General features: G+C 71.5%; 40 protein-coding genes and 1 pseudogene (2 of these 41 only partly in view). 8 read left to right on the top strand and 33 right to left on the bottom strand.

What is annotated here, in order from left to right; all coding sequences use genetic code 11:
- Window positions 1–1,372: the beginning of a BTAD domain-containing putative transcriptional regulator gene (locus tag AB0K52_RS12860; protein WP_363530482.1), read on the bottom strand. The gene continues 1,448 nt to the left of window position 1, outside the view; the window shows 1,372 of its 2,820 coding nt (coding positions 1–1,372); it begins with the start codon at window positions 1,370–1,372; the stop codon falls past the left edge of the window.
- 199 nt (window positions 1,373–1,571) lie between these two features.
- Here AB0K52_RS12860 and AB0K52_RS12855 point away from each other — a divergent pair.
- The 3 genes and pseudogenes from AB0K52_RS12855 to AB0K52_RS12845 all read left to right on the top strand — a co-directional run bounded on the left by AB0K52_RS12855 (window position 1,572) and on the right by AB0K52_RS12845 (window position 6,232).
- Window positions 1,572–2,956: pseudogene (locus tag AB0K52_RS12855) on the top strand (3' terminal RNA ribose 2'-O-methyltransferase Hen1).
- 25 nt (window positions 2,957–2,981) lie between these two features.
- Window positions 2,982–5,486, top strand: a complete 2,505-nt coding sequence (locus AB0K52_RS12850; RefSeq protein ID WP_363530583.1) for a polynucleotide kinase-phosphatase — start codon at window positions 2,982–2,984, stop codon at window positions 5,484–5,486.
- A 152-nt stretch (window positions 5,487–5,638) separates the two neighbouring features.
- Window positions 5,639–6,232 (top strand): hypothetical protein, encoded by a 594-nt coding sequence (locus tag AB0K52_RS12845; protein WP_363530479.1) that lies wholly within the window; start codon window positions 5,639–5,641, stop codon window positions 6,230–6,232.
- A gap of 142 nt (window positions 6,233–6,374) precedes the next feature.
- On the opposite strand, the gene AB0K52_RS12840 is transcribed toward AB0K52_RS12845, so the two are convergent.
- The 7 genes from AB0K52_RS12840 to AB0K52_RS12810 form a co-directional block, all read right to left on the bottom strand.
- Window positions 6,375–7,013 carry a hypothetical protein gene (locus tag AB0K52_RS12840; RefSeq protein ID WP_363530476.1) on the bottom strand — a complete coding sequence of 213 codons (639 nt, stop codon included), beginning with the start codon at window positions 7,011–7,013 and terminating at the stop codon, window positions 6,375–6,377.
- A gap of 53 nt (window positions 7,014–7,066) precedes the next feature.
- Window positions 7,067–8,305 (bottom strand): MFS transporter, encoded by a 1,239-nt coding sequence (locus tag AB0K52_RS12835; protein ID WP_363530473.1) that lies wholly within the window; start codon window positions 8,303–8,305, stop codon window positions 7,067–7,069.
- On the bottom strand, window positions 8,302–9,315 hold the full coding sequence (locus AB0K52_RS12830; protein WP_363530470.1) for an ABC transporter substrate-binding protein: 1,014 nt from the start codon (window positions 9,313–9,315) through the stop codon (window positions 8,302–8,304). Before AB0K52_RS12830 ends, AB0K52_RS12835 begins: the two co-directional genes overlap by 4 nt.
- The gene (locus AB0K52_RS12825; protein ID WP_363530467.1) at window positions 9,312–10,103 is read right to left on the bottom strand and encodes an ABC transporter ATP-binding protein; all 792 of its coding nucleotides are present in this window, start codon (window positions 10,101–10,103) and stop codon (window positions 9,312–9,314) included. Before AB0K52_RS12825 ends, AB0K52_RS12830 begins: the two co-directional genes overlap by 4 nt.
- On the bottom strand, window positions 10,100–11,182 hold the full coding sequence (locus tag AB0K52_RS12820; protein ID WP_363530464.1) for an iron ABC transporter permease: 1,083 nt from the start codon (window positions 11,180–11,182) through the stop codon (window positions 10,100–10,102). The genes AB0K52_RS12825 and AB0K52_RS12820 overlap by 4 nt, the downstream gene beginning before the upstream one ends.
- A 201-nt stretch (window positions 11,183–11,383) precedes the next feature.
- Window positions 11,384–11,632 (bottom strand): hypothetical protein, encoded by a 249-nt coding sequence (locus AB0K52_RS12815; protein ID WP_363530461.1) that lies wholly within the window; start codon window positions 11,630–11,632, stop codon window positions 11,384–11,386.
- A gap of 79 nt (window positions 11,633–11,711) precedes the next feature.
- Window positions 11,712–12,128: an Hsp20/alpha crystallin family protein gene (locus AB0K52_RS12810; protein ID WP_208495867.1), complete on the bottom strand. Its 417-nt coding sequence runs from the start codon at window positions 12,126–12,128 to the stop codon at window positions 11,712–11,714.
- A gap of 134 nt (window positions 12,129–12,262) precedes the next feature.
- Here AB0K52_RS12810 and AB0K52_RS12805 point away from each other — a divergent pair, with 134 nt between their 5' ends.
- On the top strand, window positions 12,263–12,598 hold the full coding sequence (locus AB0K52_RS12805; RefSeq protein WP_363530458.1) for a MerR family transcriptional regulator: 336 nt from the start codon (window positions 12,263–12,265) through the stop codon (window positions 12,596–12,598).
- Window positions 12,599–12,716: 118 nt separating this feature from the next.
- On the opposite strand, the gene AB0K52_RS12800 is transcribed toward AB0K52_RS12805, so the two are convergent.
- From AB0K52_RS12800 to AB0K52_RS12730, 15 genes are all read right to left on the bottom strand, one after another.
- Complete coding sequence (locus AB0K52_RS12800) at window positions 12,717–14,189, bottom strand: family 43 glycosylhydrolase (RefSeq protein ID WP_363530455.1); 1,473 nt, start codon at window positions 14,187–14,189, stop codon at window positions 12,717–12,719.
- Window positions 14,190–14,198: 9 nt separating this feature from the next.
- On the bottom strand, window positions 14,199–15,566 hold the full coding sequence (locus AB0K52_RS12795; RefSeq protein ID WP_363530452.1) for a glycoside hydrolase family 43 protein: 1,368 nt from the start codon (window positions 15,564–15,566) through the stop codon (window positions 14,199–14,201).
- Window positions 15,567–15,617: 51 nt separating this feature from the next.
- Window positions 15,618–17,048, bottom strand: a complete 1,431-nt coding sequence (locus tag AB0K52_RS12790; protein WP_363530449.1) for a glycoside hydrolase family 43 protein — start codon at window positions 17,046–17,048, stop codon at window positions 15,618–15,620.
- Between the two features lie 150 nt (window positions 17,049–17,198).
- Window positions 17,199–18,320 (bottom strand): DUF916 domain-containing protein, encoded by a 1,122-nt coding sequence (locus AB0K52_RS12785; protein WP_363530446.1) that lies wholly within the window; start codon window positions 18,318–18,320, stop codon window positions 17,199–17,201.
- Window positions 18,317–18,922: a hypothetical protein gene (locus AB0K52_RS12780; RefSeq protein WP_363530443.1), complete on the bottom strand. Its 606-nt coding sequence runs from the start codon at window positions 18,920–18,922 to the stop codon at window positions 18,317–18,319. Before AB0K52_RS12780 ends, AB0K52_RS12785 begins: the two co-directional genes overlap by 4 nt.
- Before the next feature lie 158 nt (window positions 18,923–19,080).
- Window positions 19,081–23,424, bottom strand: a complete 4,344-nt coding sequence (locus tag AB0K52_RS12775) for a family 43 glycosylhydrolase (RefSeq protein WP_363530440.1) — start codon at window positions 23,422–23,424, stop codon at window positions 19,081–19,083.
- Between the two features lie 228 nt (window positions 23,425–23,652).
- Complete coding sequence (locus tag AB0K52_RS12770) at window positions 23,653–26,538, bottom strand: immunoglobulin-like domain-containing protein (RefSeq protein ID WP_363530437.1); 2,886 nt, start codon at window positions 26,536–26,538, stop codon at window positions 23,653–23,655.
- A gap of 114 nt (window positions 26,539–26,652) precedes the next feature.
- Entirely contained in the window at window positions 26,653–27,690 is a 1,038-nt protein-coding gene (locus AB0K52_RS12765; protein ID WP_363530434.1) for a sugar ABC transporter permease, read from the bottom strand.
- Entirely contained in the window at window positions 27,687–28,754 is a 1,068-nt protein-coding gene (locus AB0K52_RS12760; RefSeq protein ID WP_363530431.1) for an ABC transporter permease, read from the bottom strand. Before AB0K52_RS12760 ends, AB0K52_RS12765 begins: the two co-directional genes overlap by 4 nt.
- A complete protein-coding gene (locus tag AB0K52_RS12755; protein ID WP_363530428.1) occupies window positions 28,751–30,316 on the bottom strand; it encodes a sugar ABC transporter ATP-binding protein in 1,566 nt (521 codons plus the stop codon). Before AB0K52_RS12755 ends, AB0K52_RS12760 begins: the two co-directional genes overlap by 4 nt.
- A 293-nt stretch (window positions 30,317–30,609) precedes the next feature.
- Entirely contained in the window at window positions 30,610–31,596 is a 987-nt protein-coding gene (locus AB0K52_RS12750) for an ABC transporter substrate-binding protein (RefSeq protein ID WP_208495887.1), read from the bottom strand.
- A 166-nt stretch (window positions 31,597–31,762) separates the two neighbouring features.
- A complete protein-coding gene (locus AB0K52_RS12745; RefSeq protein ID WP_363530424.1) occupies window positions 31,763–33,301 on the bottom strand; it encodes a sugar ABC transporter ATP-binding protein in 1,539 nt (512 codons plus the stop codon).
- On the bottom strand, window positions 33,298–34,317 hold the full coding sequence (locus AB0K52_RS12740; RefSeq protein ID WP_363530422.1) for a LacI family DNA-binding transcriptional regulator: 1,020 nt from the start codon (window positions 34,315–34,317) through the stop codon (window positions 33,298–33,300). The genes AB0K52_RS12745 and AB0K52_RS12740 overlap by 4 nt, the downstream gene beginning before the upstream one ends.
- 282 nt (window positions 34,318–34,599) lie before the next feature.
- Window positions 34,600–35,820, bottom strand: coding sequence for a glycosyltransferase (locus AB0K52_RS12735; protein ID WP_363530419.1), 1,221 nt, complete (start codon window positions 35,818–35,820; stop codon window positions 34,600–34,602).
- 176 nt (window positions 35,821–35,996) lie between these two features.
- Window positions 35,997–36,614: a LuxR C-terminal-related transcriptional regulator gene (locus AB0K52_RS12730; protein WP_363530416.1), complete on the bottom strand. Its 618-nt coding sequence runs from the start codon at window positions 36,612–36,614 to the stop codon at window positions 35,997–35,999.
- A gap of 411 nt (window positions 36,615–37,025) precedes the next feature.
- Between AB0K52_RS12730 and AB0K52_RS12725 the strand changes: the two genes are divergently transcribed.
- Window positions 37,026–38,204, top strand: a complete 1,179-nt coding sequence (locus AB0K52_RS12725; protein WP_363530413.1) for a S8 family peptidase — start codon at window positions 37,026–37,028, stop codon at window positions 38,202–38,204.
- 85 nt (window positions 38,205–38,289) lie between these two features.
- On the opposite strand, the gene AB0K52_RS12720 is transcribed toward AB0K52_RS12725, so the two are convergent.
- From AB0K52_RS12720 to AB0K52_RS12700, 5 genes are all read right to left on the bottom strand, one after another.
- Window positions 38,290–38,910: a hypothetical protein gene (locus AB0K52_RS12720; protein ID WP_363530411.1), complete on the bottom strand. Its 621-nt coding sequence runs from the start codon at window positions 38,908–38,910 to the stop codon at window positions 38,290–38,292.
- Window positions 38,911–38,990: 80 nt separating this feature from the next.
- Window positions 38,991–48,344 carry a ricin-type beta-trefoil lectin domain protein gene (locus AB0K52_RS12715; protein WP_363530408.1) on the bottom strand — a complete coding sequence of 3,118 codons (9,354 nt, stop codon included), beginning with the start codon at window positions 48,342–48,344 and terminating at the stop codon, window positions 38,991–38,993.
- A gap of 224 nt (window positions 48,345–48,568) precedes the next feature.
- Complete coding sequence (locus tag AB0K52_RS12710) at window positions 48,569–49,873, bottom strand: DUF418 domain-containing protein (RefSeq protein WP_363530405.1); 1,305 nt, start codon at window positions 49,871–49,873, stop codon at window positions 48,569–48,571.
- 122 nt (window positions 49,874–49,995) lie between these two features.
- The gene (locus AB0K52_RS12705) at window positions 49,996–50,544 is read right to left on the bottom strand and encodes a GNAT family N-acetyltransferase (protein WP_363530402.1); all 549 of its coding nucleotides are present in this window, start codon (window positions 50,542–50,544) and stop codon (window positions 49,996–49,998) included.
- 86 nt (window positions 50,545–50,630) lie between these two features.
- Window positions 50,631–51,920 carry a heparan-alpha-glucosaminide N-acetyltransferase domain-containing protein gene (locus tag AB0K52_RS12700; protein ID WP_363530399.1) on the bottom strand — a complete coding sequence of 430 codons (1,290 nt, stop codon included), beginning with the start codon at window positions 51,918–51,920 and terminating at the stop codon, window positions 50,631–50,633.
- Window positions 51,921–52,147: 227 nt separating this feature from the next.
- Between AB0K52_RS12700 and AB0K52_RS12695 the strand changes: the two genes are divergently transcribed.
- Window positions 52,148–52,807 carry a response regulator transcription factor gene (locus AB0K52_RS12695; RefSeq protein ID WP_363530396.1) on the top strand — a complete coding sequence of 220 codons (660 nt, stop codon included), beginning with the start codon at window positions 52,148–52,150 and terminating at the stop codon, window positions 52,805–52,807.
- Window positions 52,804–53,943 (top strand): histidine kinase, encoded by a 1,140-nt coding sequence (locus tag AB0K52_RS12690; protein WP_363530394.1) that lies wholly within the window; start codon window positions 52,804–52,806, stop codon window positions 53,941–53,943. Before AB0K52_RS12695 ends, AB0K52_RS12690 begins: the two co-directional genes overlap by 4 nt.
- A 20-nt stretch (window positions 53,944–53,963) precedes the next feature.
- Here AB0K52_RS12690 and AB0K52_RS12685 read toward each other — a convergent pair whose 3' ends face one another.
- The 3 genes from AB0K52_RS12685 to AB0K52_RS12675 form a co-directional block, all read right to left on the bottom strand.
- The gene (locus AB0K52_RS12685) at window positions 53,964–54,401 is read right to left on the bottom strand and encodes a hypothetical protein (protein ID WP_363530391.1); all 438 of its coding nucleotides are present in this window, start codon (window positions 54,399–54,401) and stop codon (window positions 53,964–53,966) included.
- A gap of 155 nt (window positions 54,402–54,556) precedes the next feature.
- Window positions 54,557–55,147, bottom strand: a complete 591-nt coding sequence (locus tag AB0K52_RS12680; protein ID WP_363530388.1) for a maleylpyruvate isomerase family mycothiol-dependent enzyme — start codon at window positions 55,145–55,147, stop codon at window positions 54,557–54,559.
- Between the two features lie 3 nt (window positions 55,148–55,150).
- The gene (locus tag AB0K52_RS12675; protein ID WP_363530385.1) at window positions 55,151–55,711 is read right to left on the bottom strand and encodes a TetR/AcrR family transcriptional regulator; all 561 of its coding nucleotides are present in this window, start codon (window positions 55,709–55,711) and stop codon (window positions 55,151–55,153) included.
- 62 nt (window positions 55,712–55,773) lie between these two features.
- Between AB0K52_RS12675 and AB0K52_RS12670 the strand changes: the two genes are divergently transcribed.
- The gene (locus tag AB0K52_RS12670; RefSeq protein WP_363530382.1) at window positions 55,774–56,688 is read left to right on the top strand and encodes an alpha/beta hydrolase; all 915 of its coding nucleotides are present in this window, start codon (window positions 55,774–55,776) and stop codon (window positions 56,686–56,688) included.
- Window positions 56,689–56,755: 67 nt separating this feature from the next.
- On the opposite strand, the gene AB0K52_RS12665 is transcribed toward AB0K52_RS12670, so the two are convergent.
- Window positions 56,756–57,256: a hypothetical protein gene (locus AB0K52_RS12665; protein WP_363530379.1), complete on the bottom strand. Its 501-nt coding sequence runs from the start codon at window positions 57,254–57,256 to the stop codon at window positions 56,756–56,758.
- A gap of 213 nt (window positions 57,257–57,469) precedes the next feature.
- Window positions 57,470–57,671, bottom strand: partial view of a hypothetical protein gene (locus AB0K52_RS12660; RefSeq protein WP_363530376.1) — the end only. It continues 1,169 nt past the right edge of the window; 202 of the gene's 1,371 nt are visible here — the last part of the coding sequence; the start codon falls outside the window, past its right edge; the stop codon is at window positions 57,470–57,472.

The following is a 57,671-nucleotide window of genomic DNA, read 5'->3' as shown; positions in this document are numbered from 1 at the left end:
GGATGCGGCGCTGCAGGAATCGCCCGGAGTCTCCATTGTCGAGGCCCGCGAGGGCGATCGGCCGGGCGCCGTGGGCGACGAGCCCGGAGAGGCTGTTGCGGCTGGTGACGAGGGCCGTGCTTGCGGCGGTGCCGGGCAGGAGCAGGCGGACCTGGTCGACGTCGCGGGCGTTGTCGAGGAGCACCAGGATGCGCTTGTCCGACAGGAGACTGCGATAGAGGGCGGCTTGGCCTTCAAGGTCGCTCGGCATCTGCGCCGGGGCGGTGCGCAGCGCTTCGAGGAAGTGCCGCAGGGCTTCGCCCGGGGACATCGGCTGCCCGACGGGGTCGAAACCGCGCAGGTTGAGGTACAGCTGCCCGTCGGGGAACCGGTCGGCGACCCGGTGCGCCCAGTGGACGGCGAGGGCGGTCTTCCCGATCCCGGCGGTGCCGGTGACGGCCGCGACCGCCGCTCCGGCCGATTCGACCGGGGCGGCGAGCAGTTCATCCAATATGGACAACTGCGCTTCGCGGCCGGTGAAGTGACCGACCGAGGACGGCAGCTGCCGCGGTGCCGCCGGCCGTGAGGGAGCCGCCCTGCCTGCCGAGACGCTCGCCGGAGCGGCGGGTCGCAGTCGGGGGTCGTCCCGCAGGATGCGGCGGTGCAACTCGTCGATCGGCGGTGAGGGCCGGATGCCGAGCTCGGTGTCGAGCAGGCGGTACAGGCGCTGGTAGGCCTCGAGCGCTTCGGCCTGCCGTCCGGCGCCGTAGAGGCCGAGCATGAGCAGGCGCCACAGGCCTTCGCGCACCGGATGCTCGGCGGTGAGGGCTTCCAATTCGGCGAGGGTGGCGATGGGCGAGCCCGCCTCCAGCTCCGCCGCCAGGCACTGCTCGACGACCTCCAAGCGCAGCTCGTCCAGCAGCCGGGCCTTGTCGCGCACGGCTTCGGCGTCGGCGTCGGCGAACGAGACGGCGCCGCGCCAGAGTCCCAGGCTCTCCCGGAGCAGGGCCGCGCCTTCGCCGAATCGCCGGTGCCGCAGCATCTGTCGGCCCTGCACCGCGAGCGTCTCGAAGCGGTGCGCGTCCATCGCCTCGTCCTCGGACTCCAGCACGTAGCCCTTGCTCCGGCTCCGGATCACCGTCGTATCGCCGTCGCCGAGCAGGCGCTTGCGCAATTGGTATACATAGGTCCGCAGTGTCGCCTCGGCGGTCCGGGGCGGCTTCTCGCCCCACAGCTGATCGATCAGCCAGTCGTGCCCGACCGGACGGTTCAGATGCAGCAGCAGCAATGCCAGCAGCGTCCGGGGCTTGGCCGCATCCAGGGCCGCCGGCCGGCCCCCCACGACCAGCTCCACCGGCCCCAGCACCCGGAACTCCCGTGCATCGGCGGACATGTCGACTCCCAGCGGTGTGGCGGTGCGCGTTTCGCTCAAGTGCCATACGCCGCCGGGCCCCGTCCGGTTGCACGCGCGTGCGAGACGGCTCGGGCCGCGGTCCCTTGTGTCCCTTGGCGGCACGACGGCCGGTCTCGAAGCCGGGCCCTCGCCGCATATCGGCTGGCGGTCGGGCGTGAGCCGGTGGCATGATCGGCGGGTGCTCCTGACCATCACGACCACCATGGACCCCGCGACCGATCTGAGCTGGCTGCTGCGCAAGCACCCTGAGCGCGTGCAGTCGTTCGACCAGTCGTTCGGCACCGCGTGGGTGTTCTACCCCGAGGCGACGGCCGAGCGGTGCACGGTGGCGCTGCTGCTCGAAGTGGATCCCGCTCGGCTGGCGCGGCTGCGCTCCGGCGGGTCGGGGACGCCTCGCTGAGCCAGTATGTGAACGACCGGCCGTACGCGGCCTCGTCGCTGCTGGCCGTCGCCCTCGGGAAGGTCTTCTCCACCGCCCGCACCGGCGTCAGCGAGGACCGGCCCGAGCTGGCCGCGGCCGCGATGCCGCTGGAGGTCGCCCTGCCCGCGGTGCCGTGCAAGGGCGGGCCGGACCTGGTGCGGGAGCTGTTCGCGCCCTTGGGATGGGACGTGGAAGCGGAGCCGGTGCCGCTGCCGGGGTTCGACGCCGACTCGCGGCACGTCAAGGTCCGCCTGCGGGGCCGCGCCCGCCTGTCCGAGGCGCTGAGCCAGCTGTACGTGCTGCTGCCGGTGCTCGACGACGCGAAGCACTACTGGGTCGACATCGGCGAGGTCGACAAGCTCGTCCGCTCCGGCGGGGACTGGCTCGCCGGCCACCCGCGCCGCTCGCTCATCACCCGCCGCTACCTCGCCCACCGCAAGTCGTACGAGCGCGCCGCCGTCGCCAGGCTCGCCGAAGCCGAAGGCGCCCAGGAGGAACTGGAGGCCCCGGTCGAGGAGGAGGCCGCCGGGGCCGAGCGCGCCGAGCCGCTGCACCGCATCCGCATCGCCGCGGTCGCGACGGCCCTGCGCGCGGCCGGCGCGACCTCCGTCCTCGACCTCGGCTGCGGTTCGGGCAAGCTCCTGTCGGCCCTGCTCGAGGACCGCCGGTTCACGCGGATCACCGGCGTCGACGTCTCCTCGCGCGCCCTCGACCTCGCCGAGCGGCACCTGCGGCTCGACCGCATGGCCGACCGCCAGGCCCGCCGACTCCACCTGCTCCAGGGTTCGGTCGTATACCGCGACAAGCGGTTCAGGGGCCACGACGCGGCCGTGCTCATGGAGGTGATCGAGCACCTGGACGCGGGCCGCCTCCCCGCCATGGAGCGCGTGGTCTTCGCCGAGGCGCGGCCGCGCACCGTCGTCGTCACCACGCCCAATGTGGAGTACAACGCGACGTTCGGCATGGCGGAGCACCAGATGCGCCACGCCGACCACCGCTTCGAATGGGACCGCGCCGCCTTCGCCGCCTGGGCCGAGGCGGTCGCCGCCCGGTACGGCTACCGGGTGCGGATCGAGGGGGTCGGCGCCGTCGACCCCAAAGCCGGCGCCCCGACCCAGATGGGAGTGTTCGACCGTGACTGACGCAGTGGAGATCCGCGTGCCCGCGATGTCGCTGGTCGTGCTCATCGGCGTGTCCGGCTCCGGTAAGTCGACGTTCGCAGCGCGGCACTTCAAGCCCACGCAGGTGCTCTCGTCCGACTTCTGCCGCGGCCTGGTCTCCGACGACGAGTCCGACCAGACGGCGACCACCGAGGCGTTCGACCTGCTCCACCACATCGCCGGCGTGCGGCTGCGCCGCGGCCTGCTCACCGTGGTCGACGCGACGAACGTCCAACCGCACGCGCGCGCCGCGTTCGTCAAGCTCGCCAAAGAGCACCACGTCCTGGTCGACGCGATCGTCCTCGACGTCGAACCGTCGGTCGCCGTCGCCCGCAACGCTTCCCGGCCCGACCGCGACTTCGGCGAGGCCGTCGTCCGCCGCCACCACCGCGACCTCAAGCGGAGCCTCAAGGGGCTCGGCAAGGAGGGCTTCCGCCGGGTCCACCGGCTCCAGGGCCAGGAAGCGATCGACAACGCGCGCATCGTCTACGAGAAGTCCTGGAACGACCGGACCGAGCTGACCGGCCCCTTCGACATCATCGGCGACGTCCACGGCTGCCGGTCCGAACTCGAGACGCTGCTGGGCGGACTCGGCTGGGAGATCGCGCGCGACGACGAGGGCCGCGCCGTCGGCGCCGCCCACCCGGAGGGCCGCACCGCGGTCTTCGTCGGCGACCTCGTCGACCGCGGCCCCGACACGCCGGGCGTCCTGCGCCTGGTCATGGGCATGGTCGAGTCGGGCAACGCGCTCAGCGTGTGCGGCAACCACGAGCAGAAGCTCGTCAGGTCCCTCAACGGCCGCAAGGTGAAGGTCGCCCACGGCCTCGCCGAGTCCCTCGAGCAGCTGGCGAAGGAGGACGAGGCGTTCCGCGAGCGCGCGAAGTCCTTCATGGACGGCCTGGTCAGCCACTACCGGCTCGACGGCGGCGACCTGGTCGTGGCGCACGCCGGCCTCAAGGAGGAGTTCCACGGCCGCGCCTCGGGCAAGGTGCGGGCCTTCGCGCTCTACGGCGACACCACGGGCGAGACCGACGAGTACGGCCTGCCCGTGCGCCTGCCGTGGGCCGAGGACTACCGCGGCGCGGCCACGGTCGTCTACGGCCACACGCCGGTCCTCGAACCCGAGTGGATCAACAACACCATCTGCCTCGACACCGGCTGCTGCTTCGGCGGCAAGCTCACCGCCCTGCGCTACCCCGAGCGCGACATCGTCGCGGTCGACGCCGAACGCGAGTGGTACGCGCCGGTGCGTCCGCTCGCGCCCGTCACCGCCGAGCGCGACCCGGCGACCCTCGACTTCGACGACGTGGCGGGCGACCGGTACCTGGACACGCGCCTCCTCGGCACGGTGAAGGTCCAGGCCGAGAACGCGGCCGCCGCGCTGGAGGTCATGAGCCGCTTCGCGGAGGACCCGCGACGGATCCTGTACCTGCCGCCGACCATGGCGCCCGTCGACGCCTCCGATGCGGACGGCTACCTCGAGCACCCGGCGCAGGCCTTCGCGCAGTACCGGGGCAAGACCGACCGCGTCGTCTGCGAAGAGAAGCACATGGGCTCGCGCGCCGTCGCCCTCGTCTGCCGCGACCCTGAAGTGGCGCGCAAGCGGTTCGGCCTCGACACCGGCCCGGCCGGCGCGGTCCTCACCAGGACCGGCCGCGCCTTCTTCGAGGACGACGCCCTCACCGACGCCCTGCTCGCCCGCGTCGCGGCCGCCGCCGAGGGCGCCGGCCTGTGGGACCGCCTGGCGACCGACTGGATGCTGCTCGACTGCGAGCTCCTCCCCTGGTCGGCAAAGGCCCGGTCGATGATCGAGGACCAGTTCGCGTCCGTGGCGGCGGCCGGAACGTCGGCCCTCCCGGCCGCCCTCTCCGCGCTCGAAACGGCCGCCGCGGCGGGTCTGGACGTCGCCGACCTCAAGGCCCGCACCGCGTCCCGCCTCGCCAACATCGAGGCGTTCGCCGCGGTGTACCAGCGCTACTCCTGGCCCACTTCGGGACTCGACGGCATCAGGCTCGCCCCGTTCCAGATCCTCGCCACCGAGGGCGAGAACCGGGCCGACCACCGGCACGACCTGCACCTGGAGCTCATCGACGCCCTCGTGGCAGCCGACCCGACCGGGACGCTCATGGGAACGCAGCGGCGCTTCGTCACCCTCGGCACCGCCGACGAGGCCGAAGCGACCCGGTGGTGGACCGACCTGTGCGCCGCCGGCGGCGAGGGCATGGTCGTCAAGCCGGTCCTCGACACCCGGCCGAAACTCCAGCCCGGCCTGAAGGTCCGCGGCCGCGAGTACCTGCGGATCATCTACGGCGCCGACTACACCGACCCGGCCCAGCTGGAGCGGCTGCGCCAGCGCCGGCTGCACCACAAGCGGTCCCAGGCGCTGCGCGAATACGCGCTCGGCCTCGAAGCGCTCGACCTCGCGGCCAAGCGCGCTCCCCTGTGGCAGGTGCACCAGTACGCGTTCGCGATCCTCGCCCTCGAGTCCGAACCGGTCGACCCGCGCCTCTGACCGCGGCGGTCCAGGTCGCGATCGCAGGTTGTGGGAATCCGAGAAAAAACGGGGGCGATCGGCGGGGGGCGCAGGGAATCCTTGTAGGAACGCTACAACGGTGGCGCGATTCAGGTAGTGGGGCGCTTGCGCATGGTTGCGACACTGGCCCCATGAACACGACACAGCAGACCTCTGCTTCCAAGGGCGTCGCGCCCGCCATCGTCTGGGGGCTCGCCCCGTTCGGATGGCTCTTCCTGCTCATGGGCTGGCTCGACCTGGACGGCACCCTGTCCGCCCCGCTCCAGACCGCACTCGGCATCGTGATCCTGGCCTTGCCCGCGCCTTGGCTGCTCTGGGCCTCATGGCGGATGCCGCGGCCGCGGGTGAAGACGTACCTCGCCGAAGCAGGCGCGCTGGCCGCGATGCTGCTCTCGCTGTTCGTCACCGCCGTGTACTTCCTGCTCGGCTCCAGCCCGGACCACCCGGCGCCGGTGGGCTTCACCGTGGCGTACGCCGCCGCCGCGGCGGTGCTCGTCGCGGCCGCCCGGCCGCTGCCGAGCCGACGCTTCGCCTACGGCACGGCAGCATTGGCATGCGCGGCTTTCGCGGCGAGCGTTCAAGTGCCGCAATGGAGGTACGCGCACAACGAGTCGCTGCTCGCCGTCGCAGACGAGGTGATGCTGTACGTGCTCATGGGTTCGATCGTCCTGGGCGCGCTCCTCCAGACCGCCTGGTGGGCGCGCGGGAAGCTCCGCGTCGCCTGACATCAGATCGGCAAGGGCGGCCGCCCGGATGGCGATCGAGTCGCCGTCCGGGCGGCCGCCACTCGTTTGAACCGGGGCTCGGGCCGCGGGTGCGGGTCCGCTACCCGCTGAGCGGGACCGGCTGGAGAACGGGCAGCAGGACTCAGCCTCGGGGTGCGGCTGCGGCGAGGTGGATCGGCTTGGGTTGGCCGGGCCAGGTGCCGGTCAGGGCCGGTCCGGTGAAGTCGTCGCCCGCTTCGAGGTTGCGGACCACCGACAGGGTGACGGTGTCGGTGACGATCCGCGTGGGGTCGCCGTCTTCGACGCGTTCGATGTGGCGCACTTCCGGCGCGGTCGCGTCCGGGGTGAGGGTCGTGCTGGCGATGCCCATGTGCAGTTCACGCGGCTCGAGCCGGTCGTCTTCGACGAGGACGAGCTGCTCGGCCTGGCCGGCGTCCGCGATGATCGCTCCGGCGAGCGCAGCGGCGTAGACCGGGTCGCCCGTCGCGTCGTAGACCCAGCGCTCGCCGAGCACCGAGTGCTCGGTCGTGCCGACCAGCCACGCCTCGGCGCCCGCGAGAGGTTCGGCGCGGTAGGTGAGCGGCACGTGGTGGACGGGTCCATTGCCGGAGCGGACCAGCAGCGTCTCGACGCCGACCTCGCCGGCCGGGTCGTCGAAGCGGTAGGCGGCGACCTGTTCCAGGTCACCGGCCGGACCGGTGTGCCAAGGGCGTCCTGGGAGCCAAGCGGCCAGCAGCTCGAGTTTAGTGGGGCTCACGGTGGCTCGGTAGATGAGTGCCATGCCCTGAGCATAGGCGCGGGAACCGGGCGGGCCGCTTCGCACCTCCCGGTGAATCATCGGCCTTCGACCTGTTTCAATCGCCGTACGGGAGAGGCCGCGAGCAGCAGGGCTCCGACGCCCACGGGGATGGTGAGCAGGAGGAACGCGTGCTGCACCCCGATGGCGTCGGCCAGGGCGCCGGCGGCGAGGGCGCCGATGGGGGCGCCGCCCCAGGCGATCATGCGCCCGGTCGTGTTCACTCTGCCCTGCAAGGCGTCGGGGGTGAGGAGCTGGCGCACGGTGATGCCGTTGACGACCGCGGTCGTGTGGGCGAGATCCCAGACGATCCAGGCCGCGGCGGCCAGCGCGTAGCCGGCCCAGCCGGGGCCGGCCGCGGCGAGGGCGGCGATCATCGCGAGTTCGACGGTGTAGGCGGCGATGGAGACCGGGCCGTGGCCGAAGCGGGAGGTCAAGCGGCTCAAGAGGAGTGCGCCGAGGAGAGAGCCGACGGCGGTGGCGCTGTAGAGCAGGCCGAGCTTCCAGTCCCGCGCGTCAAGGAGTCCGTCGGCGTGGACGACGATGAGGCCGAGCGCGCCGCCGCCGGTGAAGGCGATCCCGAAGCCGGCGAATGTCAGTGCCCGAATGCGCCGTTCGGTCCAGATGAAGCGCAGGCCCTCGGCGATGTCGGCGCGGACGGCGGTGCGTTCGGCCCGCTGCTGCGGTGGGATGTCGATGCCCCGCAAAAGGAGTGCGGACGCGGCGAAGGTGAGGGCGTTGACGCCGATGACGGCCTCGGGACCGGCGGTCGCCGCGAGCAGGCCGCCGAGGGCGGGGGCGGCGATGCCCACCACGGTGGTCGTGGCGAAGATCAGCGAGTTGGCCCGCTGGAGCCGGTCTCTGCCGACGATCTGCGGCAGCGCGCCGAATGCGGCGGCGTCGAACCAGACGAACGCGGTGCCGGTGAGGACGACGACGGCGAGCATGTGCGCTGCCGAGACCGTGCCGAACGCGGCCGCCGTTGGGACCGTGGCGAGGAGGCCCGCGGCGACCGCGTCGGCGCCGACCATGAGGCGGCGCCGGTCGACCCGGTCCGCGTAGGCCCCGGCGACGAGTCCGAACAGGAGGTAGGGGGCGAGCGAGAGCCCGGAGGCGGCGGCCGTGGCGGTGGCCGAACCGGTCGCCTCCCAGACGAGGACCGGTACGGCCACCCCGGCGGCGGCCGTACCGGCGAGGCTGGTCGTGCGGGCGGCGTACCAGCGCCGGAATCCGTCGTGGCCGAGCAGTTCGCGGCCCGCGCGCTCGGCGGTCGTCATGCCTGGAAGGCCTCGGGGTAGAGGCCGGCGGCGATGGTGCGGACGGCGTCGATGTTGCCGAGGGACCCGGGGTAGACGTCGGAGCCGGAGATGACGACGATGCGGCCGTTCGCCACGGCACTCACCTCGGGCAGGGTCTGGGCGAGGTAGTCGCGGGTGGCCTGCTCGTGCTCGGCGTCGCGCGCGGCGAAGACGATGACGTCCGGGTCCTCGGCGGCCAGCGCCTCGGGGTTGATCTGGGCGGCGAAGAACGAGGCGAACTCGGGGTCGTCGGGGCCGAACACGTTCTCGCCGCCGGCGCGGTGGATCATGTCGTACTCGATGCCGGCGCCGATGGCGGTGAGCGCGCCGCCTTCGACGAAGACCTGTGCGACGGTGGGCTGTTCGAGGCCTTCGATCCGGGATTCGACGTCGTCGAGGGTCGCCTGGGCCTCGTCGGCGAGCGCGGCGGCCTCGTCTTCGGCGTCGAAGACCGCCCCGAGGTTCGCGAGGTCGGTGAAGAGGTCGTCTACGGTGCCCTGCATGCGGCGGTCGGGGCAGCCGCCTGTCGCGGTGTAGGCGGCGACGCCGGCTTCGGCGAGCTGGTCGAGGCTGGCGAAGCCCTGCTCGGCGGTGAACTCGTAGTCGGTCGGCGAGTACACGAAGTCGGGTTCGACTTCGAGGAGCGCTTCGCGGGAGGGCGGGGTGTCCTCGCTGAGGACGGGGATGTCGGCGGCGAGGCCGGCGACCGCTTCGCTGAGCGGCGCGGTCGAGGTCTGGGCCTGGCCGACGATGCGGTCGGCGAGGCCGAGGCGCAGGAGGAGCTCGGTCTGGGTGGGGCTGAGGCCGACGACGGCTTCGGGGACGCCGTCGACGGTGATCTCGCGACCGCAGTTCTCGATGGTGAGGGCGTTCTCGGTGCCGGCGCCGTCACCGGCGTCGGTGACGTCGGAGCCGCAGGCGCTCAAGGTAATCGCGGCGGTGAGCGCTGCCGCTGCGGCGGCGGCGCGAGGGATCGGTCGGGTGTTCATTGCTTCCTCTCGGTCGGGGAGTCTTTGAGGGGACTCAGGGCGAAGTGGGTGCTTCCGGTGGCGGGGTGCGGGATACGGTCGGTGCGGACCGCGAAGGCGTCGGCGATGAGGTCCGGGGTGAGCACGTCGTCGGGGTCGCCGACGGCGACGAGCCGGCCGTCCCGGAGGACGGCGACGGTGTCGCAGTACTCGGCGGCGAGGTTGAGGTCGTGGAGCGCGGCGACGGTGGTCAGTCCCAGGTCGGCGACGATCTGCATGAGCTCCAGTTGGAACGCGATGTCGAGGTGGTTGGTGGGTTCGTCGAGGACGAGCACCGGGCAGTCCTGTGTGATGGCGCGGGCCAGGAGGATCCGCTGCTTCTCGCCTCCGGAGAGCAGCGCGAAGGGGCGGTCGGCGAGGGCGTGCGCGCCGACGCGTTCGAGTGCGGCCTCGGCGGCGGCGAGGTCGGCGGGGCTGTCGGCGCCGAAGCCCCGCTGGTGGGGGACGCGGCCGAGCATGACGACCTGGAACGCGGTGAGGTCGTGTTCGGCGCCGCCCTCTTGGGCGACGACGGCGACCCGGCGCGCGGCGTCGCGGGCGCCGAGGCGCCACAGGTCGTCGCCGCCGACGCGGACGGTCCCCGCCGCGGGGCGGTGCACCCGGTAGACGCTGCGCAGCAGGGTGGACTTGCCGGACCCGTTGGGGCCCAGGAGGGCGAGGCGGCGGCCCGGTTCGATTTCGAGCGAGACGCGGTCGACGACGCGGCGGCCGCCGAGTTCGACCGTGAGGTCTTCGACGCTGAGCCTCATCGGTGCATCCCCGCGCCGGAGGCGCGTCCCCTTCTCATGAGCCACAGGAAGAACGGGGCTCCGACGGCGGCGGTGACGATGCCGATGGGGATCTCGGTGGGCGCGGCGGCCGTGCGGGCGGCGAGGTCGGCGGCCATGAGGAAGACGGCACCGCCGAGGACGGCGACGGGCAGCATGCGCCGGTGGTCGGCGCCGACGGCGATGCGGCTGACGTGCGGGGCGACGAGGCCGACGAACCCGATACCGCCGCTGACGGCGACCACTGCGCCGGTGAGGAGCGCGCAGGCGACGAGGAGCTGGCTGCGGAAGCGGTTCACGTCCACCCCTAGGGCGGTCGCGGTCTCGTCCCCCACTTGCAGGGCGTTCAGTGAGCGGCTGCGCAGCAGCGCGAACGCGAACACGATCGCAAGTGCCGCAGCGGGTACGGCCAGTTGCGGCCAGGTCGCGGCGGCGACGCTGCCGAGCAGGAAGAACAGGATGCTGAAGACGTTCTGCGCATCGGTGGTGATCGTCAGGTAGCTGGTGACGGCGCTGAGCAGCGAACCGAGCGCGACACCGGAGAGGACGAGCCGGGTCGGGGCGACGACGCCGCCTTGGCGCGCAAGGAGGTACACCGCGACGGCGGCGGCGAGCGCCCCCGCGAACGCGGCCCCGCTGAGCGTGAACCCGGCCGCGGCGGCACCGAGCGTGATCACGGCGACCGCCCCGACACCGGCTCCCGAGGAGACCCCGAGGAGATAGGGCTCGGCGAGCGGGTTGCGCACCAGCGCCTGCATGAGCGCTCCGGCCAGCGCGAGCCCGGCTCCCGCCACTCCCGCGAGGAGGGTGCGGGGCAACCGGAACCGCCAGACGGCCTGGTCCTGCAGCGAGGTCAGGCTGCCGTCCGACATCCAGGGCATGCCCGGGAGGAGGTGCCCGGCGATGATCTTGAACGACTCGGCGACGGTGACCTCGACCGTTCCGGTTGCGCCGGAGACGATCACGATGCCGGCAGCGGCGATGAGGAGCGCTGCCGTCGTGGCGGAGGCGGCCGGCGAGCGCGGCGCGCGCGCCCTGATCTTGCGTTGTCGAGTGGTCATGGTCCTGCTCGGGTGCGGGGGCGCGACTCCGGCGAAGCCGAAGCGGCGAAGGGCGCTCCGATGCTAACCGAAACGACAACCAATGTCATTTACCCAGGATGTGTACGCGAGCTGCGCCACACCCCGCATGGATCCGGCCGCTAGACGAGCGCCGCCCGGCAACGGCGGCGAACCCCGCTCCGATCGGCGCTCTCGCCGCGCTCAACCGACTGCGGTCGTAGTGCGGGGCCTGGGAAGGGCCGGTCTTGCGGCGCGGGTGGCGCAGCGAGGGCAGGTGTGATCGTCGGCGAGCCCGGGCTTCACGCGCCAGCCGTCGGCCTCGGCGGCATCGCACAGGACCGGCCAGCTGAAGTAGGAGTCGTCGCCGCAGCGGAAGACGCCGCCGCAGCCGTCGCAGCGCAGCTCGTACTCGACGGCACCGCCATGGAATTCGTAGATGTGTCCGCTCATGGTCAGCTCCGGAACGGCCGCCCGGCGCGGGCGCAGCGCCCGCGCCGGGCGGGGTCTCGATGCCCGCTCGGGCACTGGGTTACTGTTCGATCTCCTTTGCCCCGGCGCCGATGAGCACCTTGCGGGGCTTCGCCTGCTCGGCCATCGGGATCCGCAGCGTGAGCACGCCGTCCCGGTATGTCGCCTCAACCTGCTCGGTGTCGAGCGCGTCGCTGAGGAGGATCTGCCGCGCGAAGCTGCCCGTGCGGCGTTCGGCGTGGATGATCTCGCGGTCGCCCGCCTCGACGGCGCGCCGCTCGGCCCTGACGGTCAGGACGTTCCGCTCCACCTCCAAGTCGATGTCGCCCTCCCGCACGCCGGGGAGGTCGATCTGGATGTTGAAGGTGTGGCCTTCCTTCCAGGCGTCCATGGGCATGCTCAGCTGGGAATCGTTCAGCCCGAGCATCTGCTGTGCGATCCGGTCGATGTCCCGGAACGGGTCCGAGCGCACCAGCATCTGAGTCACCTCCAGAAGTTGGATCTATGGTCCGGTCAGACAATAAATATATATCGCAGGATTGAGATTTTGTCTAGCGGAAGACTGAGGTAAAATGATGGTGTTCTCAGTTGATCTCGGTGGAGGAGCGTGCGGTGGTCGATCCAGCAGGGCTCGGGCGGCCCCCGTCCGGGCAAGGCGTGTACGGCATCTCGGTCGCCGCGGAACTACTGGAGCTCGCTCCGCAGACCCTGCGCGTCTACGAGGCGAAGGGTCTGGTGGTACCGGCTCGCACCAAGGGCGGCACCCGGCGCTACAGCGACGCCGACCTCGACCGCATCCGGCACATCGCCGAGCTGCTCGCCGGCGGGCTGAACCTGGCCGGGATCAAGGTCGTCATGGAGATGGAAGTGGAGAACCGGCGCCTCCGCGACGAGCTGGAGGAGTCGAAGCGCCGCTTGGCGCACCACGAGGACGCCGGAGGCCGCTAGCTCGACTCCATGGAGGTGCCACGCGACAGGCCGAGGTCGCGACCCGGACAGCGGTGCCCCGGCAGTGGAGGAGGTCGGCCGGGGCACCAGTGGTCCGCCAGGGCGGACGAGGGGTCGATCAGAGGATTCGGAAGGTCGCGTCCGCCCGCGCGGTCGCGGTGGTGACCGTGTCGAGCCGCAGCGCGTAGTCGTAGTGGCGGAGGTAGCGGTCAGGGTGGTTGTAGGACTGGAACGAGGCGGCGGTCGCGTCGGCGAGCCCCGCCACCTGGCGGAAGCTGGCGTCGGCCGCGAACAGCGCGGTGCCGTTGTTCGGCGCGAGGGCGAGGTCGTAGTTCGAATGCCGCAGGTAGTGGCCGGGGTAGTTCACCGACTCGAACGAGACCGTCCCCGTGCCGGCCAGGCCGCGGACGATCCGGAACTGTCCATCCTGCGCCGGGGTGACCGACGGGTCGATGCGGACGTCGAAATTCGCGTGCCTGATGTAGCGGTCGGGGAAGTTGAAGGACTGGAGCCGGTTGAACGCCCCGACGGTCTCACCGGAGGGCACCGGCAGCACCGTGCCCACCGAGACGGGCGTGCCGAAGTTCGGCGTGCCGTCGGCGTTCCAGGTGAATTCCTGGATGCGGGTGGTGCGGGTGCCGCCGCAGCCCTGCGTGGGCGAGGTGTTGGCGTGGTAGACGATCCAGTTCTCGGTGCCGTCCGGCGAGGTGAAGAACCCGTTGTGCCCGGGCCCGTAGACGCCTGCCGCGTCGTCGCGTTCGAAGACCGGTTCGGGGTGCTTGGTCCACGCGGAAGCGCTCAGCGGATTCGTGCCGGTCAGCTCCAGGAGCCCGAGCTTGTAGTCGGGGCCCTGGCAGGCGCTGGCCGAGTAGGTGATGAACGTGTCGCCGCCGTGCTGCAGCGCCGCCGGCCCCTCGTTCATCGGCGTGCCCTGCACCTCCCAATCGTGCTGCGGCGTCGAGATCTGCGTGCGCGCCCCGGTGACCGTCCACGGGTTGCCCATCGCCACGATGTAGATGCTCGGGTCGTTCCCGGTCCACCGTCCCGGAACGCCCGACCAGGTGAAGTAGAGCTGTCCGCCGATGGTGACGACCGAGCCGTCGATGCCCCACCAGTCGTTGGCGCCGAACACCATGCCCTTGTAGGTGTAGGGGCCCATCGGGTCGGTGCCGGCGCTCTCGGCGACGTGGACGCGCTGGCCCTCGATGTCGCCGTTCCCGGCCGAGTAGTAGATGTACCAGCGCCATCCGTTGGGGCCGTTGAGGAAGTGGAACTCGGGCGCCCAGACGTTGCGGTCGCGGCCGGCGGGGAAGTCGCTGAAGACCGGGACCGCGGCGGCGTTCTTGAGTCCGGCGACGGTCGCGGCCCGGCGCATCGTGATCGGCCCCGCGTACGGGGTGGACATCAGGTAGTAGTTGCCCTGGTAGTAGGTCATCCAGGGGTCGGCGCCGGACGAGTTGAGCGGATTGGTGAAGGTGGCGGTCTGCGCCTGGGCGCCGGTGCTCGAGACGACGATGGTGCCGAGGGCGACCATGAGCGCCAGGAGGACGTTGGCGGCGAACTGGAGTCGGCGCGGCCTGGTGTCGGACATGGCGGACTCCTAGTAGGTGACTCGGAAGGTGGCGTCGGCGCGCGCGGTGGCGGTGCCGATCGGGTCGATCCGCAGCGCGTAGTCGTAATGCCGGAGGTGGCGGTCGGGGAAGTTGTGGGACCGGAACGAGGCCCACGAGCCGTCGGCGAGACCGGCGACCCGGTGGAAGGTCGCGTCCTGGGCGAAGCGCGAGGAGCCGTCGTTCGCGTCGAGGCGGACCGCGTAGTTCGCGTGCCGCAGGAACCGGCCCGGGTAGTTCACGGACTCGAACGAGACGCCGGCGGCGTCGGCGAGCCCGGGCACGAGCCGCCATTGCTGGTCGGCGGGCGGCTCCATCGGGAACGGGTCGATGCGGCCGAGACTGTTCGCGTGGCGGACATACCGGTCGGGGAAGTTGTAGGACTTGAGGCGGTTCCACTGCGGCAGGCCCCAGCGGGAGACGGCGCCGTCTCGTTCGGCGGCGGTGATCGGCTCGATCGCGGCGTGCTTCGCGCTCATCGGCGCGGTGTAGGCGCGCTGGTCGAGCACCGACCAGGCGTTCCCGGCGAGGTCGGTGGACTGCCACGCGTAGAAGACCGCGTTCGCGGGCGAGTACGAGTCGCCCCACAGCCAGAAGGTGCGGCCCGAAGTGGACGCTGCGAGGATCGGGGCCTCCATGCCCTGGCCTTGGCGCAGGCCGGAGGTGAAGGTGGTGAAGGAGTTCGGCGCGCCGGTGGAGGAGCGCGCGATGTAGAGGTTCTGGTCGTTCAGGTTCTTGTAGGCGAGGTAGTAGACGCCGTTGTGGACGAGGACGTCGCCGTCGAGGACGTTGAAGCCGGGGTCGAAGTACGGCTGCGGCGCGCTCATCGTCACGAAGTCGCTGGTGTAGTTGACTAGAAGCACATCGCGGGTGCCGTTGTTGGCGGAGTAGACGACCGCGTACTGGTTGCGGGAGGGGTCCCAGAACGCGGTGGGCGCCCACGAGTGCGTGGCCATCTCGTGGAGGCGGACGCGCCGGTAGCCGGTGAAGGCGGTGAGGTCCGCCGAGTCCCACACGTGGATGTACTGGTTGTTCTGGTTGAAGATGCGGCCCTTGAGGTCGGTGGCGAGGACGGCGAAGCCGCCGTTCTGCTTGCGCATGATGAACGGGTCGCGCAGGCCGCCGGTCCCGGCGGTGGGGACGGCGACGGGCCGGTTCTGGTTGAGCGGCGTCCAGTTGAGGCCGTCGTCGCTCACGGCCAGGTGGAGGGCGTAGCTGTCGTCGGTCTGGTTCGGGGACTCCTTGAAGTAGACCATCGCGTAGGCGGCGTTGGTCTGGGCGGAGGCCGGAGCGGCTGGGATCGCGGCGGCCGCGGCCGCGGCGAGCGCGGTGGTGAGCATGAGGCGGCGAGAGGTCATTCGATGACGCCTTTCGTTGTGAGGGAACGGTTGCGGCGGTTCGGAATCGGTTCAGGAGGTGACGTGGAAGGTGGCGTCGGCGCGCCCGGTGGCGGTGGTGATCGGGTCGAGGCGCAGCGCGTAGGCGTAGTGCCGGAGGTAGTGGTCGGGGTGGTTGACGGAGCGGAACGACGCCGCGGCGGCGTCGGCCAGCCCGGGGACGCGGGTGAAGGTCGCGTCGGCTGCGAACGCGGCCGAGCCGTCGCCGCGGGCCAGCGCGAAGTCGAAGTTCGTGTGGCGCAGGTAGTGGCCGGGGTAGTTGGCGGCCTCGAAGGAGACCGCGGCGGGGTCGGCGAGGCCGGGGACGAGCCGGAACTGCGCGTCGGCCGCCGGTGAGACGTCCGCGTCGAGCAGCACGTCGAAGTTCCGGTGCCGCACATAGCGGTCGGGGAAGTTGTACGACTGGAGCCGGCTGGGCGCCACGCTCCCCCACCGGGCGCGGACCCGGTCCGCCTCGGCGGCGGTCAGGTTGAGCACCGAGCCGTGCCGCTTGTGCGTCGTGCCGAGCTGGTAGTCCGAGCGGATCCGGAAGTTCTGGGTGCTGCCGAGGTCGGTCGAGGACACCGGCATGTAGCCGCGGCCGGTCCGGTACTGGTCAAGCCAGAGGACCCACTCGTCGCGGTCGTTGAACTTGGCCCACATGGGTCCTTCGACGTCCCTGCCGGTGAGGCCGAGGTGGGAGAGGTCGCCCAGGCGGGTCCACGTGCCGAGGATCGAGTTCGCGGCCTCGATGGTCAGCTGGCCGTCCCCGGAGGCCCGGTAGTAGCGCCAGCCGCCGACGCTGCCGGCCACCTCGATGATCTGGGTGTCGATGAGGCCGATGGTGCCGGGCCGGTCGATGTAGACCTGCGGGGCGGTGAGCGTGCGGAAGTCGGTGGTGCGCGAGTACCAGATGCGGTGCTGGCGTTCGCCGTCGATGGTGGAGTTGGTGGCCCAGTAGACGACGTAGTCGCCGGTGTCGCGGTTCCAGATCGCCTCGGGGGCCCAGGCGTTGCCGGCTCCGGCGATCGGCCCGGCCACGTCGAGCAGGCGGGGCGCCGACCAGTTCACGAGGTCGGCGGACTCCCACACGGTGAGGGCGGTGCTGCCGCGCTCCATGGAGTCGGCCCAGGAGGTGCCCGAACCGATGTGCAGGTCCGTGGCGATGATCCAGTACCGGTCGCCTTGCGGGGAGCGGATGAGGGCGGGGTCGCGGACGCCGCGGGTGCCCACCGTGGAGCGCAGGACGATCTGCCCGTTGTTGAGGTCGGTCCAGTGCAGGCCGTCGTCGCTGTAGGAGAGGTAGATCTGCTCGCCGCCGGGCTGCTGGCCGATGAAGTGGGCCATGAGGTAGGCGGTGTGCGCTTGCTGGGCGGCGGCCGGGGCCGCGGTCAGGAGCGGGGCGCTGAGCGCGGAGGCGGCGGCTCCGAGGAGGACGGTTCGGCGTGAGAGGCGAGGGGACATGGCATGCGGCCCTTTCTGCGTACGACGATGCGCGCGGAAGATTGATACCGGTAACAACATTGATGTTATCTGTAACACGGAATCAAAGTCAAGCATGTCGATACATAAATGCAAAGGGGCTGGGCAGACTGCGTTGCCGCCCAAGAGCTCCTACGGCCCGGCGGGTGGCGCTTCCGCCGCTTCGCGACGGCCGGCTTCGCGGGCCTCTTCGAGCAGGCCCCGCAGGCGCGCCTTCGAGCGGCGGCGGCCCCAGAGGCTCGAGCCGATCATGAGCGCGACGCCCGCCAGGACGATCAGGTGCGGCCAGGGCACGGCCCAGAACCCGGCGGCGGCTGCGACGGGGTCGACCGGGGCGCCTTCGCCTTCGCCGATCACGGCGGGGGTCACTTCGAGGGAGGCGGGCACGTAGAACCAGGGCCACACGTCGTCGACGGTGACGGTGAACTTCCGGCGCTCCCCCGGCAGCAGCTCCTGGTCGATCTCGTCTTCGCCGGGGAATGCGACCTCATGGCCGCCGGCGGCGACGGCACCGGTGATCATGAGGCGGGCGTTGCCGGTGTTGACGACCTCGAACGTCACCTGCGCGGTGCCGGGCGAGAGCGGGTTCCAAGACAGGTCGTAAGAGGACGCGACCGCCTCGACCGAGGCGGCGGGGGCCAGTTCCCCGGTCACGCGGGTCATGACGCGGAACCCGACGCGCGATTCGACGCCGACCGTGGTGCCGTCTTCGGCGACCTGTTCGGACACGACCGAGGCCGCGATGCCCGCGGCGTGGTCGCCCGGGGTCGCGTTCTGCGGCACGGTGGTCGTGAAGGGCACGATCGCCGTCTCGTCCGGGCCGACGGTGACCGTGCCCTGGACTTCGATCCAGAGTCCGGCGTCGACCGACTCCTGGTCGGAGGGGAGCATGCCGAACCGGCCGTTGTCGCCGAAGTAGCCGTCCGCCGCCGAGAGGCGGAAGGTCACCTCCTGGTCGGAGAGGTTGCGGACCGCCATGTGCTCGACGGCGGTGGCGCCCGGGTCGAGTTCCTGCTCGACCCAGGCGCGGCCGTCCTCGCCGGACTCGTCGGCCGGGCGCACGGACCAGGTCACGGTGTCCGCGTCGGTCTGGGCGGCGGCGGGCACACCGGGGGCCGCGACGGCGAGGAGCGCCACGCCTGCGGCGAGGAGGCCCTGCGCCGCACGGGAAGTGAAGGTGAGCGCCATCGTCGGCCTTTCCGGGGAGCGGGCGGCGGGGCGGGTGCCGACCGGCGCCCGCCCGACCGTCCTCATTCGAACAGGGAAAGCGTGAGGGTCGAGGAGTACGAGCCGGGCTCGACGTCGGCCGGGACCTGGAGCGTCAGGGTCGCGCCGGCTTCCCACGTTCCGATCGCCTCTTCGCTCGTGAGCGCCATCGCCAGGAGTTCCTGTCCTTGGAGGCCCACGTTGTTGGGAGCGCCGTCGGCGTCCAGCGCCGGGGACACGTCCGGGCCGACCGCGACGGCACCAGAGCCGTCGTCGGCGAGGGACGGCGACCAGCCCAGGTTCTCGGCGCCGATCGGCTCCTGGCCGGCGTCGCCGGTGAAGCTCGACGCCGTGCCTTCGACCCACCAGAACGCGCCGTCGGGGATCTCGTCGGCCGAGCGCGTGTCAGTGACGGTGACCGTCGGCAGGTCGCCCGTGAACTGGCGGACGGTGCCCGTGGACCCGTCCTCGACCAGCGTCGCGGTCGTGCCCGCCACGCTCATGGCCAGCACGCCTTCGTCGATGTCCTCGATCGTGACGTTCACATCCACATCGGAGCCGGAACCGACCTGCTCCTGCGCGAAGGCCGCACCCGCGACCCCCGCCAGCATCGCGCCGCCGGCCGCAGCCACCGACACGCGTTTCACCATGCCATGCTTCATTATTGGAGACCTTTCTCAATTTGGCACGGGGCGGCGTTCGCCCCCCGGGCCGCGCGGCACGGATCGTGCCGCGCGGCAGACTCACCGGCCGAGAGGCCGGAAGGGGCGGGAGGCGGCTGAGCCGGGTGGCCGCCGCCCGCGAGCATTCAGCCGCAGTTCGCGGCGGTGTAGGCGACCGTGGTCTCGGAGGCCGCGCTCGCGGCGTCCGTCGCGGTCACGGTGACTTCGCCCGCCGCGATCTGCGCGGCGCGGGTGGTGAACGCGGTGGAGGCGCTGCCCCCGGCCGCGAGGGACGCGATCGTCTTGTCGCCGTAGGGCGTCGAGACCACGAGGGACACCGGGCCGCCGCTGTGGTTCGCGACGGTCACCGTCAGCACGACCTTGCCCGCCGCGCAGCGCGTACCGGAGGTCACCGCGACCGCCGGCCCCGGTTCGGGGACGGTCTGCGGCGGGACGCTCGAGAGGGTCGGGGTGACGGGCTGGAAGAGTCCGTCCGCGCCGATCTCGAGCCGGTCGATCGTCGTCTCGCGGTGGGTGCCGTCTCCGCCGGAGAGCGCGAACCGGTGGTAGGCGATGTACCAGTCGTCCGTGCCTGGCACATTGATGATCGAGCTGTGGCCCGTCCCCTTGATGCCGAGCGAGGTGTCCTTCTGGAGGATCACACCGCGGTAGGTCCACGGCCCGTCGAGGCTCGTCGCCGTCGCGTAGCCGACTCGGTAGTTCTCCGATCCGGTGTCGTCGATGGAGTACGTCAGGTGGTACAGGCCGTCGCGGTAGTTCAGGAAGACGCCCTCGCGGAAGTCGGTGAGGCCCGCGATCCGCTTGAAGGTGCCGGTCTTGACGGACACCATGTCGTCGTTGAGCTCGGCGATGACCGGGCCGTTCGAGGGTCCGCCGTTGCCCCACGCGAGGTAGTACTTCCCGGAGACCGGGTCGCGGAAGGCCGCGGGGTCGATCGCCTGGCCCGACGTGACGGCCTCGTTGTTGAGGATCATCGCCTGCGGCTGCGCCGTGAACGGGCCTTCGGGGCTGTCGGCGACCGCGACGCCGATCGTCTTGCGGTTCAAGGCGGCGTTGTGGCCGCTGAAGTAGAAGTAGTACTTCCCGTCCCGCTCGATGATCGTCGGCGCCCATGCGTTGCCGCTCGCCCAGGGGACGTCGCCGTTCGCGCCGTCCAAGGTGAGGATGGGCTCCTCGGAGCGGGTCCAGTCGACGAGGTCCTTCGAGGACCACACGTAGAAGTCCTTGCCGCCCCAGCCGGGGTAGCCGTCGGTGGTCGCGTAGAGGTAGTAGGTGTCGCCGAAGACGGCGATGTTCGGGTCGGCGTAGAGGCCGGGCAGGACGGGGCTGTTTACGACCTGGGCCGAGAACGTCCACGTCGTGGCCTGGCCGCCGAAGGCGACCGTGTACTCGACGGGCGCGGAGAGGTCCACTGTGGTTCCCGACGCGGGCGAGGCGACGGCGCCGTCGGCGGTGGTGAAGGTCGGCCGCAGCGCCGAGACGTCCGTGCCCGGCACGACAGGGAGGACGACTGTGCGGGCCTCCGCGTCGATGAGCGGCGCGGTCGCCAGCGCTGCGGGGTCGGCGAGGGACACGTCGGTGACCGCGCCGGTGGCGCCCGCCGCGGCGAGGATCTCGGCGGGGGTCAGCGCGCGGTCGTAGACCGCGAAGGACTTGAACTTGCCTTTGAAGCGGGAGTCCTGTTCGTAGAGCGAGCGGCCGAGGTAGTTCGCCCAGGTCTCGCCGCCGGAGATGTCGCCGGGGTCGGTGGTCACGTCGTTCTGGGTGGAGACGAGGATGCCGTCGAGGTAGAGGCGGGCCGTGTCGCCTTGGAGCGTGTAGGTCAGGTGCGCCCAGCGTCCGCGCGGCAGCGCCGATCCCGAGCTGACCGTCTGCTCCGAGGTGTACGCGCCGGTGGTGATGCTGGTGCGGTACGAGCCGTTGCCGGTGGTGAAGAGGTACCCGCGGCCGGCGCCGGCGGCGTCGGTGTTGCCGAGCCCCCAGATGAAGTAGCTGCCGGACTGGGTCTGGTCGACCCACACGTCGGCGTCGACCGAGATGTCGGTCAGGCCGGCCATGAGGTCGTCGGGGAGGTCGACGTAGTCGTCGGTGCCGTCGAACGTGAGCGCGCCGTCGGCCCAGGTGGCGCCGTTGATCTTCGCGTCGCGTCCGTTGCCGGAGACGTCGGTGAGGGTGGTCCCGGAGCCGTCGGCGAAGTCGTAGCGGACGACCTCGCCGTCCTCGTTGGAGGAGATCGGCGCGCGGCCCTCGTAGAGGCCCGCCAGTTCGGCGGCCGTCACGGGGATGACCGTGCCGTGGCGCGGGCTGGCCGGGAGGTCGTATTCGGGGGCGACGGTCCAGCCGCCCGCGGCGATGTCGTCGGTGGTGAGCGGGATGTAGCCGCGCCCGCCGTACTCGTCGACGAAGAGGTAGTGCTTGCCGCCGCCGTTGACGTCGCCGGGGTTGGACTTGAAGATCGAGGGCCCTTCGACCGCTCTCGTGCCGGCGTCGCGGCCGATGCACGAGTCGATCATGGTCCACTCGGGCAGCGGGGCGCGCAGGGAGGCCGAGGACTCCTGGATGATGTCGGAGCATCCGGTGGTGCCGGCGCCCTCGTCCTTGGTGAAGCGGTAGTAGACGCCGTCGTGGCGCGTGACCGTGGAGTCGATGCGCGACTTGCCGTCCTGCCAGATCTGCGGCTCGCTGAAGGTGACGAAGTCGCGGGTCGTGGCGTACAGCATGCGGTTGTAGGTGCTGCCGGTGTGCCCCGGGTCGTTCGCCGCGTACAGCTTCGAGGCCCAGAACACGACGTAGGCGCCGAGCGTCTCGTCGTAGTACGCCTCGGGGGCCCAGGTGTTGCCGGCCGTCTCGGGCGAGACGAGCACGTGCCGCTGCGCCGACCAGTTCACGAGGTCGTGGGACTCCCACACTTCGAGGTAGCGGCTGCCCTGGCGCTGGGAGGTGTCCCAGGAGGTGCCCGAGCCGATGGAGAGGTCGGTGGCGATGAGGTAGAACTTGTCGCCCTCGGGCGAGCGGATGATGAAGGGGTCGCGCAGGCCCTGCTCACCGTATTGCGAGGAGAGGACGGGGAGGCCGCCGTTGAGTTCGTTCCAGGCGAGCGCGTTGTTGCCTTCGCTGGCGGCGAAGTGGATGTTCTCCCCCGCCACGGAGTTCCCGGTGAAGTAGGCGAAGGCGTAGCCCTCGTACTCGGCCTGCTGGTGGGCGGCGCGCACGGTGAGCGGGAAGTCGCGGGTGAGGCCGCCGACCGTGGCGGTCAGGACCACGTCCTGGTCGGTGGCGGTGCGGGTGACGACGCCGGGCGCGATCTCGCCGTCGGCCTCGGTGGACACGATGCCGCCCTGCGACGCGGTCCAGGTGACGGGGTTGCCGTGCACGGGGCCGCGGGCGGGCAGCGTGATGTTGCCGCGGATGTCGTCGGCGTTCGGGATGGCGATGGCGTCGAGGTCGGCCTGGTAGTCGGCTTCGCCGGTCGCGGGGACGGTGGCGGTGAATGCCTTGGTGGCCGTGGCGGAGCCCTTGGTCGCGGTCGCGGTGAGCACGACTTCGGCGGTGCCGCTGGCGGGGCGGGTGACGCGGCCGGTCGCGGAGATGACGGCGGGGTCGCTGGTGGCCCAGGTGACGGTGGAGCCGTTCGGGGCGGCCGTCGGGAGCGCGAGGTCGGTGGTGACGTTCGAGAGGTCGCCGAGCGAGAGTGCTGCCACGTCGCGCTGCGCCTTCGTCTGGTCGGACGGCTGGAGCGCGGCGACCTCGGCGGCGGTGAGCGCGGTGTCGTAGACGCGGAAGTCGCGGACGCTGCCGGCGAGGTGCTTGTCGGCGGCGTAGTTCGAGCGGCCGATGTAGTTCGCGGTGGTCGTGCCGCCGCCGATCTGCGCGGGGGTGACGGTGACGTCGGTCTTCTGGGCGACCTGGACGCCGTCGAGGTAGAGGGTCGCGGTGTCGGTGGCGTCGTCGAGTGTGTAGGTGATGGTCTTCCACACGCCGCGTGCGAGGTTCGCGCCGCTGGTGGTGTTCTGCTCCCCCGACCAGTTGCCGGTGGTGATGGCGGTGCGGTAGGCGTTGCCGGTCGAGAACAGGTACCCGGTGCCGGAGCTTGAGGTCGCGGGGTTGCCGAGGCCGTAGATGAAGTACGGCGTGCCCTGCTCGGCGCGCACGAGCACTTCGGTGCTCACGGTGATCGAGGCGAGTCCGGCGATGAGGTTGTTCGGCAGCTTGACGTGGTCGTCGGCGCCGTCGAGGCGGAGGCCTTCACCGCCGGTGAGCGTCGCGCCCCCGACGATCTGGGCGTCGCGGCCGTGGCCGGAGCTGTCGGCGGCGACGGTGCCGGTCGTTTCATCGAGGGCGTAGTGCGCGACGAGATGGTCCTCGGGCGCGGCCTGGACCGGGCTGGCCCCGGCCAGGGCGACGGCGGCGGCCGTCGCTGCAATGAGGACGCGGCGAGCTGGGCGGCTCACGCGGGTCAGGGCGACCATGCGCTCTCCTTAGAGGGGACGGGCAACAACTTTGTTACCGGTATCAGATAGTAGCGGGGGTTACCCTCCGTGGCAAGAGGGTGCGGCTCGGCCCCCGGGAGGGAGGCCGAGCCGGGGCGGCTCAGCCGCGGTCTGCGGCGCTTGAGGGCGCCTCGATGGCGGCGAGGGCGGCGGCGGTGCTCACGACTCGGCTTGCGGCCGTTCGCATGAGCGCTGCCCTCCGCGGGGTCAGCAGGTGGTGGCGGGATACGGGGCGGTGACAGTGGACCCGTCGGCGGTCGCTGTGACCTGCCCGGCGGGAACGGAGGCCTGCCGCGTGCTGAACGCGACCGAGGCGGCCGCGCCCGGTTGCAGCGCGCTGATCGCCTTGTCGCCGTATGAGGAGGAGAGCGCGATGTCGAGCGCGGTGTCCCCCTCGTTCACGGTCCGCACGACCAGCGTCGCCTTGCCGGCGAGGCACCTGGTCGAGACGGTGACCGCGATCGGTGCGGTGACGGTGACCGTGGCGGTCACCGTGACGCGCGAGTCGTCCTGCGCCACACCGGAGACGGTGAAGCTGCCCGGCCGGGCGTACTGGGCGGGGTCGATCGCGTCCCAGTCGACGGCGACGTCCTCCTGGGAACCGTCGGCTTTGCGGAGGTGCGCGCCGGGCAGGACGGGAGCGGTGCCGGACTTGGTGGTCACGCTGATCGGGTCGGCCGCCGCGACCGCGATGTCGGGCGCGAAGGCCGCGAGGACGGCCTCGTACTCGGCGCGGGTGACCGGGATGACCGTGCCGTGGCGGGGTTTGCCGCCGTCGGCGTTCTGCGGCAGGTTCTCGCGGAGCGTGGCGCCGACCGGCTCCCAGGCGTTCCCGTCGGCGATGTTGTCCGTCGCGAATGGAATGTAGTAGTTCGGGCCCGCGTGGTAGGAGGGCTGGTCGATGAAGAGGTACCACTCGTAGCCGTTGACGTCGCCCTCGTTGGCGGGGAAGACGCTCGGGCCCTCGCCCTGCGTGAACGTCCCGCCGGGCTCGCCGTTCGGCAGGCCGGTCGCGACCTGGTCCTTGACGAGGGTCCACTCGTCGGCGGGTCCGGTCGTGCCGGGGAGGGTGCCGGCGACCGTGTCGAGCAACTCGTCGGAGCGCTCCTGGCGGATCGTCATGGACGCCTCGTCCTTGATGAACCGGTAGTAGGTGTCGTCGACCTGAGCGACTGTCGCGTCGATGGTGCCGCGGCCGGTGCCGCGCTTCACGTCGACCCAGGGCTTGGCCTCAGAGAAGTGGACGAAGTCGTCGGTCGTCGCGTACATCATCCGGTTGTAGGTGACGGCCGTGCGCGCCGCGGGATCGGTGGTGTCGTACAGGTTCGAGGCCCAGTACACGACGTACGTGTCGAGCTCTTCGTCCCAGAACGCTTCGGGCGCCCAGGTGTTGCCCGCGAAGTCGCTCGAGACCTTCACGTGGCGCTGCGCCGACCAGTTGACCAGGTCGTTCGACTCCCACACTTCGATGTAGAGGGAGCCGGTGCGCTGCGCCGCGTCGAAACCGCCCGCGAGGCCGGCGACCTTGAGGTCGGTCGCGAGCATGTAGAACCGGTCGCCTTCGGCCGAGCGGAGGATGAACGGGTCGCGCAGGCCCTGCGTGCCCTGGTCGGAGGTGAAGAGCGGCTGCCCGTCGTTGAGCGTGTTCCAGCTCAGGGCGTCGTTGCCGCGCGAGGCCGCGAGACTGACCTGCTCGGCGCCGTCGCCTTCGCCGGTGAAGAACGCCCACACGTAGGCCTCCTCCTCGGCGGCATCGGCCAGCGGCTGGACGGTGAGGGTGAAGTCCTTGGCGCGCACGGCGTCGCCGACGCGCGCGGTCGCGGTCGCGACGACCTCCACAGCGGCCTCGCCCGCGGCGGGGCGCTCGACGACGATCGTCTGCGTGCCCGGCGCGGCGCCCGCGCGCAGGGAGGCCGGGGCCCCGGCGGGCAGCGTCCACTCGATCACGGCGCCTTCGGCGCCGCCGGTCGGCACGGACACGTTGGTGCGCACGTCATCGGCGTTCGCGATGCTGATCGCGTCGAGGTCGGCCTGCGCCTTCGCGTCGTCGGTGAGGTCTTCGGGGACGACCACCGTGTAGGCGACCGTGCGCGTCGCGCCCGCCGCAGTGAAGGTGGCGGTGAGGGTGACGACCGCGTCGCCCGAACCGGGCTCGGGGCGAACGACGCGGGCGGCGCCGCCGTCGACCGCGATCGCGGCATCGTCCGAGGCCCAGGTGATCTGGGCGCCGTACGCGGTGGTCGGCAGCGCGAAGTCCTCGGCTGCCGTGCCGCCCACGGCGACCGAGGCGACGGCGCGGTCGAGCGCGCCTTCGCTGTACAGCGCCTGCGCGTCGGCGTCGCTGAGCGCCGAGCCGTACACCGCGAAGTCGTCGAAGTCGCCCGCGAAGTACGCGTCCCGGTACGTCGAGCGGCCGAGGTAGGCGACGAGCTCGGCGCCGAAGCTCCCGAGGTCGCGCGTGATGGCGTGCTCGGTCGTCTTGACGCCGTTGACGTACAGGGTGAGCTTGTCGTTCGTGCCGTCGATGACCGTGGTGTAGAGCGCCATGCCGGCGGGCGTCCGCACGCCGGAGGTCGGCGTGCCGGTCGCGCCCGCGCCGACCTCGGTGTTCCACGGGGCCGAGGCGTCCACCGCGTCGGTGACGACCGACTTCACGTAGCCGCTCAGGTTGGAGGGGTTGAGCAGCCAGTAGCCGCTGGAGAAGGAGGCGCCGGAGGCGACGGGCGCGCCCACGAACGCGGCGGCGACGTTCCCCGCGCCGGAGCGGTCGGACACCCACGTCGACACGGTGACGTCGGTCAGGCCTTCGAGGTCGTCGGTGGGGATCTCCACGAACGCGGCCGAACCGGAGGCGGACCCGCCGGGCAACGAGAGCACGCCGTCCGTGAAGGAGGCGCCCGACTGGCGCAGCACGCCGTCGTTGCCGTTGCCCGAGGCGTCCGCGATCGTGACGCCGTCGGTCGGCGCCTCGTCGAACGAGTAGTGCAGGAGCGGGGCCGGTGCGGCGGCCGCGGCCGGGGAGGCCGTGACGACCGCGCCCAGCGCGAGGGCGGCGGCGACGCCGAGCGCCGCGGGCCGGAGGAAGGGTTGCATGAGGGACCTCTCGACATTGAGAAGGGAAGGTGCGGTGAGGGTTCCGGCGCGCCGCCGAGGATGGGCGGCGGCACGCCGGGTCGAAACGGCGGTGCCGGCTACAAGCCGGGCCGCCTACTCGCGACGCCGGGCGAGCACGGCGCGCTGCAGCAGGACGAACACGAGGAGGATGCCCCCGGTGATGATGGTCGTCGCCTCCGGCGGGATGCCGCCGTCGCGCGTGATGAGGACGTTCATGAGGCCGAGCACGAGCGCGCCGACCACCGAGCCGAGCACGAAGCCGGCCCCGCCGGTCAGCAGCGTGCCGCCGATGACCGTGGCCGCGATCGCGTCCAGCTCCCAGCCGATGCCCGTGATGTTCTGGGCGCTGCCGAGCCGCGCCGTGTAGACGACGGCCGCCAGGCCCGCCAGCGAGCCGCTGATGATGTAGACGCTCATCTTGGTCTTGGCCACCGGCAGGCCCATGAGCGCCGCCGACTGCTCGGACCCGCCGATGGCGTACACCGTGCGGCCCGTGCGGGTGCGGTGGAGCATGAAGAACGCCGCCGCGACCACCGCGGCCGCGATGAGCACGCCCGGGGTGAGCACGATGTCGTTGACCTTGGGGCCGTCGTAGATCTTCAGCTGCTCGCCGAGCGAGCGCAGCGGCGAGTCGTCCGGGACCCGCTCAGGCTCGGTGCTGAGCATCGACGCCAGACCGCGGCCGAGGAACATCATCGCCAGCGTCGCGATGAACGGCTGGACGTGGAAGTACTGGATCAGGATGCCTGAGACCGTGCCGAACGCGGTGCCGATGAGCACCATGAGGAGCATCGCCAGCCACGGGTTCCACCCGGCGTTGATGAGCATGACGCCCGCGACGCTGCTGATGGCGATGACCGCGCCGACCGAGAGGTCGATGCCGCCGGTGACGATCACGAACGTCAGGCCCACGGCCAGGATGACCAGGTGCGCGTTGTTGATGAGCAGGTTCGACAAGGTGTTGAACTGCACGATGCGGCCGTACGCGGCCTCGCCGTAGACGATCATCCCGACGAAGATGACGACCGCCGCCGCCGTGGGCAGGGTGTCGAGCTGCGGCATGACGCGCTTGGCGAGCGCGCGGACCCCCGTGGGGGCCGCCTCGGCCGAAGGGCTGGTGAGCGTGCTCATGCTGCGACGACCTCTCGCTCGGCCGGGCGGGCGGTGGCCGCGGCCCGGCGCTGGCGGAACACGCGCCGCACCCGCTCCGACTGGAGGAGGCAGAGCGCGACGATGACGATGGCCTTGAAGGCCGGCGTCGCGGAGGACGAGACGCCGAGGAACACGACGGTCTTGTCGAGCGTCGCGATGAGGATCGCGCCGACCACCGCGCCGGTGATGTTGAACTTGCCGCCCGCCAGCGAGGTGCCGCCGATGACAACGGCGAGGATCGCGTCGAGTTCGAGCTGGTAGCCGGTGCGCGAGACGTCCACGGTCATGACGCTCGCGGTCGCGAACACGCCCGCGAACCCGGCGAGGACGGCGCCGATGATGTAGACGGTGAACAGGAGCGCGCGGCGGTTGACGCCGGCGAGCCGGGCCGCCTTGGCGTCCATGCCGATCGCCTCGAGCATGAGGCCGAGCGCGCTGCGCCGCACGAGGAGGCCCACGCCGACGACGACGAGCAGGGCGAGGAGGAACACGACGGGGAGGCCGAACACGTACCCGTTCGCTATCCACCGGAACGTCTCGTTGGTCGCGGCCGTGTTCTGCCCGCCCGTGATCACCTTCGCGAGGCCGCGGCCAGCGAGCATGATGACGAGCGTCGAGATGAACGGCTGCAGGCCGACCACCGAGACGAGCACGCCGTTGACCGCGCCGAGGGCGACGCTGACGGCGATGACGAGGGCGAGGGCGACGGCAGTGGAGCCGACGGTGTCGGGCGCGTCCTTGAGGAACTCCATCGAGACGGCGCCCGCGACGACCATGACGGACCCGACCGAGAGGTCGATGCCGCCGGTGGCGACGACCACGCACATGCCGACGGCGATGAGGATGACCGGCGCCGCGGCCCGCAGGATGTCGATGACGTTGCCCGCGAGGTTGCCGGAGGGGCCGATCGAGACGGCCAGGTAGCCGGGGTCCTTGACCAGGTTGACGAGGAGCAGCAGCGCGACGGCCACGATGCCCCAGAAGTACTGGCGGCGGACGAGGCCCTTCAGCGCCTCGACCGGGCCGCGCGCGTTCGCGCTCATGATGTGACCTCCTCGCGGACGACGGCGTCCGCGCGCTCGTCGCCGAGGGCGTCCTCGGCGATGATCGTTACGATGGAATCCGCGGACACCCCGTGCCCGCCTTCGATTTCGGCGATCTTCCTGCGGTCCTTGAGGACGATGATGCGGTCGGACTGCCGGACGACCTCCTCGAGCTCCGAGGAGATGAAGACGACCGCGAGGCCGTCGTCGGCGAGCGCCGCGACGTACTCCTGGATCTCGGCCTTCGCGCCGACGTCGATGCCGCGGGTCGGCTCGTCGAGGATGAGCAGCTCGGGTTCGGTCGCGAGCCAGCGGCCCAGGAGGACCTTCTGCTGGTTGCCGCCCGAGAGCAGCCGGATGGGCCGCTCGGGGTCGGCAGGGCGCACGCCGAGCGCCGCGATGTACTTCTCCACCAGGGCGTCCTGCTCGCGCCGCGGGAGCGGGCGGGCCCAGCCGCGGCGGGCCTGCACGGCGAGCACGAGGTTCTCGCGGACGCTGAGGTCGCGGATGATGCCCTCGTCGCGGCGGTTCTCGCTGGAGAGGGCGATGTGCCGGGCGAGCGCCTTCGCGGGCGTCGTGATCTCGGCCTTCTCGCCGTCGAGGGTGACCTCGCCGGTGTCGGGGCGGTCGGCGCCGTAGATGAGGCGGGCCAGTTCGGTGCGGCCCGAGCCGAGGAGGCCGGCGAGGCCGACGACCTCGCCGCGGTGGAGGTCGATGTCGACCTCGCTGATCGCGCCCTTGCGGCCGATGCCCTTGGCTGAGTAGAGCGGCGGCTCGTCCGAGCGGACCCGGCGGGAGGCCTTCGCGTCGAGCGACTTGAGCGTCGCGATGTCCTTGCCGATCATCGTCGCGATGAGCCGGGCCCGGTCGAGCTCCTCGGTGCGGTACTCGCCTTCGAACCGGCCGTTGCGCAGGACCGTGAGCCGGTCGCTGATCGCGTAGACCTGGTCGAGGAAGTGCGAGACGAAGAGGATCGCCACGCCCTGGTCCCGCAGCCGCCGGATGACGGTGAAGAGCTGCTCGACCTCGTTGGCGTCGAGGCTGGAGGTCGGCTCGTCGAGGATGAGCACCTTCGACTTGGCGACCATCGAGCGGCTGATCGCGACGAGCTGCTGCACCGCCAGGGGCAGGGTCGCGAGCGACTGCTTGGGGTCGAGGTGGCCGAGCCCGAGCTTCTCGAGCGTCTCCTTCGCGGCCCGGTGCGTGGCCCGCCAGTTGATGCCGGCGGCGCCCCTGATCTCGTGCCCCAGCATGACGTTCTCGCCGATGGTGAGGTTCGAGCAGAGGTTGACCTCCTGGTAGACCGTGGAGATGCCCGCGCTCTGCGCGTCGGCGGTCCCGCCGAGGCGGCGCGGTTCGCCCGCGATCCGGATCTCCCCCTCGTCGATCTTGTACACGCCCGTGAGCGCCTTGATGAGCGTCGACTTCCCGGCGCCGTTCTCGCCCATGAGGGAGTGCACCTCACCGGGGAAGAGGCGGAACCCCACGTCGTCGAGCGCCTTCACGCCCGGGAACGAGATCGAGATGCCGACCATCTCGACGATCGGAAGCGATTCTGGCATCGCGTGCTCCACATCCTGTCGCCGCGGACGCGCCGCGGGGTGGTCTGGGTGCGGGGCCCCGAAGGGCCCCGCACCGGGGGTTGACTGCTGTCCTGGGGAAAAGGGGCCTTCGGGGGTCCCTGCGGCCGTTATCCGGCCCGTTCGCCCGCTCGCTGCGTGGTCGGGCCTCCGAATACAACCCCGGTATTCGGAGACCCTTCCGCGGCCTGGGCGACGCTTGCGAGCCGTGAATTGGCATGGCGAGCGAACGAACGGACTCGGATACCGACTCGCCGGAGACCCCCCAACACCCCCTAGAACTTGCGGTCGGGGAGCGCGGTCTCGGCGGCCTCGGGCGAGTCGAAGGTCGCGCTCGGGACGACGATGCTGGACTCGACGTCGTCGCCGTTGAGGACCTGCTCGACGACCTCGAGGGTGGTCTCGCCGAAGAGCGGGTTGTACTCGGCGACGAAGCTCAGCTCGCCCGCGGCGAGCGCGGTGAGGGCGTTCTTGGTGCCGTCGATGGTCGCGATCTTGACGTCGACGCCGGGGGTCAGGCCGGCTTCCTGCACGGCCTGGACGGCGCCGAGGCCCATCTCGTCGTTCTGGGCGAAGATGAACTGGACGTCGTTGTTGTTCGACTTCAGGACGGTCTCGACGACGCCCTTGGCCTCTTCGGTGGACCAGTTCGCGGTCTGCGCGCCGACCTTCACCAGGCTCGGCTGGCCGCCGACGACGGCGTCGAAGCCCTCGTTGCGCTCATTGACGACGGAGACGCCCGCGGGGCCTTCGAGCACGAAGTAGTTCGCGCCGTCGGGGAACGCCGAGACGGCCCAGTCGGCGACCGCCGTGGAGACCTCGATGTTGTCCGGGGCGATGCGGGTGACGTACAGGTCGGTGTCGTCGGGCTCGATGCCGCGGTCGAGCAGGATCACGGGGATCTCCGCCTCCTGCGCGCGCTTGAGCGAGTCCTCCCAGCCGGTGGCCTCGGTGGCCGAGAGCAGGATGACGTCCACGCCCTCGTCGACGAACGACGTGAAGGCGTCGATCTGCGACTTCTGGTCGAGGTTGGTCGCGGGGGCGTACTTGAGCTCGTAGCCCGCGTCCTCGGTGAAGGTGTCCTGGATGTTGGCCTCGTTGGCCTCGCGCCACGCGCCTTCGGGGCCGACCGCGACGAAGCCGATCGTCGTCAGGCCGTCGTCGTCGCCGCCTTCGCCGCCGCCGCAGGCGGTGAGGCCGAGGGCCAGGGCGCCGGCGGTCGCGAGACCGAGCCCCTGGACGATGCGCTGCTTTGCGGACATGGTTCTCCTCCTTGAGATGTCGGACGCGGGTCCGTCCGACGGGGTTCGAATCCACGCGGTCTCGCTGCCGGTTCTGACGAAGCGGAGGGGCAGGGCTGCGTGGCGAAAATTATGTTACCGGGAACAAAATCCGGAACACAAGAGCGTTGTCCTAACCGTTACCGGATTAGATCTCCGGCGCCTCGTCGAAGTCCGCCGCGATCATCTCCACGATCGTGTCGACGGTGACGCCGGGACCGTTGCTGAGCTCGCCGATCTTCTCCCGGTCCTTGAGCACCACGATCCGGTCGCTCAGCCGCACGACCTCCTCGAGCTGCGAGGAGATGAACACGACCGCGACCCCGTCGCCCGCCAGTTGGGCCACGCGCCGCTGGATGTCGAGCTTCGCGCCGATGTCGATCCCGCGCGTCGGCTCGTCCAGGATGAGCACGTGCGGGCGCGTCGCGAGCAGGCGCGCGAGCAGGATCTTCTGCTGCGTGCCGCCCGAGAGCTCCTCGATCGGCCGGTCGATGTCGCGCGGCGAGAGGTGGAGCGCCTCGAGGTACGTCTCGATGAGCGCGGACTGCTCCCCGCGCGAGAGCGGGCGCGACCACCCGCGCATCGCCTGAAGGGCGAGCACGATGTTCTCCCGCGCCGTGAGCCCGCCGATGATCCCCTCCTCGCGGAGGTTCTCCGTCGACAGGGCGATGCGCGAGCGCAGTGCGGCCCCCGGACTGCGCAGGTGCACCCGGACGCCGTCCAGCCACAGCTCGCCGCTGTCGGCCCGCTCGGCGCCGCCCATGAGGCGGGCCAGCTCGGTCCGGCCCGAACCGTGCAGCCCCGCGAAGCCCACGACCTCGCCGCGGGAGAGCTCCAGGTCCGTCGGGTCCAGCGTCCCGCGCCGGCCCAGCGCCGAAGCCCGCAGCGTCGGATCGCCCGAGGCCGAGTAGTGGTGCGCGAGCCGCTCCGACCGCAGCGCCTTGAGCGCGGCGATGTCCTCGCCGATCATCTTCGAGATGAGGTCGGCGTGGTCGAGGTCGTCGGCGAGGTACTCCCCCACGAACCGGCCCTCGCGCAGCACCGTCATCCGGTCGGCGATCTCGAAGACCTGCTCCAGGAAGTGCGAGACGAACAGGATCGCGACGCCGCGGTCGCGCAGGCCCCGCACGACGCGCAGGAGGGTCTGCACCTCGGCCGCGTCGAGGCTGGAGGTCGGCTCGTCGAGGATGAGCACCCGCGGCTCCAGCACGAGCGCCCGCGCCACCGCCACGAGCTGCTTCACCGCCGGCGACAGCGACGACAGCGACCGGCCCGGGTCCAGGTCGCCGAGCCCGAGGCGGGTGAGCACCTCGGCCGTGCGGGCCCGGTTCGCCTTCCAGTCGATGCCGAACGTCCCGCGCACCTCGTTGCCGATCATCACGTTCTCGGCCACGGTGAGGTGGGGGCTCAGGTGCGTCTCCTGGAAGACCGTCGCGATGCCCGCGGCGCGGCTGCGCGCGACGCCCGCGGGCGTCCGCTCCTCGCCGTCGATGCGCACCTCGCCCGAGTGGATCGGGAGCGTGCCGGTCAGCGCTCCGATGAGCGTCGACTTGCCCGCGCCGTTCTCCCCCATGAGCGCGTGGATCTCGCCCGAGCGCAGCGTGAGGTCCACGCGGTCGAGCACGCGCACACCGGAGAACTCCACCGTTATGCCCGTCATCTCCACGACGGGCCGTCCCAGCTTCATCGGCCCCTCCCCCGGGGAGCGGCGGTCGAGGACCGCACCAGCAGTTCGGCGGGGATCTTCGTCACCCGCGGGATCTCACGATCCTCGATGGCCGCGCGCAGCATGTCAAGGGCCGAGACGCCCAGCGCCCGGAAGTTCTGCCGCACGGTCGTCAGCGGCGGGAGGACGTGCGAGGCCAGCGGGATGTCGTCGAACCCGACCACGCTGATCTCGTCGGGCACACCGAAGCCGCGCTCGTGCAGGCCGTGCACGAGGCCGACCGCCATGTCGTCGTTGGCGGCGAAGATCGCCGTGTAGTCGGGCAGGTCGCGGATGCCCTTGGCGAAGTCGTAGGCGAAGTCGGCGGTCCAGTCGCCCACCACGATCGGCCGCTCCCGGACCCCCCAGGCCTTGGCGCGCGCGTGGAACGCCCGCTCGCGGGCGCGCGCGTCAAGCCAGTCGAGAGGGCCGGAGACGTGGATGATGTCGCGGTGCCCCAGCGAGACCAGGTGATCGACGGCGAGCGCGGCCCCCTGCTGCTGGTCGACCGAGACGGTGAGAAACGAGGGGTCCTTGTCGGGCTTGACCACCAGGACGGGGATGCCGATGGAGAGCTTGCGGAGGGCCGCGATGGAGGACGAGCGGGGGGCGACGACGCAGAGCGCGTCGATGCCCTGAGTGGTGAGGTTGTCGAGGGCCTCCTGCGGCGAGAGCCCCTCGCCGTCCCCGAGGGCGATCGAGCTGACGGCGTAACCCGAGGCGCGCGCGGTGGACTCCAGCGCCCGCAGGGTGCTGGTCGGCCCGAACCCGACCGTGCTCTCGACGAGGACGCCGATGCGCTGGCTCTTCTGCGTCGCGAGGGCGCGCGCGGCCATGTTGGGGCGGTAGTCGAGCTCTTCGATGACCTCGAGGACGCGGCGCCGCGTGGCCTCCTTGATGTGCGGGTAGTTGTTGAGCACCCGGGACACGGTCATGTGCGAGACGCCGGCGATCTGCGCCACCTGCCGGATGTTCGGCTTGTCAGCCGTGTTCGCCACGCACGTCCTCCAACGGCTCGTTCCCAACGGGGTCCATCCTGCCCGCGGGCGGGGGTGAGCCGCGCGGCGTGCCGCGCGGCCTCCCCAGCCTACCGATCCGGACTCCGGCGGCGACAGCCTCAGGTGCCGCCCGGCCCAGGGCCCTGCCCTGTGCGTCAGACCGGTCGCTATCCGGCCCGTTCGCCGCGTTGTCGGCCCTCCCGAAACCGGAGTGGTATCGGGAGGGCCTTCCGCCTTGCGGGCGAACCAACGGACTCGGGTACCGCCGCTCCAGGACAAGCTTCAGGCGGACATGTCGAGGACGAGGTCCGCCGCCACTGCCGCGCCGTCGGTGCGGATCTTGGGGCCGACTTCGGCGGCTCGCCGGCGCGTTTCGGGCGCGAGGGCGGTTGCCAATGCGGCCGTAAGGGTCTCGGTGGCGGGGACGGGCCCGTCGTGGACGGCGCCGATGCCGAGCGCGGCGACGCGGCCGGCCCAGTAGGGCTGGTCCACGATCTGCGGCACGACCACTTGCGGCGTCCCGGAGCGGGTCGCCGTGTGGGTCGTGCCGGCCCCGCCGTGGTGGACCACGGCGGCCGCTCGCGCGAACAGCGCCTGCTGGTTCACCTCGTCGACGACGAAGCAGTCGCGGCCTTCGTCGATCGGGGCGAGTCGGGCCCAGCCGCGCGAGAGGACCGCGCGGCGCCCGTGCGCCCTGATCGATGCCACGAGAGCGCGGGCGGCGTCCTCGGCGTCGCGGACGGGGATGCTGCCGAACCCGGCGTAGACCGGCGGCTCCCCCGCGTCGAGGAACGCCTCCAGATCGGCGGGGAGCGGCCGCTCGTCGGGAAGGATCCAGGCGCCGGTCTGGACGATCTCGATGAGGTCGGTCGGCTCCCACGGGCTCAGCACCGGGTCGGTGGCGAGCCAGCGGTGGTCGGTCAGGGTGCGGGTGCGCACGTCCTCGGTCGGGGGCAGCCCGATGGCGGTGCGGTACCCGTTGACCGGCTCGCCGAAGATCGCCTGCATCTTCCGCTTGTCCCACTCCCAGAGCTCGCGGTTGTCGCCCACCCCTTCGGGAAGGGGCCAGCCGGGCATCGGGAACGGCCGCTGCGTGTGGGAGGGCAGGGTCGTCGGCTGAAGGGCGGCGCTGGCGAACGGGACGCCGAACCGTTCGGCGACAGCCTGAGCCGCGGCGACCACCGGGAACAGGCCGGTCGCGACGATCGCGTCGCACCCGGACTCGGCGGCCTCGGTGAAGGCCGGGCCGTGCGACTCGAGGATCTCCCTGATGTGCTGCTGCATGCTGGGGCCGGTCCCCTTCGCGATGGACTGGACCATCTCGCGGATCGGCGCGTCGACCGGGAGGTGCCGCGCGCCGGCGCGGGCGACCAGGTCGGCGATCTCGCGGTCCGGCGGCGCGGCGACCACGACCTCGGCGCCTGTGGCAACCAGGCGGGCGGCGAGTCCGGCGAGCGGTTCGATGTCACCGCGAGACCCGCGGGAGGCGAGCAGTACGCGCATTCCAGTCTCCTCTGTTCGAGCGGCTTGGCCCCGTCCGCCCATTGTGTCGCAGGTCAGACACTGGATTCGGCCCCCAGTAGCAGAGGTTCCGCGGTCGCGGTGATAGATAATGAAGGTGGCAAGGAAACCCCTCCCGTCGTTCGGAGGCCACCGCTAGGGCGGCAACGGTTCACGCCTCAGGCGACCAGGCCGGTGCGGAAGGCGATCGCCACGGCGTGGGCGCGGTCGCGGGCGCCGAGCTTGCGGTACAGCCCCTTCGCGTGCGTCTTGACCGTGTCCTCCGAGACCAGGAGGTCGCCGGCGATCTCGGCGTTGCGCTTGCCCTCGGTCAGTCCGGTGAGGATCTGGAACTCGCGATCGGACAGCACCGCCGCCGCCGGACGCGGGCGCTGGCGTTTCACCGGCGCGGTGGTGTTCTTCAGCCGCTGGCGGGCCAGGACGACGGCGTGCGTGAACGCCACGAGCAGGTCGTCGCCACCGTTCACCGCGCGCATGACCCCGAGCGCTCCGGCGGCGGCGAGCGCGGCCGCCATCTGCGGGTTGGCGGCGCCGGTGAACAGCAGACCCGCGGCGGGGAAGCGGGTGCGGACGGACCGGGTGAACTTGACCGGGTCGGGGACGGCGAGGGCGGCGTCGATCAGGACCACGTCCACGCCGCCCCGGCTGAGCTCCATGAACAGCGCCGGAGCGCAGTCGACGACCTTGACCTTCGGCTTGAGGTCCGACTCGGCGGCGAAGGCGGCGATGCGCTGGCCGGCTCCGGGCGTCTTGACGTAGACGACAATGGTTTTCACGTCACGAGGTCCTTTCATGGTGGGTGCATCTCCCGCGGACGGCGCTTCCCGCCCGCAGGGACGGGAAGCGGAGGCCGAACCGTCGCCGAGTCGGGCGGCGTTCGATTCGCGCCATGCGGACCCACGGGGTCGCCGGTCACACCGGGGTCATAAGAGGTGTAACGACCGGGTCCGTCAAAAGTGACGGCAACCACAGAAATTTTTTCAATCGCCGCCGAAAGCGTCGGCGATGCCACCCCATGTCGGACCGTCCACTTTCCTGCGGGCCCGACCCTCACCCCATCGAGTCGGAACCGGCTGAAATTCACTCTTTTGTGGACTGTCTCCTCTGGTCTGGGAGTAGCTTGCTGACAAGGCACGGCATCCCTGCGAGCCGAGCCTGTCACTGGTTCCTGCAGAAGGGTGATGCCCATGGGCAGCCGCAAGTCCGGGAAATCGATCCGCTATCTCATCGCCACAGCGACCGTGGCGGGGGTGGGCGTCGCGCTCGCCGCCTCGCCGGTCCAAGCACGCACCGCCGAGGTCCTCGGCGCCGACGATCCGAACGCCATCCGCGGCGAGTACATCGTCGCCTTCGAGGACACCGCCGAGTCGGTCGAAGCGCTGGACGCGCTCGTGTCCCGGTTCGAAGGCCGAATCGAGACGCGCTTCGACTCCATCGACGCCGTCGCCGTCCACATGGACGCGGCCGACGCCGCGCGGCTCGCCGCCGATCCGGCCGTGGACTACGTCGAGCAGAACAAGCGGGTCGAGCTCGCCGCCACGCAGCTCAACCCGCCCGGCTGGGGCGAGGACCGCGTCGACCAGCGCACGCTGCCGCTCGACGCGTCCTACACCTACCCCAACACCGGGGCGGGCGTGCACGCCTACATCATCGACACCGGCATCTGGCTCGACCACGCGGACTTCGCGGGCCGGCTCGATCCCGGGTACAGCACCATCGTTCCCGACGGCAACTCCCGGGACTGCCACGGCCACGGCACCCACATCGCGGGCACGGTCGGCGGCGCGCTCTACGGCATCGCCAAGCAGGTGCAGCTCGTGCCCGTCCAGGTGTTCAACTGCTCCGGCACGAGCGACAACATCTCGATCATCGGCGGCGTCGAGTGGGTCACGGCGAACGCCGTGAAGCCCGCCGTCGCCACCATGAGCCTGACCTCGACCGCGAGCCAGACGGTCGACACCGCGGTGACGGCGTCCATCGCATCGGGGGTCACCTACGCGGTCGCCGCCGGCAACAGCAACGCCGACGCCTGCGGATACTCGCCGGCGCGAGTGACCGGGGCGCTGACCGTGGCGGCCACGGACATCGCCGACGTACGCGCCTCGTTCTCGAACTTCGGCACCTGCGTCGACATGTTCGCGCCCGGGGTCAACGTCCGGTCGGACTACCTCTTCGGCGTCACCACCCGACTGTCCGGCACCTCGATCTCGGTGCCGCACGTGGCCGGAGCGGCGGCGATCTACCTGGCGGCCAATCCGACCGCGAGCCCGGCGACCGTGGCGTCCGCATTGAACGGCAATGCCACCGCCAATGAGGTCACCGATCCGGCCGGCAGTCCGAACCGACTGCTCTTCATCACCACGTAAGCCGTCATCGAATGCGCGGTGTCCAGCCGAGCGGGGACGAACCGTTCGAGCTGGACGCCGCCCACCGGCGCAAGCCGATCCCGACTCACGCGGCCCGTCTGCGGGTCTTGCGAACCCCGAGTCCGAGTATCACGGCGCCCGCCGCCGCAGCGAGGGCCGCCGCCGCCCACCGCCACCAGGCGGGACCGGTCGCGGGCTCCGGGTCGAGCAGGGCCGCTCGGTCGCTGGCGCAGCTGAGGATCTCGCCGTCGGCGCCCGCCACGCACGCGGTGGTGGTGAAGTCCGTGCCGTCGCCCGTCGCAGCCGATCTGTCGGGCTGCTCGACGACCACGAGCTGCCCCTGTTCGATCTGGTCGCCGGTGCCCGCTTCGACGCTGTCGGCGATCGCGATCCGCTCCCCCGGTTCCAGCGAGACGGTCCATCCGACGGCCCCGTTCAAGCGGTCGGGGGACGGTCGGGCGTCGCGCAGCGCGAAACCGGCCGGCAGCAGGTGCGAGACCTGCAGACCTTCAAGGGCCGCTTCGCCGGTGTTCTCCAACGTGATCGCATAGGCCACGAGGTCGCCCTCGCGGATGTCGACCTCCGGGTCGCCTTCGCGCACGATCGTGATCGCGATCGGACCGTCGTCGGCCGCCTGCGCCGGGCCGGCGCCCAGGACCCCCGCGAGCCCCGCTGCGCACGCCGCCATCCGATACCAGTGCCGCATGGCCCCTCCCCCTTCGGTTCCGGGTTCTGTTGTAGCCCACCACGCACCCCTGGAGCGGACGACACGACCGGAGTCTCGCTTCACCGTCGCGCGCCGCGTCGGCGCGTCACCGCCGCGGTGATGACCAGGCCGGTCACGATCGCGCCGACTCCGGTGAGGACGATGGCGAGCGAGTCGCCGCCGGTCGTCACCAGGCCCCCGTCGATCGAGCCCGCGTCGATCGCCGGGCCCCCGCCGGCCGCCGTCCGCACGCCCCAGGCGATGGCGTCGGTGGTCCCGTCCGGGTCGTTCGGGTCGGTGTTCAGTTCGGCGATACCGCCCGCCAGGTACGTCGACGGCGCGGCGTCGTCATCGACGGCGAGCGTGATCGAGGCGGTCCAACGCTCGACCGGACTCGCTTCGGCGACCGCCGCCTCGGCTCGGCGCGTCGCAGCGGCTTCGGACCGCGGTGCCGCGTCCGCGTCGATGGTGCAGACCACGGCGTCGCGGCCGGCATCGGCGCATTCGGACGGCAGCTCGGCGCCGACGGCGCCGACGTGTTCGGGCATCCCGATCGTCACGGTGACCGGATCATCCATGGTGGAGGGACCCGTCGTCTCGACCGCGACGTCGACCGTGGTCGTGCCCCCGGGCGGGGCCGGGCGGCCTTCGGTCACGGTGACCATCCGCTCGTAGACGGGGTCGCCCACACCGCCGGGCACGCCGGTCGCCGAAGCGGTGTCGTTCTCGCCGTTGGGATCGACCGCGTCCGAGGACACGCCGACCGTGTTGGTGACGTCGTCGCCCCCGCCCCGGTAGGAGGGGTCGAGTCGCACGGTCACGGCGGCCATCACCGAAGCGCCCGGTTCGAGGACCGCCGCGACATGACAGGCGACGCTGTCGTCCGCGGTGTCGCAGTCGAGCCGCTCGCCGGTGTCGGCGTCCGTCGCTTCGACGAAGTCGAGCGCCGCGGGCAGCGACTCGGTGAAGGTTACGTTCTCGGCGGATTCGGCTTGGCCGGTGTTCTCGATGGTGACCAGGTAGCCGAAATCGGTGCCAGGAGTGACCGGGCCGGCGGTGTCGGGGTCGAACTCCTTCACGATGGCGAGGTCGGTGACGACCCGCACCGGCGGGCCGACCGCGGTCCCGGTGTCCCCTTCGGGGTCGGTCTCGGCCGCGACCGACGCGGTGTTCGCGATCGTGGTGCCGCTGTCGACCTCGCCGTCGACCATGACCGTGAGGTCGATGGCGGCGGTCGCCCCCGGGTCGAGCGAGCCGAGGTCGCAGGTGACCCGACCGCCCGCGGCCGAGCAGACGTCCGGTGACGCCGACACGAACTCGGTGTCCGGATCGAGTTCGTCGGTGACCGTGACTCCGGTGGCCGTGGAGGGGCCGCTGTTGCCCACCTCGATCGTCCACGTGGCCTCCCGGCCGGCGATCATCGCGTCCGGGGCGGTCTTGGTGATCGACAGGTCGGATCGGGGTGCGCTGACGCCGCCGTCCATGTCCGCGGGCGCGGTGTTGTTCGGTTCGGCGGGGTCGTCGTTGGAGGAGTCGACATTGGCGTTGCTGTCGATGTCAGAGCCGTCGCCGATGTAGTCCGGCTTGAGCCGGACGGTGACGATGAAGAAGACGGACTCGTCGGGTTCGAGCCGGTCGATCGTCGGGCAGGTGATGGTGCCGCCGTAGACCCCGGGCTCGCCGGTGCAGCCGTCGAACGAGGACACGAACGCGAGCTCGGGCGGCAGTTGGTGCGAGACGACCACATTGGTCGCCGTCGAGATCCCGTAGTTGTTGAGGCTCAGCAGGTTGTCGGTGGTCTGACCGGGCACGATCTGGCTGCCCGGGAAGGCGGCGAAGCCCTGGGTGAGCATGAGGTCGCCGCTGGGCGCGTCCACCGGGACGGCGTCGGCGGTCGTGGTGTTGTCGCCCGGCTGCGGGTCGGCGGTGGCCGACGATATGGACGCGCTGTTGACGAGGTCGGAGCCGTCGCCGGTGTAGGCGGGGTCCAGTGTGACGGTCATGGTGAGGGTCCGGCTGAAGCCGACGGGGATCAGCGCGCTCGTATTGCAGGTGATGGTCTGGCCCTCGGCCTGGCAGCGGGACGAGGCGCCGGAGTCGGCCTGGACCCAGGTGAGCGGGTCGGGCAGCGTGTCGGTGAGCGTCACGCCCGCCGCGGCCGAAGGTCCGGCGTTGGCGATCGTGATCGAGTAGGTGAAGGTGTCGCCCGGCGTCACCGGACCCGTGGCGTCCAGCGTCTTGACGATTGACAGGTCGGCGAGCGGCGCGGCGGCCGCCCCGGTCGGCAAGCGCGCGGACCGGGTGTTGTTGGTGCTCACAGGATCCGGCGTGTCGGAGGCCGCCGTCGCACGGCTGAGGACGCGGGAGCCGTTGCCCGGCAGCGCCGGGTGGAGCCGCACCATGACCGTGAACTCGGCGCTCTCGCCGACCTCGAGCGCGCCGTCGGCGCGGCAGGTGACGACGGCGCCGCGGTAGACACCGGGGTCGCCGGTGCAGCCGTCCGGTGAGGACACGAAGGCGAGCGCCCGCGGGAGCTGGTCGGTGACGACCGTGCCCGCCGCGACCGAAGGGCCGTTGTTGATGGCCCGCAACCGGTACGCGAAGGCCTCCCCGGGCACGACGGGGGTGGCGCGCATGTTGGTGATCGACGCCGCCAGGTCGGCGCTCGCGCTCACCGGCGGGCCGGTCGCGACCGCGGTCGTGTCCGGCGACGTGTTGGCGGTCGCCGTGGTGAGCGCGGCGGTGAGGCCGATCCGCGTGCCCGCGGGAGTGTCGGCGCCGACCCGGACGGTCACCTCGACCGATGCCGTCGCGCCGTCGGCGACGGTGCCGACCTCGCAGGTGAGGTTCGATCCGGCGACCGAGCAGGTGGCGCCCGCGGCGGAGACGAACGCCAGCGAGGGGTCGAGCGCGCCGGCGAGCGAGACGCCGGTCGCGTCGGACGGCCCCTGGTTCTGGACGGTGAAGGCGTAGACGGCCTCCCCGCCCGCGGTCATCGAGGCCGGCGGGGTCTTCGCGAGCGAGACGCCCGCTTCGGCGGCGACGGCGAGGTCGGCGCTCGCGGTCGTGTCGCCGGAGGTGTTGGCGGTACTCGTCGCGACCTCGGCCGCCGCGGTGAGCACCGACCCGTCGGCGGCGGCCGCGTCCACGCCGAGGACGACGGTGAACGCGACCTGATCGCCGGCGTTCAGAGTGCCGATCGGGCAGGTCACGATGTCACTGTCGGCGGTGCAGGCCGCGCCGGTGGCGGACGCGAAGGACAGGCCGGTCGAGAGCGTGTCGGTGACGGTCACGTCCTGAGCCGCCGAAGGCCCGGCATTGGAGACGGTGATCGTGAGTTCGCCGGCGCTGCCCGCGACCACGGGACCGCCTCCGGTCTTGGCGATCGACACGGCGGCCTCGGGGGCGGCTACCGAGCCGCCTGGCACTGTGGCGGTCCCGGTGTTGTTCGCGGTGTCGGGATCGGCCGTGGCCGGTGTCGCGGTCGCCGTGTTCACGAGGTCGTCGCCGGTCCCGGTGTAGGTCGGGTCGAGTCTGACGGTGACGGTGTACGCGGCTTCGGCGCCGACCGCGAGCGAGTCCACTGTGGCGCACGTGACGGTGGCGCCGAGATCGGTGTCGGCGGTGCAGTCGCCGCTGGAGACGAAGGCGATGCCGGCGGGGAGCGTGTCGGTGACGGCGATGCCGGTGGCGGTCGAGGGCCCGGCGTTCGCGACGGTGAGCGTGTAATCGAAGGCGCTGCCGGGCACGATCGGGTCGGTGCCCACGACGGCGTTGGTCAGGCGCACGTCCGCGCGCGGGGCCGCCACGGCACCGCCGGGGACGGTCGCCGTTCCGGTGTTGTCCGCAGGATCCGGATCGGCCGTGGCCGGGGTCGCCGTCGCTGTGTTCACGAGGTCGTCGCCGGTGCCGGTGTAGCCGGGGTCGACGCGCACGGTGACGGTGTAGGCGGCCTGCGCCCCGACCGCGAGCGAGTCCACTGTGGCGCAGTCGAGGTTCTGGCCGTCGGCGATGCAGTCGCCGCTGGAGACGAAGGCGATGCCGGCGGGGAGCGTGTCGCTGACGGCGATGCCGGTGGCGGTCGAGGGCCCGGCGTTCGCGACGGTGAGCGCGTAGTCGAACGATTCGCCCGGGGCGACCGCGGCGGCGCCGACGGCGGCCGCGGTGAGGGCGACGTCCGCGCTCGGAGCGGCGACGGTGAGAGTCCCCGCCGCGGCGGTGCCGGTGTTGTTCGCCGGCTGAGGATCGGCGGTGTCCGCGGCGACGGCGGCGGTGTTGGCGATGTCGGAGCCGTCCCCGGTGTAGTCCGGCGAGAGGCGCACGGTGAGCACCCAGGTGTGCGATTCGACCGGCAGCGCTTCCGCGTGGGCGCAGGTGACGGTCTGGCCGGAGGCCGTGCATTCATCCGGTGTGGACGATACGAAGGCGAGGTCGCCGTCGAGCGTGTCGGTCAGGACCGCGTTCGCGGCGACGGACGGGCCCTGGTTCTCGACGGTGAGCGCGTACTGGAAGGTGCCGCCGGGCACAACGGCACCGGTCGTATTGAGCTGCTTGGTCATCCGCAGGTCCGCCGAGGGCGCGCCGATGCTCGGGAACACCTCCGGGGAGGTGTTGTCCGCGGGGTCCGGGTCGGCGGTGGAGGCGGCAGTCGCGGTGGCGCTGTTGCCGAGGTCGGCTCCCGAGCCGGTGTAAGCGGGGTCGACGGTGGCCCGGAAGACGCGGCTGACGGTCTCCCCGGCCGCGATGGTGGCGCTCGGGGCGCAGGTCACGGTCTGTCCGTCCGCGGCGCAGGCGTCGTTCGGCGCGCCCGCGAAGGTCAGGCCGGCCGGAAGCTCATCCACAGTAGTCACGTCCGCGGCGTCCGAGGGTCCGGCATTGTGCACCGCGATCGCGTATTCGAGGGTGCCGCCCGGCGGGACCTCGCCCGCGGTGACGAGCGTGGTCGTGGTGTCGAGGTCGGCGGAGGCCGCGCTGACGGTGACGCCGCCGGTGACGGTCACGCTGTTGTCGGCGCTGTCGGGGTCGGCGGTGTCGGCCGCCACGGTCGCCGTGTTCGTCAAGGTGCCGGTGCCGAAGCCGGGGTCCACTCTGACGGTGGTGTCGAAGCTCGCTGTCCCGAGCACGGGGAGTTGGAGCGACCCCAGTGCGCCCGGCGGGCAGGTGAGCGTGGGTCCGTCGACGGTGCAGCCGCTCGGGTGGGCCTCCCACGACATGCCGTCGCCGAGGGTGTCGGTGACCGTGGGATTCACGGACACCGACGGACCGGCGTTGCTCACGCTGATCCGGTAGTCGAAGGTCTCGCCCGGGGCGACCGTGGGCGAGCCGACCACGGTCTTGTCGACCGCGAGGTCCGCGCTGCCCGCGGCGAGGCTCGGCACGCCGCTCAGGTCGGTGCTGTTGTCGGCGCTGTCGGGGTCGGCGGTGGCGGCTGTTACGGACGCGGCGTTCACCACGTCGGTGCCGATCCCCGCGTACACGGGGTTGAGCCGCACGGTGAGGACGTACTCGACGGTGTTGCTCCCCGGGGCCGCGGGCAGGGCGGCGAGCGGCCCGCAGGTCACGGTGCCGCCGAACAGGCCGCCGGTGCCGGTGCAGCCGTCGGCCGACTCGAACGCGACCGGTGCGGGAAGGTCGTCGGTGACGGCGACGTCCGCCGCGTCACTCGGACCGTGATTGGTGACGGTGAGCGTGTAGGTGAACGTCTCGCCCGGCGCGACGCCGCCGGTGTCGCCCGCACCGGACTTGGAGATGGCCAGGTCCGCGGACGGAGCGGTCACGCCGCCTGCGGCGAGCGGCACCGAGCCGGTGTTGTTCGCCGTGTCCGGGTCGGCGATGTTCGGCGAGGCCGCGGTGGCCGCGTTCGCGAGGTCGCCGCCGTCGCCGGTGTAAGCGGGGTCGACGTTCGCGCGCACTTCGAATGCGACGGCCGCACCCGGTGCGAGCGAGGCGATCTGCGGGCAGGTGACGGTCTGGCCGGCGGCGGTGCACCCGTCCGGCGAGGAGGCGAAGACCGTCCCCGAAGGCAGCGTGTCACCGACGTCGATGCCTGTGGCGGTCGAGGGTCCGTCGTTCGCGACGGTGATCGTGTACGCGACGGTTTCGCCGGGCGCGACGGCGTCGGCGGTGCTGGCGATCGTGGCGACCGAGAGGTCCGCGCGTCCGGCGGCGACGGTGCCGCCGGGCAGCCCTGCGGCGGGCGCGTTGTTCCCGGCGTCCGGGTCGGACGTGTCCGCGCCGATGGCGGCCGTGTTGGTGACGGCGGCGTCGGATCCGGTGCCCGTGTACGCGGGGTCGAGCTGGACCGTCACCAGGAGTTCGACCTCGCCGCCGACGGCGATCGTCCCGGGGGCGCAGGTGACGCTCCCGCCGTATTCGCCTGCGGTGCCGGTGCATCCGGACTCGGAGGAGACGAACGCGAGCGCGGCGGGCAGGTCGTCGGTGACGATCGCGCCGGTGGCGGTCGAGGGTCCGCTGTTGGCGGCTTCGAGGAGGTAGGTGAAGGTCTCGCCGGGCGCGACGGGCGCCCCGGTCGTCGTCTGCTTCGTGAGGGCGAGGTCCGCGGCGGCGGCGCCGACGGCGGGGTTGACGGTGCCCGAGGTGTTGTTCGCCGTGTCGGGGTCGGCGGTGGAGGCGGTGGCGGCGGCGCTGTTGGGCAGGTCGGTGCCGGTCCCGGTGTAGGCGGGGTCGATCTGCGCGGTGAGCGTGATGGTCCGGGTGCCGGGCGCGATCGAGGCGTAGGCGCAGGTGACGGTCTGGCCCGAGGCTTCGCAGGTCGCGCCGGTCCCGGTGGCGGCGACGTAGGTCAACTGCGGCGGCAGCGCGTCGGTCACGGTGGCGTCGACGGCGGAGGAGGGGCCGTCGTTGTGGACGGTGAGCGTGTAGTCGAACTGGTCGCCGGGGGTGACGCTGCCGTTGGCGGCGGTCTTGTCGATGCGCAGGTCGGCCGCGGGAGGGGCGATGGCGATCTGCCATTCGGCGGTGTCGTTGGCGGTGGTCGTGTCGTGGTCGTTGTGGACGAGTCCGGTGCCGGCGGCGGTGCCTTCCTGTGCCGCGGCGTCCACGGTGTAGGCGAGGGTCAGTTCGGTCTCGGACCCTGGCGCGGCTCCGGCGGGGAGGGTGCAGGTGAGTTCGCGGTCGGCCGTGGCGGTGCACTCGGCGGGTTGGCCGCCGTCCCAGGTGGCGGCGGGCGGGGCGCGGAGGGTCGCGGTCGTGGTCGTATCGGTGGTGGATGGTCCGCTGTTGCTGAGGGTGAAGGTGACGGTGCCGGTCTCACCCGGGACGACGGTCTCGGCGTCGGAGGCGGAGATGCCGAAGTCGACGACAGGGTCGCCCGCGGTCACGGTGAGGTCGGCGGTGTTGTCGCCCGCGTCGTCGTCGAGCGCGTAGCCGATCGCGGCGCTGCCGGTGAAAACGGTGCCGGTGGCGGTGTCGGCGGGGAGGGCGGCGGTGAAGGCGAGGTCGGTGGAGGCGCCGGCGGTGAGGGTCGCGGCGGGGATCGTGCAGGTGGCGGTGCCGTCGCCGTTGTCGGTGCAGCGGGCGTCGAGGTCCGAGACGGTGACGCCGTCGGGGAAGTCGAGCGTGACGGTGGCGGCGCCGGCCGCGTTGGTCAGGTCCTCGTTGCGAACGGTGGTGGTGACGGTGCCGGAGGTGCCGGGCGCGAGGGTGACCGGCGCGGACGTGGCGGCGAGGTCGGTGAAGTCGGTGACGGTCGTGTCCGCGGATCCGGTGACGCTGCGGCCGCCGATGCCGGCGGGCATGGTCACGGTGGCGGCGTTGGTGACGGTGGTCCCGGCGGCGGCGGTCGCGACGGTGCCGCTGATGGTGATGACGGCCTGTCCGCCCGCGGGCACGTCGACGGTGGTGGCGATGTCGTTGCCGGTCCCCGAGGCGGTGCCGCACGCGCCGGCCCCGGTGGCGGTGCAGGACCAGGAGGTGACGCTGATGTCGGCGGGCACGGGGTCGGAGACACTGGCCCCGACCAGTCCGGTCGCGCCGGTGTTGTCGACGGTGACGGTGTACTCGATGGGACCGCCGGGGTCGGCGGTGGCGGCACCGGTCTTGGCGACGTCCACGGTGACGTCCGGGTCGGCGGTGAGGGTGGTGGTGGCCGTGTCGTCTCCGGACTCGGTGTCCCTGGACGCGCCGGAGACGGAGGCGGTGGCGGTGACGTCGCCGAGGGCGTCACCGGCGCCGAGTCCTGAAGCGATGGTGCCGGCCACGGTGAACGCCGCGGTGGCGGTGTTCGCGAAGGCGTCGGCGGGACCGGTGCAAGTGCGGGTGTCGCGGACGCAGGTCCAGCCGGAGGCGGGTGTGGTGAGGCCGGTGAGGGTGAAGGCGGCGGGCATCTCGAAGGCGACCTTGGGGACGCCGGCGGTGTCTGGGCCGTGGTTGACGAGGGTGAACGGGATCTGCACGGCGGCGCCGGGTTCGACTTCGGACCCGGCCGTCTGGCGGCCGGTGACGGTGTCGGCCATCGCGAGGTTGGAGACGCGGTGGGCCACGGTGACCTCGGCGCAGGCGGAGTCGTTCCCGGCGTCGCCGTCGTTGGCCGGGGCGAGCGTGTTGGTGCCGCAGACCTGGTAGACGGCGCCGGGAGCGGCATCCTGAGGAATCGTCGCATTGACGGACACGGTCCCGGTGCCGCCCGACGGCCAGGCGCCGTCGGCGGCGCAGGACCCGGCGGTGTCCGAAGTGACCGTGCACGCGGCGTAGCCGGTGCTGGCGGCGTCGAATCGCTGCACGCTGCCCAGCCTGAGTCCGGTCTCGGCGGTGAGCGCGAGGCTGTTGCGGTATGCGGTCTGCGGGCCGAGGTTCTCGATGCGCAGCTGCGCCTGCACGGTCGCGCCGGCAGTGCCGGTCGGGTTGGCGACGGCGCTGACCTGCATGTCAGCGGAGCCGATCGAGAACCGCTGGTAGTCGTCGCCACTGCCGCAGGTGCGGCGCACGACCCACTCGCCCTCGGCGAAGTTCCCGTCCCTGACGGTCATGCAGACGCCTGAATACGAGTTCATGAACGCGCCTGCCGGCGCGCCGAAACCGGGCGCCAGCCGATACGGCCAGGTGGCGTTGTTGGCACCGGCGGAGCACGAGGAGGTGAGGGCGAGCGAGGTGTCCTGGCTGCCGGCGTTGTTCGGGTTGCCCACGCAGCGGGAAGGGTTCGAGGTGAGCAGGATCCGGTCGTCGGCGGTGACCGTCCACTGCTGCAGCGCATCGTCTTCACCGCAGGGCCGCAGGCGCAGGGGGGCCGAGCTCTGCGTCGACGTGGCCGTGACGCACAGACCGGGGTGGCCGGTCGGCGCGAGGGTGACGCCGGTGATGTCGGAGCTGAACGTGCCCGCCTGAGCGGGGGCCGGGACGGCGAGCACGCCGACCGCCGCGATGACGATCGCCGTCGCGAGCATCAGCGCGCGCCGCACCTGAGCGGTTGGTTTCACTGCCGCCACCTCGGCCTCGATTGATGACACAAAGTGGCGAAAGAATAACAATCAGTCCCCACGCCGGTTTGCGTTTAAACCGGAATCGCTCCGAAAGGGAGGATCATTCGCATGCGAGTCGTCAGATCCTCGATGTCCACGCTGCGGGGCGCCGAACCGTCGCCGGTTCGGCGCCCCGCAGTCCGTTAAGGATGATTGAGGCGCTTGTCGCGCGTTCCGCAGTCTCACTTGAGGTATCTCACCGGTTTGGTGGTGAGGTTGAGCAGGTACTCGAGCGGGCCGCGCTTGAAGCACAGGGACCAGACCGCGGCGAACACGATCGCCCCGAGGATGAGCGTGAGCACCGGGATCCAGGACCCGCGGACGCCGCCGCCGGGCAGGGCGAACCAGGTCATGATGGCGAAGTGCCCGACATAGGCCGTCAGGGACATCGTGCCGACCGCCACGACCGGCTTCATCAGGCGACGCAGGCGCGGGAGGCGGTCCATCAGGAACGTCGCGCCCACGATCACCAGGATCGCGATGCCGACGCTGCCGATGATGTCGAACGTGGTGCCGCTGTGCGGCCCCGCCACGAACAGCTCGCGGACCGACGGCTGGTAATCGAACGACCCGCTGTCCATCGGCGGCTTCGACGAGCCCGACCAGGAACCGGAACCCGACCAGGACCCCGAGCCCGAACCCGACCATGAGCCGGAGGACCCGTCCTCGGCCATGCTCCGCAGCGCGTTCTTGCCGGCCAGCAGCAGCGACAGGCCGTACGCCACCGCCGTGAGCCCGGCGCCGAGGGCGGCGAGTCGCCGCTGGTTGGCGGGGGCGGACAGGTCGACGCGTCCCAGGGCCATACCGGCGACCACGAACGCGATCCAGGGGATCGTCGGGTAGAAGCCGGTGAACAGCAGGTCGATGACGCCGACGCCGCTGAGCTTCTCCAGCGGGTCGTACGCGTCCACGGCCTGCTGGAACGAGCCGCTCAGCAGCGGTCGCATGACGAACGCCGACTGCGGCCCGACGACCGCGAGCGCGGCCGCGGTGATCGCGAGCGTCTTCGCGCTCAGCTTGAGGAACAGCATGGCGACGAGGAAGTACACCCCGTAGAAGCCGATGATGACGACGTCGCCGAAGAGCCTCGCCAGCAGCGTGCCGAAGGCCAGCAGGACGACCGCGCGGATCGCGATGCGCGCCTTGGCCTTCCGTCCGGCGAGACCGGTCTTCGGCTCCCTGCGGCCGGCGATGAGCATCAGCGAGAAGCCGGCGAGGGTGGCGAACAGGACCGACGAGTGCCCGTCGGCCATGTACCGGACCCAGCTGCCGACGCCGCTCGTGGTCGAGAGCATCGGCCCGACGTGCACGATGTACATGCCGAACACGGCCAGCGCGCGGGCCAGGTCCACCCCGACGAGGCGTCCCATTGACGCGTCGCCCTTCGAGGGGGGAGCGGTCATGGCGGGGCCGCCGGGCTCGCGGAGCGGGGGCGACGAGTGCTCGTGGGGGGCCGCTTTCTCTTGCGGCGGTTGCGAATGTGTCATGGCTCCACTCTGTGGTGAAGGGGCGGCGCCGGCCACCCGGCAGTTCGCGGTTTCCGACTCGCCGATCGGCGGGAAACGGAACCCCGACCGGCGGGGAGGCCGGGACCGGCCTCCCCGCCGACTTACGGCCGCATGACCTTCTCGAATCTGAAGAACCCCTCGCCGTCCGGCTCGTCGGCGTGGTCCTCCTCCGCTTCCTCGCCGCGCGGGTCGTGCGGGTCGGGATGGTGTTCGTTGAAGAACTCGACGATGTGGAATCCGCACTTGTTGACGTAGAAGTGGATGTTGCGCCGCTCGAAGGAGGGCGTACCGGTCTCCCACACCTCGGTCCGCGGATAGGCGGCTTCGATCGCCCTCCAGGCCTTCAATCCGATCCCGCGGCCGTGGCGCTCCGGGGCGATGTAGAAGAAATCGAGCGAGTTGTGCTGCGTCCGTTCGTCGATCTGCAGCACCGCGCCGCCGGTCTTCTCCCCCTCCAGCAGCACGTGGTAGACCGCCGCTCCAGGCGCGCGGAACGAGGCGAGCACGTCCTCATCGGGAGGGAGGGGCGCCTCCTGGCCGCCGATGCCGTATGCGGCGGCCGCTTCGGTGAACGCCCGCTGCAGTTCCTTCCGGAAGGCCGGGAGGTCGGTGGCGTTCGCATGTGCGAGCGTGACGTCGTGAGCGGTCATGCCGTTCTCCTTCTCTCGAGCGGAGGGAAGCCGCTGGGCCGGAGCGAGTGCTCCGGCCCAGCGGCCCCCCGTTGCGGCAGTGTCGATCAGCGCACCAGTCTGGCGGGGCTCGTGGCCCACTGCATCGCGTTTTCGAGCGGCCCGCGCTTGAAGAACCGGGACCACGCGAAGGCGAGCACGATGCCCCCCAGGCAGAACCAGCCCCACACCGCCAGTGCCGCGCTGACCGCGCCGCCCTCGCTGTTCGAAGGAACGTGGTTGAGGGCCCAGAGGTGGGCGACGTACAGGGTCAGGGACATCGCGCCGGCCGCCGTGATCGGCGTCAGGAGCTTGCGGGCCAGGGCGGACCGGTCGAGCAGGGCGACCGAGCCGACGATGACCAGCATCGCGATGCCGATGTTGCCCAGCAGCTCGAACGCGGTGCCCGAGTGCGGCGAGGCCGAGAGCAGGAACTGCAGCATGTCCGACGACCACGGATCGAATCCGCTCATCGAATCGGACCACGTGCCGGACGAGCCCATCGAAGAGGACGCCGCACCCGACGAGCCGCTGGAGCCGCTCGTGGCTGCGCCGCCCGTGCCGCTTCCGGCGGACAGGACCTTCTGCAGCGCCGACGAGAGCCCGTAACCGGCCAACGCCAGTGCGGCGCCGACCGACGCCATGCCGATGCGCACCCGCTTCGCGGACAGGTCGAGCTTGGCGATCGCCATGCCCGCGAAGATGTACGCGAGCCAGGGGACGGCCGGGTAGAGGCCGGTGAACAGCAGCCGGCCGAGGCCGTCGGCGCCCATGCGGGTGATCGGGTCGTGCGCGTTGAGCGCGGTGACGAAGGCCGGCTGCGCCATGGAGATCCAGTAGAAGACCACGGAGCCGACGACCGCGAACGCGGCCGAGAGGGCCGCCAGCGTTTTGACGCCGCATCGCGTGAACGGCAGCGCGAGCAGGAAGAACAGGCCGTAGAACGCCAGGATGACGATGTCGGTGTGCAGCCACAGGGTCAGCGCCGTGCCGAGGGCGATGAGCAGGACCGCCCGGATGACGATCTTCACGGTCCGCTGCCGTCGTTCGAGCGCGGGTCGCGGTCGGCGGCCGCCCGCGAGCAGGACCAGCGACAGGCCGGCCAGGATCGCGAACAGGGCCGACGAGCGGCCGTGCGGGATCTGCATGATCGTGTCGACCACGGGGTTCTTGAACTCCTGCATCGGTCCCACGTGCGCGTAGAACATGCCGAAGATCGCCAGCGCCCGGGCCAGGTCCAGCCCGAGCACGCGGCCGAGCGCGCCGCCTCGCTGCGGTTTCGGTTCGGGCGGCGTCTCGCGGTCGGTGCGGACCAGCCGCAGCGTCCGCTCGCTGCGCACGGTGTCGGTGTCGGTCATGGATTCAGCTTGCGGGCGCGGGGGCGCGGTTCCCATCCGGCGAAGGTCCGCTGCGACACCGCGGACGGCGGGAACCGGTCCCACCTGGCGGGGCCCCCTCGCCCGCCGACCGTCCGGAGGTCCCCCGCCGACCGGCGGGAAACGCTGGGGAACGGCCGCGATGGAAGCGGGGCGAGGCTCAGGCGTGCTACGAATCGATCCGTGGAAACGACAATGGAGGAGCGGCCGTGATCCGGGTTCTGATCGTCGACGACGAGGCGTTGATCCGCAGCGGCATCGAGCTCATCCTCAACGCCGCGCCGGACATCGAGGTCGTCGGCGCAGTCACCGGCGCCCGCGCCGTCGCCGAGGCCGAACGGCTGCACCCCGACATCGTGCTGCTCGACATCCGCATGCCCGATGTGGACGGTCTGACCGTGCTCGACCGCATGCTCTCGAAGCCGTCGCCGCCCATTGTCGCCATGCTCACCACCTTCGACAACGACGAGTACGTCGCCGCCGCCCTCCACCGGGGCGCGGCCGGGTTCCTGCTCAAGGACACCGCCCCCGACCACCTGGCCCTGCAAGTGCGCACCCTCGCCGCCGACGGCGTGGTCCTCTCCCCGAAGGTCACCTCCACCGTCGTCGACGGCTACCTCGCGTCGACCCGCAGGCAGCCCGCCGACACCGTCCTCATCGACACCCTGACCGACCGGGAACGGGCCGTCCTCGTGCACCTCGCCGACGGACTGTCCAACGCCGACATCGCCGCGCGCCTCTATCTGGGCGTCGGCACCGTCAAGGACCACGTCTCGGCGATCCTCGCCAAACTCCAGGTCGCCAACCGGGTCCAAGCCGCGCTCCTGGCCGAGCGCGCGGGTCTGCTCGACACCGGCGAGCAGCGATGACCTCGCTCGCGGCCCGCCTGACGGCTTGGTGGCACTCAGGATCACGCTGGCCCGCCGTCCTCCTCGACGTCGCCCTCATCGCCGTGGCCGGGGCCGACCTGGCGTTCAACTACATGCCCGGGAACTGGTGGGACGACATCGTCCTGGTGGCCGGGGTGCTCGCGCTGGCGGTGCGCCGCCGGTTCCCGTTGGCGGTCTTCATCGCCACGCTCCCGATGCCGCTGCTCATGGGCCAGTCCGCGGCATCGCTCATCGCGCTGTTCACGGTCGCGTGCGCGACCCGCAATCGCTGGCTGCTGGGCGGATGCGCCCTGGTGTACGCGGGCTTGACCATCGCTCCGTGGTGGGGCGGCGGCGACATCCTGGCCGAATCGGCCTGGCCGGTCTGGGGCGTGTACTCACTGGCGCCCGCGGGTGCCGCGGTGTTCCTGGGGCAGCTGCTCCAGACCAAGCGGGAGTTGTCGCGGCGCCTGGAGGAGATCAGCGAGGTCCGCGAACACGAGCAGGCGCTCGCGACGCAGAAGGTGCTCGCGCAGGAGCGCGCCCACCTGGCGCGCGAGATGCACGATGTCGTCTCCCACCAGGTCAGCCTGATCGCGGTGCGGGCCGGAGCGCTCCAGGTGAGCACCCGGGAATCGGTCTCGATCGAAGCCGCGGACACGATCCGCACGCTCGCGGCGCGCACCCTGGACGAGTTGCGGTACATGGTGAGCGTCCTGCGCGCCGGAGGCGGCTCGGGCAACGGCCTCGCACCCCAGCCCACCCTCGACCAGCTCGGCGCACTCGTCGACAACGCCGGCATGGAGGCGCACCTCGAGACGGGCCCCCTGCCGGAACTCAGCCCCCCGGTCCAACGGGCTATCTACCGCACCGTCCAGGAAGCGCTGACGAACGCCCGCAAGCACGCCCCCGGCGCGGCGGTCCACATCCAAGTCGCCCAAGACGACGGCGCGGTCCAAGCAGCGGTGGTCAACGCGGCGCCGGGACGGCCCGTGGTCCCCCTGCCGAGCGCGAAGCACGGCCTGATCGGCCTCAAACAGCGTGCGGAACTGCTGGGAGGCACCTTCGAAGCGGGGCCGACAAGCCTCGGAGGGTGGAGAGTCGCACTGCGCGTGCCGCTGAAGTCGATGACCTGAGCAGGTCGATCACGGCGCCGTCATCCACCGGGGCACTCGCTGTCGCCGCCGCTTCGCGGAATGCACTGGGCAGGGTCGTACTCGTACTCGGTGGCGGGAGGCGGGTCGGGCCGGAAGAGGCCGCGGGCGTATTCGTTCTGGCCGATCCAGCAGGCCAGCGCGATGGCGACGACCACGAAGCCGATCCCGGTCTTGGGCATGCCGATGGCGACGGCGATGAACGCGACGACTGCGAGACCACCGAGCAGCAGGCCGATCGATAGCGCCAACCGGTCCTGCCACTCCTCGTCTGACGGGCAGCTCGCGGACTCGGGATCGAAGCAGCCGAGCCCGGACAGCCACGCCGCGGCGACGAGGCAGAGGAGTCCGACGCATACCAGCGTCGCCATCACCATGACCACGATCTTCCAAGGTGCGGTGGTGGGTGCGTGACGCTCTTCGGGAGGCAACGATGTCATGCCGCAAGCATCCCCAGCCCGTCAAACGACGATTCAGACGAAGTGGACACGCTTTGTAGGGATCCCACAGGGATACGCGCTTGGCGCCCGGCCGTCGCCGTGGAACTTCTCGGTTTCCTCCAAACGGACGGGCGGGGATCGAGCGCTGCGGCGCGTCAGTTCTCCAGGGCGGCGACGGCCTCGGGGTCGCCGGTGAGATCGGTTCGGGCGGCTTCCCGGCGGCCGCTGAGATAGAGGAGCAGTTCTACCGGGGCGCCGGTGAGGACGGCTCCTCCTGCGGGACCGTAGTGGCGGGTTTCGCCTGCGGGCGTGCGCAGTTCGAGGCCGTGCGGGCGGATCCTGCGGGCGGCTCCCCGGGCGGCGAGTCGCGCGGCCGCCCAGGCGGTCTTGTCGAGGTCGGGGCGGTCGGTGCGGGGCGCGAGGCCGTTGGCGCGGCGGATGTCCTCGTGGTGGATCAGGTACTCGGTGCCGTTGAGGAGGTTGCGGACGCCCGGGATCCGCCACGGTATGAGCGGGGCGCCCGCGCGGAGGCGGGCGGTCAGGGCGGGGAGGCCCTTGGCCTTCTCCGCGGTCATCTTCGGCTCGGTCCATTTGGAGAAGTGCTCGCGCAGCACGAGGTGCGCGGCGAGGTCGAGCGTGGTCCAGCCTTCGCAGAGCGTCGGGGCGTCGGGGCCGAGATCGTCCAGCAGGTCGCACAGGTCGAGGCGCTCGCGCGCGTCCAGCGGCTGTTCACGGGTGGTGCTCATGCGTTACCTCTCGAAGGTCGTGACGGTGGCGATGAGGAGCGGGGCGGTCGAGGCGGCCATGCGGGCGGGGGTGCCGGGGCAGTCGCGGGCGAGCCAGTCGATGACGGTGCCGAGGACGGCGCCCGCGATGAAGGCGGCGCCCGGGTCGTGCTCGTCCGCGACGGGGCTGCGGTCGTGCGTGCCGGTCGTGATGCGCTGCAGCAGGTGGTTGATGACGCGCGCGCTGCCTCCGGCGCCGAGCAGCGGTCGGTAGAGGTGCGCGTGCTCGGCGATGTGCGAGTAGAAGCCGGTCAGCGCGCGCTCGGTCCATGCGAGGTCGGCACCGGCACTGGGACGCGGGGCGGCCGCCGCGAACTCGTCGAACTGGACGGTGCACGCCGAGGCGGCCAGGTCCGCGAGGTCCGTGTAGTGCTCGTAGAACGTGGAACGGTTGACGCCTGCGCGCTTGGTGACGTCCGAGACCGCGACCTGGGCGAGGTCGCGTTCGGCGATGAGCTCCAGCAGGGCGGCCTCCATGGCCGCCCGCGAGCGGCGGGGGCGGGGCTTCGCGGATGGCGTCGGCACGATCCCAGTGTAGGCTTTCCGACAAGTGTCGGATTAAGGATTCGCGAGAGAGCGGGGCGGACATGTCGGTGCTGGGAGTCCGCTGGATCTCGTCCGCGGTGGCCCGGACCATGCAGGCCTCGATGCCGCTGGGCCTCAGGTCGATCGAGCGGGTGAACCGGGAGGTCTTCCCCGAGTTCGCCGGGGACGTGAGCGACATCGAGATCCCGGCGCCGGTCGCACCCGCCCGCGCCGCCGTCTACCGGCCCGCCGCGGGCGAGGCCGCCCCGCCGGTGCACGTGAACTTCCACGGCGGCGGGTTCGTCATGCGCGGCATGGCATTCGACGACCCGCTGTGCCGCTGCCTGGCGGCCGAGGCCGGTGCGGTCGTGGTGAACGTGGACTACGCTGTCGCGCCGCAGCACCGGTTCCCCGCGCCGACGCTTCAGGCGTTCCAGGTCGTCCAGTGGATCGCCGCGCACGGGCGCGAACACGGCTGGGACGGCGCGCGGATGACCGTGGGCGGGCAGAGCGCGGGCGGGAGCATCGCCGCCGCGGTCGCCCGGCAGGCCTTCGAACTCGGAGGCCCGCCGATCGCCTTGCAGGTCCTGCACTACGCGCCGCTGGACCTGACCGTCACCGCGAAGGACAAGCCGACGGCCGCGGCGAATCCGGTGCTGCGCCCTTGGATGTGCGAGGTCTTCGACAACACGTACGTGCCCGACCCGGCCGCGCGCGCCGACCGGCTCGTCTCCCCCGCCGGCCCGTCTGACACCGCCGACCTCACCGGGATCGCGCCCGCGCTCGTCATCACGCCCGAACTCGACCGGCTCCATGACGAGGGGGCACGGTACGCCCGCCGCCTTCAGCAGGCCGGAGCCCTGGTCGAGCACGTGAACGTCCCCGATGCCGACCACGCCTACGACTTGGGCGACCGCGACCGCGCCCGCGAGGTCTACACCGTCATCGCCCGCCGAATCCGACAGGCCACCGAGTGACGCCGCAAGGCGGACGGCGGCTCATCGGCGGTCCACGGAATCCACAAGGTCGGGCTGGGCCGCTGCGCTAGCGCGCCTCGGGATAGAACGCAATGATCGCGGTGTCGCCGGAGACCGACATGAGGGTGTATCCGAGCAGCTCGGTCCCGTCGGCCCCGCCCGAGGCGCCGCCGCCGCCGACACCGAAGGACGTGCTGCTCATGCCGTCCCTGAGGACCAGCGTGACGCCGTCGTCGGTGATCGCGGTGACCTGCACGGTGCCGACGTCGAACTTGTCATCGAACCCGATGCCCGTCCCGGCCTCCACGACCACTTCACAAGTGCCGTCGAAGCAGGCGTCGAGGTCGGTGCCGTCGGCCGCTTCGAGCGGGGTGTCGTCGGTCGGTCGGGCCTCCTCGGTCGGCGAGAGCTCCTCAGTCGGCGTGGGCTCCTCGGTGGGGCTGGGTGATCCGGTCGTCGCGACCGGTTCGGAGGTCGAAGCCTCCTCAGCGGGTCCGCCGCTGCCGCAGCCGGTCGCGGCCAGGACGGCGACGACTGCGACGGGAAGGGCAATCAGATTGCGGCTCATGAGGACTCCTCAGGCTGAACGACACTGGCCGGTGTCGTCTTTGTAGCCCGGCAAGCCCGGGAGGGGTCCCGGCAGCACGCGGGAGCCGGAACCGCCCCCAGGGCATCGTGGGTATCGCGCCTGTTCCTCGCTGGGGGCCAGTACTGCTCGGCAGTCAGCCGCCGCCGGGCGCACCACCGCGTTCGCCCGTGCCGCCGATCGGTCTCCTGTCGGTCAGCCGGAGCTCGAGTTCTTGCTGACCTTGACGTAGCGGGGAGCGTGGAGCGCCGGGCCGCGCTTGGCGCGCAGGATCTGGCCGTCCTCGCCCGCGGACCAGACCGGCCGGGTGGGCCAACGCCGCATCAGCTCGTTGCGGAGGTCCCGGCCGCGCACGTTGGCGATGCCGTTGCCCAGCAGTGCGGCGAGGAACAGGCCC

It is taken from the genome of Glycomyces sp. NPDC049804 (assembly GCF_040674615.1).
Lineage (GTDB): Bacteria > Actinomycetota > Actinomycetes > Mycobacteriales > Micromonosporaceae > Glycomyces > Glycomyces niveus.
This window is presented reverse-complemented; position numbering and strand designations above follow the sequence as displayed.

Excerpts from the sequence above, each read along its gene's own strand:
- AB0K52_RS12700 (WP_363530399.1), bottom strand. The coding sequence starts at position 51,920 with ATGACCGACACCGACACCGTGCGCAGCGAGCGGACGCTGCGGCTGGTC.
- AB0K52_RS12835 (WP_363530473.1), bottom strand. The coding sequence starts at position 8,305 with ATGACGACCGCCGAGCGCGCGGGCCGCGAACTGCTCGGCCACGACGGA.
- AB0K52_RS12755 (WP_363530428.1), bottom strand. The coding sequence starts at position 30,316 with ATGCCAGAATCGCTTCCGATCGTCGAGATGGTCGGCATCTCGATCTCG.
- AB0K52_RS12710 (WP_363530405.1), bottom strand. The coding sequence starts at position 49,873 with ATGACACATTCGCAACCGCCGCAAGAGAAAGCGGCCCCCCACGAGCAC.
- AB0K52_RS12795 (WP_363530452.1), bottom strand. The coding sequence starts at position 15,566 with ATGACCTCTCGCCGCCTCATGCTCACCACCGCGCTCGCCGCGGCCGCG.
- AB0K52_RS12670 (WP_363530382.1), top strand. The coding sequence starts at position 55,774 with ATGTCGGTGCTGGGAGTCCGCTGGATCTCGTCCGCGGTGGCCCGGACC.
- AB0K52_RS12765 (WP_363530434.1), bottom strand. The coding sequence starts at position 27,690 with ATGAGCACGCTCACCAGCCCTTCGGCCGAGGCGGCCCCCACGGGGGTC.
- AB0K52_RS12850 (WP_363530583.1), top strand. The coding sequence starts at position 2,982 with ATGTCGCTGGTCGTGCTCATCGGCGTGTCCGGCTCCGGTAAGTCGACG.
- AB0K52_RS12775 (WP_363530440.1), bottom strand. The coding sequence starts at position 23,424 with ATGGTCGCCCTGACCCGCGTGAGCCGCCCAGCTCGCCGCGTCCTCATT.
- AB0K52_RS12735 (WP_363530419.1), bottom strand. The coding sequence starts at position 35,820 with ATGCGCGTACTGCTCGCCTCCCGCGGGTCTCGCGGTGACATCGAACCG.
- AB0K52_RS12780 (WP_363530443.1), bottom strand. The coding sequence starts at position 18,922 with ATGGTGAAACGCGTGTCGGTGGCTGCGGCCGGCGGCGCGATGCTGGCG.
- AB0K52_RS12770 (WP_363530437.1), bottom strand. The coding sequence starts at position 26,538 with ATGCAACCCTTCCTCCGGCCCGCGGCGCTCGGCGTCGCCGCCGCCCTC.
- AB0K52_RS12690 (WP_363530394.1), top strand. The coding sequence starts at position 52,804 with ATGACCTCGCTCGCGGCCCGCCTGACGGCTTGGTGGCACTCAGGATCA.
- AB0K52_RS12760 (WP_363530431.1), bottom strand. The coding sequence starts at position 28,754 with ATGAGCGCGAACGCGCGCGGCCCGGTCGAGGCGCTGAAGGGCCTCGTC.
- AB0K52_RS12720 (WP_363530411.1), bottom strand. The coding sequence starts at position 38,910 with ATGCGGCACTGGTATCGGATGGCGGCGTGCGCAGCGGGGCTCGCGGGG.
- AB0K52_RS12745 (WP_363530424.1), bottom strand. The coding sequence starts at position 33,301 with ATGAAGCTGGGACGGCCCGTCGTGGAGATGACGGGCATAACGGTGGAG.
- AB0K52_RS12705 (WP_363530402.1), bottom strand. The coding sequence starts at position 50,544 with ATGACCGCTCACGACGTCACGCTCGCACATGCGAACGCCACCGACCTC.
- AB0K52_RS12785 (WP_363530446.1), bottom strand. The coding sequence starts at position 18,320 with ATGAGGACGGTCGGGCGGGCGCCGGTCGGCACCCGCCCCGCCGCCCGC.
- AB0K52_RS12840 (WP_363530476.1), bottom strand. The coding sequence starts at position 7,013 with ATGGCACTCATCTACCGAGCCACCGTGAGCCCCACTAAACTCGAGCTG.
- AB0K52_RS12665 (WP_363530379.1), bottom strand. The coding sequence starts at position 57,256 with ATGAGCCGCAATCTGATTGCCCTTCCCGTCGCAGTCGTCGCCGTCCTG.
- AB0K52_RS12845 (WP_363530479.1), top strand. The coding sequence starts at position 5,639 with ATGAACACGACACAGCAGACCTCTGCTTCCAAGGGCGTCGCGCCCGCC.
- AB0K52_RS12830 (WP_363530470.1), bottom strand. The coding sequence starts at position 9,315 with ATGAACACCCGACCGATCCCTCGCGCCGCCGCCGCAGCGGCAGCGCTC.
- AB0K52_RS12815 (WP_363530461.1), bottom strand. The coding sequence starts at position 11,632 with ATGAGCGGACACATCTACGAATTCCATGGCGGTGCCGTCGAGTACGAG.
- AB0K52_RS12800 (WP_363530455.1), bottom strand. The coding sequence starts at position 14,189 with ATGTCCGACACCAGGCCGCGCCGACTCCAGTTCGCCGCCAACGTCCTC.
- AB0K52_RS12725 (WP_363530413.1), top strand. The coding sequence starts at position 37,026 with ATGGGCAGCCGCAAGTCCGGGAAATCGATCCGCTATCTCATCGCCACA.
- AB0K52_RS12750 (WP_208495887.1), bottom strand. The coding sequence starts at position 31,596 with ATGTCCGCAAAGCAGCGCATCGTCCAGGGGCTCGGTCTCGCGACCGCC.
- AB0K52_RS12790 (WP_363530449.1), bottom strand. The coding sequence starts at position 17,048 with ATGTCCCCTCGCCTCTCACGCCGAACCGTCCTCCTCGGAGCCGCCGCC.
- AB0K52_RS12685 (WP_363530391.1), bottom strand. The coding sequence starts at position 54,401 with ATGACATCGTTGCCTCCCGAAGAGCGTCACGCACCCACCACCGCACCT.
- AB0K52_RS12810 (WP_208495867.1), bottom strand. The coding sequence starts at position 12,128 with ATGCTGGTGCGCTCGGACCCGTTCCGGGACATCGACCGGATCGCACAG.
- AB0K52_RS12825 (WP_363530467.1), bottom strand. The coding sequence starts at position 10,103 with ATGAGGCTCAGCGTCGAAGACCTCACGGTCGAACTCGGCGGCCGCCGC.
- AB0K52_RS12680 (WP_363530388.1), bottom strand. The coding sequence starts at position 55,147 with ATGAGCACCACCCGTGAACAGCCGCTGGACGCGCGCGAGCGCCTCGAC.
- AB0K52_RS12820 (WP_363530464.1), bottom strand. The coding sequence starts at position 11,182 with ATGACCACTCGACAACGCAAGATCAGGGCGCGCGCGCCGCGCTCGCCG.